This window comes from Cupriavidus sp. OV096 (assembly GCF_900115455.1).
Lineage (GTDB): Bacteria > Pseudomonadota > Gammaproteobacteria > Burkholderiales > Burkholderiaceae > Cupriavidus.
On the sequence record NZ_FOWM01000008.1, the window covers coordinates 1 to 56,643 of the forward strand.

The window sequence follows — 56,643 nt, forward strand, 5'->3', positions numbered from 1 at the left end:
CGCGTAAGCCGAAGCCGGGCGACGAGCGGTTCCACGATGAACTCGTAGCCGTGGAAGTCCCGCGTCTGCTGCGTCTCGGTGAAACGCATGATGCAACCGGCGAAGGTCCGCGGCGCTGACCCGTCCCCAGGGTCCATGATAAAGCTGGCCGCCTTGCCGAGATAATCGGCACGATCCAGTTCGGCAGGGTGCGTGAGTTGAACCGTGACGGCATAGGGTTCGCCTAGCCGCTCCACAGCCTCGAACGACACCACCGACAATGCCCCGGCGCTGGCCGCGCCGGGAACCTTAAGGAAGTACTGCTGCTGCCCGCTCAACGTTGCGCCGAGCGCGTCGAAACCCTCTGCCATCAGTCATCGCTCCGTAGCCGCCGCAGTGTCTGGCACTGCGCATGCGGCATACTAAAAGCGACGAATTAACCTCTACAATCGTAATTCCCTGAAACTGCTGGATGCGGGTTCAAAAGGCTGCGCGATAAATCCCCAGCGCGTCCGCCTCGCTCACTTCGCGCGGATTATTGACCAGCAGGCGCGTCTGCAGCATGGCGTCGCTGGCCAGGCGGTTCAGGTCGCCTTCTTTCACGCCGACTTCGCGCAGCGTGCGCGGGATGCCGGTGGCCAGCACCAGTCCTTCGATATGGGCGATCAGCGCGGCGGTCTTGGTTTCGCAGCTGCCGGTCGTGCCGGGCAGCACCACGTCGGTCAGTTCCGCGTAGCGCTTGCTGGCGGCGTCGGCATTGAACTTCATCACGTGCGGCAGCACGAGGGCGTTCGAGAGGCCGTGCGGCACATGGAAAATGCCGCCGATTGGGTAGGCCAGCGCGTGCACGGCGGCCACCGGCGAGTTGGCGAAGGCCTGGCCGGCGAACATCGCGCCGAGCAGCATCGCCTCCCGGGCATTGCGATCGTTGCCGTTGTCGCAGGCCAGCATCAGGTTGCGCGAGAGCAGATCCAGCGCGCGGATGGCCAGCATGTCCGAGACCGGATTCTTGAGGTGGGCGCTGGTGTAGGCCTCGATGGCATGCACCATGGCGTCGATGCCGGTGGCGGCCGTGGCCGCGCGGGGCAGGCCGAGCGTCAGTTCGGCGTCGAGGATCGCGAGGTCGGCGAACAGCTGCGGCGCCACCACGCCCATCTTGGTGGTTTCGCCGGTCGTGACGATCGACACCGCCGTCACTTCGGAACCGGTGCCGGCCGTGGTCGGCATCTGCACCAGCGGCAGCCGGGCGCCGGTGACCTTCTTCACGCCGTACATGTCCTTGAGCGCCTGCGTGGCGGGCAGGAGGACGGCGATCAGCTTGGCCACATCCATCGACGACCCGCCGCCCAGCCCCAGCACCACCTCGGCATCGGCCTGGCGCGCGCGCTCGGTGGCGTCCAGCACGATGTGCTCGGGCGGATCGGCAATGACATCGTCGATCACGGTCACCTCCCAGTCATGCTTGGCGAGGTCTTCCAGCGCCGGCGCGAGCAGGCCGCTCTTGGCCAGGAAGCCGTCGGTCACCACGCACAGGCGCCTGGCCTGCGGGAACGACTCGCGCAGCAGGGCGCCCAGCCGGCGCGCGGCGCCGAATTCGACGATGACCGTCGGCACGGTCTGGAAGCGGAACGGGTTCATGTTGTCTCCGGGAGTTCGGGGCAGGCGGGGCGATCGGGGTCGCCCTTGCTCAGCAATGGGTGCCATAAGGCGGATCGGCACAGTATGCACCGGCCCGCCCGCCTGCATCACATCTGCAGGCAGAGGTACTTGATCTCGAGATATTCGTCGATGCCGTGGCGCGACCCTTCGCGGCCCACGCCCGACTGCTTGATGCCGCCGAACGGCGCCACCTCGTTCGAGATCAGGCCGGTGTTCAGGCCGACCATGCCGTACTCGAGCGCTTCGGCGGTGCGCCAGGCCCGCGCGATATCGCGCGTATACAAATAGGCGGCCAGCCCGTATTCGGTGGCGTTGGCGGCAGTTACTGCCTCGGCGTCGGACTTGAAGCGGAACAGTGGCGCCACCGGCCCGAAGATCTCCTCGCGGGCCATGCGCATGTCGGCGGTGGCGTCGGCGATGACGGTGGGGGTGTAGAACGTGCCGCCCAGCTTGTGCGCGGCGCCGCCGGTCAGCACGTGGCCGCCCTTGGCGCGGGCGTCGTCCACAAGCGATGCAACCTTGTCCAGCGCGGCGTCCTCGATCAGCGGGCCGATCGTCACGCCGTCTTCCAGCCCGTTGCCCACGCGCAGTTGGCCGGTGCGCTCGGCCAGCTTCGTGGCGAAGGCGTCGTAGATGCCGTCCTGCACGTAGAAGCGGTTGGCGCAGACACAGGTCTGCCCGCCGTTGCGGTACTTGGCGGCGAGGGCGCCTTCCACGGCGGCGTCCACGTCGGCATCGTCAAAGACGATGAACGGTGCGTTGCCGCCCAACTCCAGCGAGAGGCGCTTCACGGTGGGCGCCGACTGCGCCATCAGGATGCGACCGACCTCGGTCGACCCCGTAAACGACAGCTTGCGCACGATGGGGCTGCCCGTCAGCACGGCGCCGATGGTCTTGGCATCGCCGGTCACCACCTGAAGCACGCCGGCGGGAATGCCGGCCCGGTGCGCCAGTTCGGCCAGCGCGAAGGCGGACAGCGGGGTCAGCTCGGCCGGTTTGATGACGATGGCGCACCCGGCCGCCAGGGCAGGGCCTGCCTTGCGGGTGATCATCGCTGCCGGGAAATTCCACGGCGTGATGGCGGCGCAGACGCCCACGGGCTGGCGCAGCGTGACCAGGCGCTTGTCTGCGGCCGGCGTGGCCAGCACTTCGCCGTCCACGCGCTTGGCTTCCTCGGCAAACCATTCGATAAAGCTGGCCGCATACGCGATCTCGCCGCGCGCCTCGGCTAGTGGCTTGCCCTGCTCGCGCGTCATCAGGTAGGCCAGATCGTCCGTATTGGCGATCATCAGGTCGAACCAGCGGCGCAGCAGGTTGGCGCGTTCCTTGCCGGTCTTGGCGGCCCAGGCGCGCTGCGCTACCTCGGCGGCGGCGACGGCGCGCTCGGTCTCGGCCGCGCCCAGGTCGGCCACCTTGGCGATCACCTCCCCGGTGGCCGGGTCCGTGACGTCGAACGTGGCGCCGGAGTCGGCGCCAATCCATTGGCCATCCACATAGGCCAGCTGTTTCAGAAGCGAGGGATCCTTGAGTTGCATGGCGGCTTTCCTGAGCGGGTTGATTCATATCGTTCAATAGATGGAACGATATTCGGTATGTCGAACGTGAGCGTATGATACGCCCATGCACGGCAGACTGCCAACCGCCCGGAAGCGTTCCGCGCAGCCGGTACAATCCGCCCAACTCTTCCGTATTGCCCAATGCCCAAGTCCGCCTACAACGCTCCCGCCGATGATGCCGCGCCGTCGCTGAAGTCCACGTCGCCGGCGGTGGTGCGCGCGGTACATGTCATGGATGCCGTGGCCGCCGCCCCGGAACCGCTGACGCTGGCCGACCTGACCCGGCTGACCGGCGCGCCCAAGAGTTCCCTCCACGGCATGTGCGACACCCTCGTGCAGCTGCAACTGCTCAAGCGCCTGCCCAACGGGGCGATGGCGGTGGGCCCGCACGTGATGGCCTGGGCCAACGCCTTCCTGTCGCAGACGCAGATGACGAGCGAGTTCCGCGCGCTCTGGGAGCAGACCGATGCGTTCCACGACGCCACGGTCACCTTGTCGATGCTCGATGGTGCGGAGGTGGTCTACCTGGCCTGCCAGAACGGCGACCGCCCGCTCGGCGTCACGTTCCGCATCGGCATGCGCCTGCCGGCGCCCTACACGGCCACGGGCAAGGCGATGCTGAGCACGCTGCTGCCGGCCGAGGTGCGCGACCTGTTCGCGCCGGGCATGCCGCCGCCGCTCACGCGGGCCAGCGTGGCCGATGTGGATGGTTTGCAGGCCGAACTGGCCCAAGTGCGGGAGGTGGGATATTCAACCGACAACGGCCAGATGCGCGAGGGCATGACGTGCTTCGGCGCCCCGGTGTTCGACGCGGCCGCCCCGTGCGCAGCGGGCGCCATCGCGGTCAGCTACCTGACCAACGAGATCGATGCGGCCACCGGCGACCGCATCGGCCAGCAGGTACGGGCGCTGGCGGACCAACTGTCGGCAAGGCTTGGCGCCCGGCGGTAACGTCCGCCACCGGGGAAGCCATCACGCGGTCAGGCCATGCTCGACCGCAAACACCGCCACCTGTACGCGGCTGGCCAGATTCAGCTTCTTGAGGATGTTCTGCACGTGGATCTTGACCGTGCTCTCGGCCACACCGAGGTCGCGCGCGATCTGCTTGTTGCTCTCGCCCCGGGTCAGCCCGCGTACGATCTCGCGCTCCCGCACGGTTAGCCGCGCGCCGTTCTCGGCACTCGGAGAAGGCGGTGCGGAAGGCTGCGCCGGCGCGCGGAACTGCGCCACGAGCTTGGCCGTCATGCCATCCGAGATCACCGGCTCGCCGGATGCGGCGCGGCGGATGGCCGAAGCCAGGAAATCCGCCTCGATATTCTTTAGCAAATAGCCCCGGGCGCCGCCGCGCAGCGCGCTGGCCAGTTCCTCGGCTTCCTCGGAGACGGTGAGGATCAGCACCGCCGTGTCCGGCAGGTCCTGCGCCAGCAGGGCCAGCGTCTCCAGCCCGGACAGCCCGGGCATGTTCAGGTCCAGCAGGACCACGTCGGGGCGATGCTGCTTGGCGCGCTTGAGCCCCTCCACGCCATCGGCCGCCTCGTCCACGACGGCAAAATCGGGCTGGCGCTGCAACAGCGCGCGAATGCCTGAACGGAACAGCGTGTGATCGTCGATCAGCAGGATGCGGATGGTCATGGCTGGAGACTCGCTTCGTTGATTTCGTTGGGCGCTGTGGCTTCGTTGGCTTCGCCGGCCACATGGGCGCCGGGCACGCGCAGGGCCACGCGGGTGCCGCGCCCGGGCGCGGAATCGATCGACAACTGCGCGTTGAGCCGCGCGGCGCGCTCGCGCATGATGTGCAGACCCACCTGCATCTCGCAGCGCGTGGCGAGCCCGGCGGCATCGAAGCCCTCGCCATCGTCCTGCACCACCAGTTCGAGGTCGCGCCCGCCTTGCAGCCGCACCAGCACGTGGCCGGCCTGCGCGTGCTTGCGCACGTTGGAGAGCGCCTCCTGTAGCACGAACAGCACCTGCAACTGGGCATCGGGCGGCAGCGGCCGGGCGTTGTCGTAGCCCTCCACCTCCAGCCGCACCTCGGTGGCGCACTGCCGCCGGAAGCGCGCCACGGTGTCTTCTGCCGCTTGCCGCAACTCGCCCTGCGTGAGCCGGGTGCGGAAGTTCAGCAGCAACTCGCGCACATCCTGGTAGCTTTCGTCCACCCCGCAACGGAGCATCGGCACGATCGCCGCCACATCGGCCAGCGCCCCGCGCGAGACGGCATCTTCCAGCAGTTGGGCTTGCAGGTTCAGGTAGTTCAGACCCTGGGCGATGCTGTCGTGCAAGCCCTGCGCCACGAGGTTGCGCTCCTGCACCACGGCCAACTGGCGCGCGGTGGCGGACAGGCGCTGGTGTTCGAGCGCCACGCCCAAGTGCTGCGCCAGCGTCTCCAGCAGTTGCCGGTCGGATGCATTGAGCACCCGTGGCGAGCGGAAGTGGAGCGAAAACATGCCGATCACCCCGCGCGGCGTGTCGATGCGGAACGCCGCGAAGCCGCCGAAGCCGCAGGCCATCGGCGGCGAGGGCAGTGCGTGGGTTGCAGACGGCCAGGCGACCACGCGCTGCCGCGTGGCCGCGCCGCAGTGGCAGGCATCGGCCGCCATGCGCTGTTCCTGCTCGACCAGCGTGGCGGGCAGCCCTTCGGAAACCACCATGTGGAGGTTCTCCGGCACTGCATCGAGCATGCGCACGCTGCCGCCATCGGCGTCCAGGCGCCGCATGATCCGGGTCAGGAAGCCCCGGCACAGCGCCTCGGCCTCGTTCGGCTGGTTCAGGTAGGCGGCGATGTCGTAGAGCGTCTCGAGGTCGCGGTTGCGCCTGGCCAGTTCGGCGGTCTTCTGGGCCACGCGGGCTTCGAGCCCCCGGTAGAGTTCCTGGAGTTCGGCCGCCATCCGATTGAAACCGGTGCTCAATGTGCCGAATTCGTCACGGCTGGTGACCGGCAGGCGCAGCGAGAATTCGCGGGCCGCCATGCGGCGCAGGCCATCCTGCAGCGTCAGCACGGGCAGGATGATCCAGAGATAGAGCAGGTAGATGACCGCGACGGTGCCCATGCAGGCAATGGCGGCCAGTGCGGCCTGGGACATGCGCAGCAGGTCCGTCTTGCGCGCGTTGTCGGCCTCGATCATGCGCACCAGATGGTCTGCCTGCGCGACGAAATCCGACAGCGCGGCCACATAGGTGAGCGATGTGCCGTCGGGCGCGTTCAAGTCCTGCTCCGCCAGCGGCTTCATCCGGTCGTCCCATGCCCGTGCCACGCGGTCGAGCTGGTCGTGGATGGCCGGCACGGCGGGCAGGAACAGCGGTCGTGTGGCGTCGCCCCGGCGCAGTTGCGCCAGCGTCTCGTCCAGCTGGGCGATCCGTGGCACAAGAGCGTGGGGTTGATGGGCGCGAGCGCGGGTCAGTTCGATCGCCACCGAGTTGGCGCGCATCCGCACGCTGCCAGCGTCGTTGATCGCCGCGCCGGCGCCTTCGAGGTTCCAGGAGAGCCACAATGTGCCGCCGATCATCGTCAGGACAACCAGCAGCGAGATCAGGGACAGCGAGATGATGCGGGTGGAGAGGCGGTGGCGCAGCCCCGGCAGCCCGACCGCCGAGGTGGCATGGGGGTCCGCGTGCGCATCGAACGCGGTGTCAGGAAAGGGGGCTGGCATGTTGTGGGGGCGAGGGCAGGGCGTGGGGACAGCTGCCATTCTGGTACCGGCGATTGCGCCGTTTCCTGCGCTGGATCAAATCGCCGACGGATGGGACGGGAACTTACGCGGGATTCGCATTCCGGCAACAGCCCAATCAGGCCGGCGCGACCCCCGCCGGCTTTTCGCCCGACATCAGGTAGTGGATCAGGTCCGCCACGGGGCGGATGGCGTCGCCAAACGGCAGCGTGCCCTTACCCCGGAAGAACAGGCCACGCTCCACGTCGCCCTTGAGCGCCTGCGAGAGCTTGCGGTCGATGCAGAACTGGCCGATGCGCGCCACGCCGTCGCGCAGGCCGCACGATTGCAGGCAGTCGAAGCCCTCCAGGCACTCGCGCACCTTGGCGCGCGCCTGGAGCGCCGACTCCCGGGAGAGATAGCGCTTGAGCCACGGCGTCAGCACCGCGCGCGCCGGCAGTCCCGCCACGCTCGTGAATTCGCCGATCTGTTCCTGCGGCGCGGAAGCCAGCACCTGTTTGAAAGCCAGATGCGCATCGCATTCCTCGGTCACGGCAAAGGCGGTGCCGACCTGCACGCCGGCCGCGCCCTGCGCCAGCCAGTGATGCAGCTTGCCGTGGTGGCCCAACCCGCCGGCCAGGATCAGCGGCACGGACTCCCAGGCCAGCCCCAGGCTGGCGAACAGCGTGCGGCATTCGTCCAGCACGCGCGCGAACGAGAATCGCTCATCGCCAATGTCCTCCATGCGCGAGGCGCCGAGGTGCCCGCCGGCATGCGCGGGATGTTCGATCACGATGGCATCGGGCAGCCGTCCCTTCTTCATCCACTTGCGCAGCACGAGGCTGACGCCACGGGCGTCGGACAGGATCGGGATCAAGGCCACCTTCGGGTGATTGGCGGTCAGTTCGGGGAGGTCGAGCGGCAGGCCGGCGCCCATGACGATGGCATCCGCGCCGCTATCGCACGCCTGCCGGACCAGCGCCGCGTGGGCGCCAACGGCCTTCATCACGTTGACGGCGACCATCCCTTGCCCGCCCGCCAAGTCCTTCGCCGCGCGCACCTCGCGGTCCAGCGCCACGAGGTTGGCGTGTTCGATGGCCGCCTTGTCGCGTTTGGCCGTGGCGGCCATCAGGTCGGGGTGATGATGGCGCAGGTCGATGCTGGCGATGGTGCCCATGGCGTTGTGGCGGGCCACCGTGCCGGCCAGCCGATGCGCGGAGATGCCCACGCCCATGCCGCCCTGCACGATAGGAAGCAGCTTGCGGCCGGCCAGGTTGAGCCATCGATGTGTCATGAGGAAATCCGAAGTCAGGAGGGGCAAAAAACGGCCCAGCGTCTCACGCGCATCGGGGTGGCAGTTTGCGCCAGATCAAATTGCGGGGGATCGGCGGCCCGTTCCGAGGACCTAGTTCGGCGGAACGAGACGGGTAGAACACAGCCGGGGCTTGCGCGGGGTCAAAGGTTCCCTCGATGGGCATGACTAGCATCCTTGATCGATCGCTACCCCATGCGCCGCACCGCGCATTTTCGCCATGGATGCCTCCCCGCCCGACGTGCATGATGTGCCCGATGCGCCAACACCCCCAACCGAGCCATCGCGCCGCCAGCCCCGCCGGCCCCAACTGGTGGCACCCGCCGGCTCGCTCGCGGCCCTGCGCATGGCGCTGCAGCACGGCGCGGACGCCATCTACCTCGGGTTGCGCGATGCCACCAACGCGCGCAACTTCGGCGGCCTGAATTTCTCCGAGGACGACATCCGCACCGGCGTGGCAGAAGCCCGCGCGCGCGGCGCCGAAGTGCTGTTCGCCATCAACACGTTTGCGCAGATGGGGCAGGTAGACCGCTGGCACCGCGCCGTGGACGCCGCCGCCGCGCTGGGCGCCGACGCGGTGATCATGGCCGATCCCGGCCTGATGGCCTACGCGGCGGACAAACACCCCGACCTGCGCCTGCACCTGTCCGTGCAGGGCTCGGCCACCCATGCCGATGCCATCGCGCTGATGCGCGAGCGCTTCGGCATCCGGCGCGTGGTGCTGCCGCGCGTGCTGACGCTGGCGCAGATCGCCAAGCTGGCCAGGCAGACCGATGTGGAACTTGAGGTCTTCGGCTTTGGCAGCCTGTGCGTGATGGCCGAGGGCCGCTGCCTGCTGTCCTCGTACGCGACCGGCGATTCGCCGAACAACCGTGGCGTCTGCTCGCCGGCCCACGCCGTGCGCTGGGACGAGGCGGACGGCACCATGCACGCGCGGCTGTCCGGCATCCTGATCGACAGCTACGCGCCCGGCGAGCCGGCCGGTTACCCCACGTTGTGCAAGGGCCGTTTCACCGTGGAGGGCGAGCACGGCTACGTGCTGGAGGAGCCCACCAGCCTCAACGCGCTGTCGCTGCTGCCGGCGCTGATCGACATCGGCATCGCCGCCATCAAGATCGAGGGCCGCCAGCGCAGCCCGCGCTATGTGGGCGATGTGGTGGGCGTGCTGCGCGCCGCCATCGACGACGCCTGGCGCGACCCCCGGCGCTTCGTGCCGCGCCAGGAATGGCAGGCCACATTGGGGCGCCATGCCGAGGGCGACCAGGTGACCCAGGGCGCCTATGACCGTCCGTGGCGCTGAAACCGTCCGCACCCCACCCACCATGACCACATCCACTTCCCCCTATTCCTTGACCATCGCGCTCGGTCCGCTGCTCTACTACTGGCCCCGCGCGGACGTGCTGCGCTTCTATGCCGATGTGGCAGACGCCCCCGTGGAGCGCGTCTATCTTGGCGAAGCCGTCTGCACACGCCGCCACGAATTGCGCCATGCCGACTGGCTGGACGTGGCGCGGATGCTGCGCGATGCCGGCAAGGAGGTGGTGCTGTCCACCCCGGTGCTGGTCGAATCGGACAGCGACATCGCGGCCATGCGCCGCGTCTGCGAGCAGGACGAGTTCCTCGTGGAGGCCAACGATCTTGGCGCGGTGCGCGCGCGGCGCGGGCGGCCGTTCGTCGCCGGGCCGCATCTGAACGTCTATCACGCCGATACGGCGACGTGGCTGGGCTCGCTGGGCGCGCGCGGGGTCGTGGCGCCGGTCGAGATGGACCACGCGGCGCTGGCCGCGCTGGCGGCGGCGCGGCCAGCCGGCATGCAGATCGAAGCGATGATCTGGGGCCGCATGCCGCTGGCGATCTCCGCGCGTTGCTTCACGGCCCGGCATCACCGCCTGCGCAAGGATGCCTGCGAGTTCCGTTGCCTCGACTACCCGGACGGGCTGGTCGCCCGCACGGGCGAAGGGCAGCCGTTCTTCGCCCTGAACGGCATCCAGACTCAGTCCGCAAGCTGCCTGGACCTGTGCGCGCACCTGCCGGAGATTCAGGCGATGGGCGTGGATGTGGTCCGCGTCAGCCCGCACGCCGTGGGCACGCTGGACGTCATAGCGCTGCTAGACGCCGTGCGTCATGGCCGCACCGGCGCCGCGCCCAGCGGCATCGTGCCCGCCGGCGCCTCGGCGAGCAACGGCTACTGGACCGGCCAGCCCGGCATTGCCTGGATAGCCGGCGCGCCCGCATGACTGCCCCAAGACCATCGATGAATTCTTCTTCCCTGATTGCCCGCATCCATCGCCGCCTGCCCGCCCCTGCGCAGGCCCTGCCGTTCGTGATGGCGCTGGAGTCCGCGCGCCGCGCCGGCTGGTTGCAGCCACCGTCCGCGCTGGACGGTCATGCCTTCCTGCTCGTGGTGGAAGACCTCGGGCTGGACCTGCGTTTCCGCTGTGCAGGGGGCGTGTTCCGGATGGGGCCGTTCGATCCTGAACCCGCCCCGGCGCTGACGCTGCGCGCCCGCGCCGCCGATTACCTGCAACTGCTCGCCGGCCATGCCGATACCGACACGCTGTTCTTCCAGCGCCGGCTCTCGATTTGCGGGGACACCGCGCTGGGGTTGGAGGTCAAGTACTGGCTCGACGCCACGCCGCGTCCGGCCTGGGTCGAGCCCTGGGTGGCGCGGCTAGCGGTGCTGTTTCCCGAAGTCCGTGCCGCGTGAGAGCGACGGGCTGGCCCGTCAGGCCTCGGGCGCCAGATCGCCGTAGCGCACGCCGCGTGGCTTGAAGCAGCAACGGGCGCGGAGCACGGCACCGGGGAGGTTGGCGAGCGCGGGCATCGCCGTGAAGCCATCGAGCGTCGCCTGGAGGTCTGCCGCGCTGCGCGCCCGCACCACCGCGAACAGGTTGAAGGGCCATGCCGCACCTCGGCGCGCGCGCCGGTAGCAGAGTGCCACCGCGGGCAGGCGGGCCAGCCGCTTGCCCAGCACATCCACACGTGCGTCGGGCGCATTCCATACGCACATCGCGTTATGCACGAAGCCGAGTTGGCCCGGCTGGAGAATGGCGCCGAAGCGGCGGATCACGCCGGCCTCGCGCCAATGCGCCAGCCGGCGCCAGAGTTCGTGTAGCCCGATGCCCGTGCCACGCGCCATGGCGTGGTAGGGCTCGGGCGTCAGCGGCAGGCCGTCTTCCAGCGCTGCCACCAGCCGCCAGTCGGCATCGGTCATCAGGGGCCGCAGTGGCACCCCGGCATCGACGTGGTATTCACATTCCAGTGGCAGTGCGAGCGGCGTCTGGTGGACATCCGCGCCAATGCCGTCGAGTACGGTCGCCAGGTGGTCGGCATCGCGCGCACCGGCCACGAACCAGAGGTTGTAGCGGTGGCCGGTTCTGCAGTAGTGATGGCCGATAGCCGGGTCGGCGTTGAGTCGCCGCGCCACGCTCTCCAGCCGCGCCGCCGGCACGGACAGCGCCGCGAGCGTGGTGGCGCCGATGGCGTTCGGCGCGAAGCGGGCGCCGACATGGCTGATGCGGCCGCTGCCAACGTCGCGCGCCAGCAGCGACAGCAGGCCATGCTCGGACAGGCCGAGCGCCCGGGCCAGGCACCGGTAGGGCCGTGGCTCCAGCGGGAAATCTTGCCGAAGGCGTTGGTAGAGTGCAGTCTCGTCGATCATGGCGATATCCGGAGCAGCGGGCAGGATTGCGTGCCCGCCATGATGAGCCGGATACCCGGCCGCCCCGTTGACCCCCATCAAGCGCGGATCAGCGCCCCCGCACGAGCTGCCAGGCCCGTCCGAGGTAGGTGACCGAGGCGAAGCCGCTCCACACATGCACCAGCCGCGTGAACGGGAAGATCGCGAACAGCGAGATACCGAGGAACAGATGCACGCGGAACAGCAGCGGGGCATCGGCGATGAAATCGGGCGCATCGGCGCGCAGCGTGACGATGTGCTGGGCCCAGGTCATCAGCTGCACCATCATGTGACCGTCCATATGGCCGGCGGACACGAAGATGGTCGAGAGCCCGGCCAGCAAGGTCGCCAGCAGCCAGAGCAGCAGCACCTTGTCGCCGGTACGCGTGACCGCGGCAACCCGGGCGTTGGTGAAGCGCCGATGCAACAGGATCAGCAGGCCGATCAGGCAGATCGTGCCCATGACTCCGCCGGCGCCCATCGCCACGGCCTGCTTGAGCGTGTGGGAGACACCGAGCGCGTCCCACACGGCCACGGGTGTGAGCAGGCCCGCCAGATGGCCGAAGAACAGCCCGAGGATGCCAACGTGGAACAGGATGCTGCCCAGCCGCAGGTTGCCGCGATAGAGCAGTTGGGAGCTGTCGGCCTTCCAGCCGTACTGCTCGCGCTCGAAGCGCGCCAGGCTGCCGAACAGGAACAGGGCGGCGGCGATATACGGGTAGATGCCGAAGAGGAACTGGTGGGCGAATGACATGGTGGTCGCCTGCGTCGTCAGGGAGGTCATTGGGGGGAGGGGGCGCGCCGGTCGTGGAAGCGCACCACTTGTTCAGCCGGCATGGCCGCCGCCAGCAACGGCTCCACGCCATCCGTGCCGGGGCCGAACAGTTCCAGCGCTTCGTCCATGTCGCGCACGGGCGGGTCGGTCCGGGCCTCGGGCTGCACGCTGGTCATTGAGCGCAGCACCGTGAACACGGTCGCGTACGGGCTGTCGTGGCGCGCCAGCCGGTCGCCGATGGCCGCCAGCACGTGGATGGCCTCGCCCAGCAACTGCTCGGCGCGCTGCGCCTGCCCGTCATCGGCCAGCGCGCCGAGGAACTCCAGGAACAGCGGCACGTAGTCGGGCAACTCGTTCGCCACGGGCTCGAAGCCGGCGCGCCGGTATTCGTCGATCAGATCGACCATGGCTTGCCCCCGGTCGCGGGACTCGCCGTGGACGTGCTCGAACAGGTGCAGCGAATGCGCGGGATTGCGGTCGAAGGTGGCCACGTACTGCTCCTGCAGCGCGATCAGCGGGCTGTCGCGCAGCGGGCCGGTCAGCGGGGCCAGCCCCGCGCGGGCGGCGGGCCAGGCGTCGAGCGCCTGTTCGATCTCGGGCATGGCCGCCTGCAGCGGCGCTTCGGGGTAGCCCAGCAAGGCGCTGAGCACGGGATAGAGGGTCATGATGGATCCGTTGTTAGCAGGTGTCAGCAGGTTTCAGTCGGCTTCTTGCGCGACTTGGGCATGTCCGCGAAGACCACGCTGCCCTGCGGCTTTTTGCCGAACAGCGAGCCCTCGGACGTACCGCCCGAGCAGCCGTTGCCGAACGTGAAGCCGCAGCTGCCTTTCTCGTTGAAGCTGTCCTCGACCATTTCCTTGTGTGACGATGGAATCACAAAACGATCCTCGTAATTGGCGATGGCCAGCAGGCGGTACATGTCCTCCACCTGCACCGGGGTCAGCCCCACCTGCCGCAGCACGGCGAGGTCCGCCTCGCCATCCACGACTTCCGAGCGCTTGAACGCCCGCATGGCCAGCATGCGCTGCAGGGCGGTCAGCACTGGCGCCACGTCGCCGGCGGTCAGCAGGTTGGCGAGGTACTTGAGCGGAATGCGCAGGCTCTGCACGTCCGGGATCATCCCGTTCATGCCCATGAAGCCGCTTTCCGCTGCCGACTGGATCGGCGAGAGCGGCGGCACGTACCAGACCATCGGCAGCGTCCGGTATTCGGGATGCAGCGGGAAGGCGATCTTCCATTCGCAGGCCATGCGGTAGACCGGCGACTTGCGCGCGGCATCGAGCCAGCTCTGCGGAATGCCCTGGCGCAGCGCCTCGGCCTGCACGGTGGGGTCGTTCGGGTCGAGGAAGACGTCGAGCTGGGACTGGTACAGGTCGCGCTCGTCCTCCACGCCGGCGGCGCTGGCGATCCGATCCGCGTCGTACAGCATCACGCCGAGGTAGCGGATGCGACCGACGCAGGTCTCGGAGCAGACGGTCGGCTGGCCGCCCTCGATGCGTGGGAAGCAGAAGGTGCACTTCTCCGCCTTGCCGCTCTGCCAGTTGAAATAGATCTTCTTGTATGGACAACCAGAGATGCACATCCGCCAGCCACGGCACTTGTCCTGGTCGACCAGCACGATGCCGTCGTCCTCGCGCTTGTAGACCGAGCCGCTCGGGCAGGACGCCACGCAGGCCGGGTTCAGGCAGTGCTCGCACAGACGGGGCAGGTACATCATGAAGGTGTTCTCGAAGGTCGAGTACATCTCCTTCTGCACGTTCTCGAAGAGCTGGTCGCGGCTGCGCGAGGCGAACTCGCCGCCGAGGTCATCCTCCCAGTTCGGCCCCCATTCGATCTTCTCCATCTTCTTGCCCGTCAGCACGGACACCGGCCGGGCGGTAGGCGGCGTCGGCATCAGCGGCGCCTTCTGGAGGTGCTCGTAGTCGTAGGTGAACGGCTCGTAGTAGTCGTCGATCTGCGGCAGGTTCGGGTTGGCGAACAGGTTCGACAGAATGCGCGCGCGGCCGCCCTGGCGTGGCGTGAGCGAGCCGTCGGGCTGGCGCTGCCAGCCGCCGTTCCACTTGCGCTGGTTTTCCCATTCCTTGGGGTAGCCGATGCCTGGCTTGGTCTCGACGTTGTTGAACCAGGCGTACTCCACGCCGTCGCGGCTGGTCCAGACGTTCTTGCAGGTCACTGAGCAGGTATGGCAGCCGATGCACTTGTCGAGGTTCAGCACCATGGCCACCTGGGCGCGGATCTTCATCGCGGGGCTCCTTCTTCTTGTGCGGACTGGGGCAGTGGGGTATCCATCCAGTCCACCTTGTTCATCTTGCGCAGGATCACGAATTCATCGCGATTGCTGCCGACCGTGCCGTAGTAGTTGAAGCCGTAGGCCAGTTGCGCGTAGCCGCCGATCATGTGGGTCGGCTTGGTGACCGCCCGCGTGACCGAGTTGTGGATGCCGCCGCGCATGCCGCTCATCTCGGCGCCTGGCACGTTCACGATCTTTTCCTGCGCGTGATACATCAGGCACATGCCTTGCGGCACACGCTGGGACACCACCACCCGGGCGGTCAGCGTGCCGTTGACGTTGAAGACCTCCACCCAGTCGTTGTCCCGGATGCCGTTGGCGCGCGCCTCGGCCTCCGAGATCCACACGTGCGGCCCCCCGCGCGAGAGCGTGAGCATGCGCAGGTTGTCCGAGTAGGTGGAGTGGATGCCCCACTTCTGGTGCGGGGTGATCCAGTTCAGCACCAGCTCCGGGTTGCCGTTGGGCTTGCGGCCCAGCATCGGCGCCACCGTGCGGGTGTCGATGGCCGGCTTGTAGACGCAGGCGCCCTCGCCGAAGTCGAGCATCCACCGGTGGTCCTGATAGAACTGCTGGCGCCCGGTCAGCGTGCGCCAGGGAATCAGCTCGTGGACATTGGTGTAGCCGGCGTTGTAGCTGACTTCCTCGGATTCCAGCCCGGACCACGTCGGCGCGGAGATGATCTTGCGCGGCTGGGCCTGTACGTCCCGGAAGCGGATCTTGTCGTGCTCCCGACCCAGTGCCAGGTGGGCGTGCGGGCGGCCCGTGATCTTGGACAGCGCCTCCCACGCCTTCACCGCCACGTGGCCGTTGGTCTCGGGCGCGAAGGTCAGGATCATCTCGGCGGCGTCGATGGCCGTCTCCAGCCGGGGCCGACCGTAGCTGACGCCGGGCGCGGTCACGGTCTGGGTCAGGTGGCCCAGTTCGGCCACCTCGTGCCTGGTATCCCAGCCGATGCCCTTGCCGCCGTTCCCGAGCTTGTCCAGCAGCGGGCCCACGGAGGTGAACTTCTTGTAGAGATCCGCGTAGTTGCGCTCCACCACGGTCATCGACGGCGCGGTCTTGCCGGGGATCAAATCGCACTCGCCGTGCTTCCAGTCGCGCGGCTCGAAGGGCTGGCCCAGCTCGCCCGGCGTGTCGTGCAGCAGCGGCGTGCAGACCAGATCCTTGCGCGTGCCCAGGTACGGGCCGCCAATCTCGCTGAACTTCTCGGCGATGGCCTTGTAGATCTCCCAGTCGGTCTTGCTCTCCCACAGCGGCTGCACGGCCTCGGAGAGCGGGTGGATGAACGGGTGCATGTCCGACGTGTTCAGGTCGTCCTTCTCGTACCAGGTGGCCGTGGGCAGGACGATGTCGCCGTAGAGGCAGGTCGTGCTCATGCGGAAGTCGAGCACCGTCAGCAGGTCCAGCTTGCCCTCGGCGGCCGGGCGGACGTTGACCTCGCTCGGGCGGATGGCGTCGCGCTCGTCGCTGAACACGGCGTTCTGCGTGCCGAGCAGGTACTTGAGGAAGTACTCGTGGCCCTTGCCCGAACTCCCCAGGATGTTGGAGCGCCACACGAACATGTTGCGCGGGAAGTTGGCCGGGTTGTCGGGGTCGTCGCAGGCGAATTGCAGCGCGCCGGACTTGAGCTGGTCGACGGTATAGGCTACCGGGTCCTGCCCGGCGCGCTCGGCGGCGTCCACCACATCGAGCGGATTGGCGCCCAATTGCGGCGCGGACGGCAGCCAGCCCATGCGTTCCGACTTGGCGTTGAGGTCCAGCAGCGACAGCCCGGCGTAGCGCGCCTTGTCCGCCGTGGGCGCGAGGATCTCGTCCACGGCGAGCTTCTCGTGGCGCCACTGGCTGGTGTGGTTGTAGAAGAACGAGGTGCCGTTCATCTGGCGCGGCGGGCGCGACCAGTCCAGCCCGAAGGCCAGCGGCGCCCAGCCGAACTGGGGCCGCAGCTTCTCCTGCCCCACGTAGTGCGCCCAGCCGCCGCCGCTCTTGCCGATGCAGCCGCACATCATCAACAGGTTGATGATGCCGCGATAGATCATGTCGTTGTGGTACCAGTGATTCAGCGCGGCGCCGACGATGACCATGCTCTTGCCCTGCGTGCGGTGGGCGTTCTCGGCGAACTCGCGCGCCACCTGCGTCACCAGGCGGGCCGGCACGGTCGTGTGCTTCTCCTGCCAGGCGGGGGTGTAGGGCACGTCGTCATCGAAAGAGGCCGCCACGTTCGGCCCGCCCAGGCCCTGGTCCACGCCATAGTTGGCCAGCTGCAGGTCGTAGACCGTGGCGACCAGCGCCGTGCTGCCATCGGCCAGCGTCAGGCGGCGCACCGGCACGCGGCGGCGCAGCAGCGCGTCATGCTCGCCGCCGAAGTAGGGGAAGCCGACTTCCGCCACGGTGTCTTCATGGCCGAGCAGCGACAGGCGCGGATCGATCGTCTTGCCGTCCTGGCTGTCGCGCAGCTCCAGATTCCAGCGGCCGGCCGTGTCGTCGCCGGGCGTCCAGCGGAAGCCGATCGAGCCGTTCGGGGCAGTCACCTCCCCGCTGGCATCGTCGATCAGCAGCGTCTTCCACTCCGCATGCCGGGACTCGCCGAGACTGCCGTCGAGATGGGAGGCGCGCAGGAAGTGATCGGGCACCAGCGTGCCGTCCTGCTCGCGCAGCCGCACCAGCATCGGCATGTCGGTGTACTGCTTCAGGTAGTCGCGGAAGTAGGCGGACTTGCCGCCCACGTGGAATTCCTTGAGTACGACGTGGCCCATGGCCATGGCCAGCGCGGCGTCGGTGCCCTGCTTGGGGGCGAGCCAGATGTCGCCGAACTTGACCATCTCGCCGTAGTCGGACGAGACCGCCACGGTCTTGGTGCCCTTATAGCGCACCTCGGTGTAGAAGTGGGCGTCCGGCGTGCGCGTCTGCGGCACGTTGGAGCCCCAGACCATCAGGTAGGTGGCGTTGTACCAGTCGGCGGACTCGGGCACGTCGGTCTGCTCGCCCCAGGTCTGCGGGCTGGCCGGCGGGAGGTCGCAGTACCAGTCGTAGAAGGACAGGCAGGCGCCGCCGAGCAGGCTCAGGTAGCGCGCGCCGGCCGCGTAGGACACCATCGACATGGCCGGGATGGGCGAGAAGCCGATCACGCGGTCCGGGCCGTACTGCTTGACCGTGAACGCGTTGGCGGCGGCGATGATCTCGGTGGCCGTGGCCCAGTCGGCCCGGACAAAGCCGCCCAGCCCGCGCACGCTCTTGTAGCGGGCGGCGCGTTCGGGGTCCTGGCTGATCCAGGCCCAGGCGGCGATCGGGTCCATGGTCTGGCGCGCCTCGCGCCACATGGCCATCAGCCGGCCGCGGATCATCGGGTACTTCACGCGCTGGGCGGAGTAGACGTACCAGCTGTACGAGGCGCCGCGCGGGCAGCCGCGTGGCTCATGGTTGGGCAGGTCCGGGCGCGTGCGTGGGTAGTCGGTCTGCTGGGTTTCCCAGGTAATCAGGCCGTTCTTGACGTAGACCTTCCACGAGCAGGAGCCCGTGCAGTTGACGCCGTGGGTGGACCGCACCACCTTGTCGTGCTGCCAGCGGGTGCGGTAGCCGTCTTCCCACTTGCGGTCTTCGTTGACCACGGCGCCGTGGCCGTCGGCATAGGTGGACGTGACGCGCGACAGGAACTTCAGTCGATCGAGGAAATGACTCATGGTTTGGCTCCAGCAGGGACACTTGCAGCTTACGGAGCGCGTGCCGCGCAGGCCATTCGCTGGTGGAGCAGGGGAGACGACGGCGATCGGCCTAGGCGGGACCCGTCGGCATCGTCCGGAAGAACTATGCCGACGGGCGGGGTTGACGCGCGGGTGAAGCAGGAATCAGCAGGGCATGGCCGCGTTGCGGCGCGCGTAGCACCACCAGGTAATCGCGGCGCAGCTGATATAGAACAAGATGAAGAGATGGAGCGCAGCGTCCGGCGCGCCGGTCATCTCCAGCGCGGTGCCGAAGCTCTTGGGGATGAAGAAGCCGCCGTACGCGCCGATGGCGCCGGAGAAGCCGAGCACGGCGGCGGATTCCCGGGCGGCGTCCTGCACGGCCACCCGCTGGGCGGGCGCGCCCGGGCCGGCGGCGCGCAGGCGCTCGGTCAGGAAGATCACCGGGATCATGCGGAAGGTGGAGCCGTTGCCGATGCCGGTCAGCGCGAACAGCACGATGAACGCGCCCAGGAAGCCGCTGAAGCTGCCGCCCGTGCCGTTGTGCGGCAGCGCCGCCAGCACGGCCACCACGCCGCCGATCATGCCGAGGAAGCTCCACAGCGTGACCCGCGCGCCGCCGAGCTTGTCTGACAGCCAGCCGCCCACCGGGCGCGTCAGCGCGCCGACCAGCGGGCCCAGGAAGGCGTAGGCCGTGGGGTTCACGTTCGGGAACTGCGACTTGGTCAGCAGCGCCAGCCCGGCCGAGAACCCGATAAACGAGCCGAAGGTGCCCACGTAGAGCCAGCACATCAGCCAGTTGTGGCGGCGCCGGAAGATCACCGCCTGCTCCGCGAACGAGGCGCGCGCGTCGGCAATGTCGTGCATGCCGAACCACGCCGCCAGCGCCGACACAGCGATAAACGGCACCCAGATAAAGCCCGCGTTCTGGAGCCAGAGCTGTTGCGTGGCGCCGTTGGCCGCGTATTCCTGCCCGGCCCCGCCCAGCGCGCCGAACACGGCCACCGACACCACCACCGGTGTCACGAACTGCACGATCGAGACGCCGAGGTTGCCGATGCCGGCGTTCAGGCCCGTGGCCAGCCCCTTGCGCGCCTTCGGGAAGAAGAAGCTGATGTTCGCCATCGACGAACTGAAGTTGGCGCCGCCCAGCCCGCACAGCAGGGCCAGCCCCAGCAGCGTCGGGTAGCTGGTGGACGGGTCGCGCAGCGCGAAGCCCATGCCGAGCGCCGGAATCAGCAGCAGCGCGGTGGAGATGGCGGTGAAGCGCCGCCCGCCGAAGATCGGCACGAGGAAGGAGTAGAAGATGCGCAGCGTGGCGCCGGACAGCGCCGGCAGGGCGGTCAGCCAGAACAGCTGGTTGCCGGTGAAGTGGAAGCCGGCGCGGTCCAGGTTCACGGCCACCACGCTCCAGAGCATCCAGACCACGAAGGCCAGCATCAGCGCGGGAATGGAGATGCAGAGGTTGCGGTAGGCGATGCGCGCGCCCTGGTATTTCCAGAACGCCGGGTCTTCAGGTTCCCAGCGGGTCAGTACGGAGGTGCTCATGGCGTTATCTCGTCGAAGGGGGGAAGGTGGGAAAGATTCAGGCCACCGCCGGGGCGGCGCCGCGATGGCTGTAGTGCATCCACACCAGACTCACGCAGACGGTGCCGTACATCAGCATGAAACAGCTGCTGCGCACGCCGGTCAGGTCGGCCAGCGCGCCGAACAGGATCGGCAGGATGAAGCCGCCGAGCCCCCCGGCCAGCCCCACCACGCCGGAGACGGCGCCGATGTTCTGCGGGAAGTCATTGGCGATGAACTTGAATACCGACGCCTTGCCGATGGCGAACGCGATGCCCACCGCGAACAGCAGCACCGTGAACAGCGTGGGGGACAGGCCGAGGTGGAAGGCCAGCGGACCGTTGGCGGTCTGGATCACGAGGTCGGTCTGCGGGTAGCTGAGCAGGAAGAAGCCAACCCAGCTCACCCACATCACCCACCAGGTGGTGCGATGGGCGCCGTAGCGGTCCGAGATCCAGCCGCCGATGGCGCGCAGCATGCCGCCGGGCAGGGAGAAGCACGCGGCCAGGAAGGCGGCGATGCGGATGTCGAACCCATATTCGCCGATGTAGTAGCGCGTCATCCACAGCGCCAGCCCCACGTAGCCACCGAACACCACCGAGTAGTACTGGGAGTAGCGCCAGACCCGTGGGTCGCGCAGCATGGCCATCTGGGCACGCCAGCCGGCGCTGCTGGCGGCCACGCGGTGCGCCGGGTTGCTGGCCGAGAAGACCCAGAACAGCAGCGCCGTGGCCAGCATCGCCACCGCGTAGACCTTCGGCACGATGGTCCAGGTGCCGGCGGCGGCGATCAGCGCCGGGGCGACGAATTTGGTTAGTGCGGCCCCGGAGTTACCGGCGCCGAAGATGCCCATCGCCAGCCCCTGCCGATGGCGCGGGAACCAGCGCGCCACATAGGGCGTGCCCACCGAAAACGAGCCGCCGGCCAGCCCGAGCAGCAGCCCAAGCGCCAGCAGCTGCCAGAGGGTGGTGGCATAGGCGAGCAGCCAGATCGGCACCACGGTGGCCAGCATCAGCAGGAAGAAGACGATGCGGCCGCCGTAGCGGTCGGTCCAGATGCCCAGCGGCACGCGGATCAGCGATCCGCTCAGCACCGGCATGGCGGCCAGCAGGCCGAATTCGGTGTCGTTCAGGCCAAGCTGCTGCTTGAGCGGAATGCCGAGCACGGCGAACACCATCCAGACAGCGAAGCAGATGGTGAACGCGAACGTGCTGGAGGCCAGCACGCCGTTGGCGCGCAGGGAGATCGCCGGCGCGTCGTGCAGGACGGCGGAGGAGGGGGGAGAGGACGAGGATGAGGGGGAGGCCATCGAGAGGTCCAAATGGACAACAAGGGATGGCCCCCAGCGTAGGCACGGCTGCCTGCCGTGCCTATTCGCCGGCCGGGGAGCGGGCGGGGCGGGTGGCCCCTGTCGATGGAACTAGTCCGGTTGGTGGTTATCGATCGGACAAATTCGAGAACGCGGGTCAGGCAGTCACGATGCCTCCGGGGCCAGCCCGGCGGCCTGACCGCCATCGCTCCGCCGTTCGGCCCGCACGGCCAGCAGCGCGATGCCCAGCGCGCCCAGCGGCGCCAGCGCCGCGATCCACGGCAGCGCGGTCAGCCCCGGGCCGTGGTCGACCACCACGCCACCGAGCCACGCGCCAATGCCGTTGCCGAGGTTGAACGCGGCGATATTGAAGCTCGACGCCAGGTTCTGGCCCGCGCCGTGGGCGTGGCGCAGCACGCGCAGCTGCAGCGGGGAGACCGTGGCGAACGCGGCCACGCCCAGCGCGCCGACGAACGCCACCACCGCCACTGGCTGGTGGAGCGCCAGCGTCATCGCGGCCAGCACCAGCGTCAGCACCGTCAGCGAGCCCAGCAGCGCACCCGTGGGACGCCGGTCCGCCATGCGTCCGCCGAGGATATTGCCGATGATCATGCCGCCGCCGAACAGCAGCAGGATGGGCGACACCGCCGCCTCGCCGTAGCCCGAGACCCGGGTCAACAGCGGCTGCACATAAGTAATCACCGCGAAGATACCGACCGATTGCAGCACCGTCATCAGCAGGCCGAGCAGCACTTGGGGGCGGGCGATGGTGCGCAGTTCGTCGGCAAGGCGGGCCGGCGCGGCGTCGTCGCGGCTGCGCTGCACCAGCAGGGCGATCACCGCCAGCGAGGCCAGGCCGATCACGGTCATCGCCCAGAACGTGCTGCGCCAGCCGAAGTGCAGGCCGAGCCAGGCGCCGGCGGGCATGCCGAGCAGCGTGGCCAGCGTGAGGCCGGAGAACATCACCGAGATGGCCGAGGCGCGGCGGTTGGCGGGCACGAGGCCGGTGGCCACCACGGCGCCCACGCCGAAGAACGTGCCGTGCGTGAGCGAGGTCACCACGCGCGCAATCATCAGCGTGGTGTAGTCGGGCGCCAGCGCGCAGGCGGCGTTGCCGATGGTGTAGATCGCCATCAGCACCAGCAGCACGGCCTTGCGCGGCATGCGGCGGGTGAGCAGCGTGAGGACCGGCGCCCCGGCGAACACGCCGAGCGCGTAGCCGGAGACCAGCATGCCGGCGGCGGCGATGGTCACGCCGAGGTCCCCCGAGACCTGGAGTAGCAGCCCCATGATGACGAATTCGGCACATCCGATGCCGAACGAGCCGGCGGTCAGGGCATACAGCGCCACGGGCATCCGCGAGGACGGGCCGGTGGCGGGGGGGGAAGGGAGGGGCGCGGCCATGTCGGGAAGTTGGGGACGGATTCTGGAAGGCGCCAGTGTCGGCCTTTCGCAGCTTCCGAAAAACGGGCAAGATCCAGAATCAGTTTCAAGAAATCATTGAGAATCGGATCGGATCATGGACCGGATTGGCGACATCGGCTTGTTTCTGCGCGTGCTGGACCTCGGCTCGATCAGCGCGGCGGCGCGCAGCCTCGACCTCTCGGTGGCCGTGGCCAGCCAGCGGCTGCAACGGCTGGAGCGCGACCTGGGCGTGCGCCTGCTGCATCGCACGACCCGGCGGCTGCATGCCACCCCCGAAGGCGCGGTGCTGGCGGAGCAGGGCCGGGCGCTGGTGGAAGACCTGGAGGCGTTGTCCGGCTCGCTGCGGCAGGCGGGCGCCGGCGTGACCGGGGTGCTGCGGATTACCACCTCGGCCTCGTTCGGCCGGCAGTATCTGTCGCCGCTGCTGCCGGATTTCCTGCGCGCCCATCCCGGCGTGCGCCTCAGCATCAGCCTGACCGACCATGTACTCGATCTGGTCAGCAGCGGCTTCGACCTCGCCATCCGCATCGGCACACTGGCGGACTCCACGCTGGTAGCGCGCAAGCTGGCGGACAACCAGCGTCTGCTGTGCGCCTCGCCCGACTACCTGGCGCAGCATGGCTGGCCGCAGACGCCGCAGGACCTCGCCCATCATCAATGCCTGATCCTGGTCGGCAGCCAGGGCCGCTCCGATGTCTGGCGGATGGGCGATGGCGCCGGCGGCGAGGTGGCCGTGCGCGTGCAGGGCCGGGTGGAGGCCAATACGGGCGAGTTGCTGGCCGATGCGGCGCTCGCCGGCTTCGGCATCGCCATGCATTCAGTCTGGCATGTCAGCGCCGACCTGCGGGCTGGCCGGTTGGTGCCGGTGCTGCCCGACTACCCGCTGGCCGACAGCGGCATCTACGCGGTGATGCCGCAGCGCCGGCTGGTGCCGCCGCGCGTGCGGGCCTTCGTCGATTTCCTCGCCGAACAGTGGGGCGACGCCCCGCCCTGGGCGGCCGGCTGGGTCGATGGCGGGGTGGATGGCACCCGGGCTGGGTGATGGTCACGAGACAAACTGCTTAAATCTTGAGCAGTCCGGTGGGGTAACGCACAGACGCGGCCCCGGGGGCGCGACGCCACAGGATATCCACAGAACCTGTGGATATCCTCAACGTGGGCCAGACCACGCCCCAAAAGCGCCTCCTGCGGCTATGCTGTGCCACCATCCTCGGTCAACTGTCAGCTTCGTGCTTCCTATGCGCAAGATCCGGCTTGTTGCGGCAAGGGTTTTCCCGATGTTTCTCGTGGTTGTGGCTGGCGCCGGCCTGTCCGGCTGCGTGGCCCAGTACCGCGTGCCCTCGGGCGCCCCCTATGCCAGCGTGCGGCTGCTGACCAATACCGATGAGAACACCACCTTCAGCGTGGTGGACCCGGCGAAGTGCCCGACGCCGGCCCGGCCGCTGGTGCTGGCCGGCATGGGCAAGCAGCTCGCCGCGATGGGGCGAGACCGGGGGCTGGACATGGCAGGCAGTTCTCCCGAGCCGCCCGCGCAGACGCGCGAGCGCAAGGTGGCGGTCGGCAAACGGGTGTATGTCGCGGTGACGTCGATGGCGGCGCCGCCGGCCGAAGAGATACGCTGCGCGGCGGGGGTGTCATTCATTCCGCAGTCAGGCGCGCAATATGAAATCCGCTATACGCGCGATGAAGCGGCGAGCCAATGCGCGGCGCGCGTGCTGCGCCTGCAGCCAAGGCCCGATGGCGGGGCCAATCTGGTGCAGGAAACCAGCCAGCAGGGATTCCGGGCGTTGCGAAAGGAGTTGATTTGCGACGCGCCGGGCGTTGAGCCGGCGCGCGCAGGGCAATAAGCGTCAGCGCTTATCGAGAGGAATATCGAACTCAGGCTTGTTCGATCAGGAAGCGCTCGGGGCGCTTGCCCAGCCATGCCGGGGCGCGGCCACGGCCCGACCAGGTCTTGCCGGTTTTCGGGTCCTGGTATTTCGGGGGCAGCGCTGCGGTCTTGCGTGCCGGGCTGGCACCGCTGCCAGCGGGACGACCACGACGGCGCTTCGGCGCAATATCGTCGACCGTCAGGTCGTAATCGGCCATCAATTGGCGAATCTGCGCCACGACGCCAGAGACTTCATTGGCGCGCACCTCGCTGAGTTTGGCTTCCAGTGCTTCTTTTTCAGCCAGTAGTTGCTTGTAGGTCGGCATTTTGGATCCCCGTTCAGATTGTTGTTCGCGGCATGTTACAGGACATTGCTGACTATTGTCGTGACTAGTCGTCCCATAAAATATTACAAAAGATAAACGGATTTTCCTAATGAAAAACGTTTGTTCCAGATGTGGGATCTGAATCGGACTACGCAAGTCCGTATTTTCGGATTTGAACGAATTTCAATGTCGATGCATTTCGACGAATGCCGACGAATCTCGACCAATGCCGAAATCGTGGAGCGAAAATCGCCGCGCATGACAGGCGCCGCGCAGGATTGGCGGCACTGATATTTTTGGCGACTCGGCAAGAAAAAAACCCCCGGAGGGAAAGACTCCGGGGGCTGCGAATTCCACTGGTTACCCAGGGTGGTACTGCACACATCGTTGACCGATGGGATCGGACATTTCTTAGATTGCCCAGCCTCCGGCATAGAAGGCGGCCAGCGCCACGGCAATGGCCACGGTGCCGATATTGAGCTTGCGCCATTCGCCCGAGACGATTCGGCCAATCACCAGCGTGCAGAAACCGAGCATGATGCCGGTGACGATATTGCAGGTCAGCACGATAAAGACCGCGCAAACCAGACCGGCCATGGCATCGACCAGATCGTCCATATGCAGGCGGCTGACGCTGGACAGCATCAGCAGGCCCACGTACATCAGCGCAGGCGCCGTGGCGTACGACGGCACCAGCCCGGCCACCGGCGAGAAGAACATCACGGCCAGGAACAGCACGCCGACGGTCACCGCTGCGAGGCCGGTGCGCGCGCCGGCGGCCACGCCCACGGTGGACTCGATATAGGCCGCCGCCGGGGCGCCGCCGAACATCGCCGAGAAGATCGAGCTGACCGAGTCGGCGGTCAGCGCGCGGCCGCCGTTATGGATGCGGCCGGTGGCGTCGAGCTGGTTGGCCTGGCCGGCCACCGCGCGGATCGTGCCGGTGGCGTCGAACACGGCGGTCATCACCAGCGCCAGCACGCTGGGCAGCACGGCGGCGGACAGCGCGCCGCGGATGTCCATCGCACCGATCAGCGAGGCATGGCCGGGCGTCGACAGGCTCGGCAGCGCGAACACGCCGGTGTACTTCACGGCCGGGTCGAACATCAGGCCCAGCGCCGAGATGACGATGATGACCAGCAGGATGCCGCCCGGCACGCGACGGCGCTCCAGGCCGAAGATCGCCGCCAGCCCGAGTACCGACATCACCACCGGGAACGCCGTGATGTGGCCCAGTTGCACGGGCAGGCCGGGGCCGGGATTCTTGACCACCAGGCCGACCTCGTTCGAGGCAATCAGCAGTAAGAAAAGTCCGATGCCGATCCCCGCGCCATGGGCCACGCCGGCCGGCAGGTTGCGCAGGATCCAGGCGCGCACGCCGGTGACCGAGATCGCCGTGAAGACCACGCCCATCAGGAACACGGCGCCGAGCGCCACCTCGGGAGAGAGCTTCTGTCCGAGCACGAGGCCGAAGGCCATGAAGGCGGTGAGGGAGATGGCGCAGCCGATGGCGATGGGCAGCTTGGCCCAGAGCCCCATCAGCAGCGAGCCGAACGCCGTGGTCAGGCACACGGCCACGAACACCGCGCTGGTGTCGAAGCCGGCCTTGCCGAGCATGCCCGGCACCACGAACACGGCATAGACCATCGCCATGAAGGTGGTGGTGCCGGCCACCACCTCGCGGCGCCGCGTACTGCCGCGTGCGCTGATCTGGAAATACTCGTCGATTTTTCCCGCGCGGCCGGCGCGCGTGCCCTGCGCGTGCGCTACGTCATCCACGTCCGTGACGGACGGATACGGCTGTTCGATCATGATGGTCTGCCTCCTTGCAGGGGCGCCGCGCCGGTCCGCGTACGGATACGGCGTCAGCTTGTCTCACGTGGTTCTGGGTGCGAGGGCGGAGGTCCCGGTGGCATCGGTGCTCGGGGTGCGGGCGTCTCTTTCCTCGGTGTCCGGCCCGGGGGCCGGTGGCCGGTCGGCTGCCTCTGGCGGGCAGGATCCGGCGAGGCTCAACGGTAGGGGAGCGCTGCGCCGCTTTCATCATCGGGGCGCGATGCGGAACATGCGGGGCGCCGAATAACCACGGGTTTGCGGTGCTCCCGGAGGCTCAGGGATTTCCCTCGGTGGACGGCCGGACGGCGATTTTGGCCTTCGATGGGCCCTGGAAGGTAGGTTCCGGTCACATGGCCGGGGCATCCTGCCGGAAAGCGGGCGGGATCGCTAAAGGTCCCGGCGGCGGCGCCGATAGACCTTTGGCAACACCTGTCCATTTACCCATAGTCACCCCCAGCCAGCAGCGGAGCAAGCACGATGACCAGCGCGATGAGAGACATTGACGAGCGCACGAACCTGACCAACAACAATCAGTTCGAACTGCTGTTGTTCCGACTTGGCGACGCGGCGAACAGCGGGCAATCCGAACTGTTCGGCATCAACGTATTCAAGGTCCGCGAAATCCTGGTGATGCCGTCGGTGACCACCGTGGTGGGCGCCGAGCCGTCCATCCTCGGCATGGCCGACATCCGGGGCCAGGTGATTCCCGTGATCGACCTGCCGCGCCTGCTGGAGTGCCAGCCGAAGTCCGGCCTGAACATCATGCTGGTGACGGAGTACGCGCGCTCCACCCAGGGCTTTGCCGTGGAAGCCGTGGAAGAGATCGTGCGCCTGGACTGGAGCCAGGTGATCTCGGCCGAGACGAGCGTCAAGGGCGGGCTGGTGACCAGCATCGCCAAGCTCGATGTCGGCGGCGAGAACCCGCGTCTGGTGCAGGTGCTCGACGTGGAGCAGATCCTGCGCGATGTGCTGCCCACCCGCCAGCCGGACGTGGACCCGGCCACCGTGGGCCCGGCGCTGAACCTGCGCCCTGGCACCAAGGTGCTGGCCGCCGATGACTCGGCGCTGGCGCGCGGCCTGATCGAGAACGGCCTGAAGGCGATGGGCGTGCAGGTGGTGATGACCAAGACGGGCCAGGAGGCATGGGAGATGCTGGGCAGCATCGCCGATCTCGCCGCCTCGCAGGGCAAGACCATCCGCGACGAGATCGCGCTGGTGCTGACCGACCTGGAAATGCCCGAGATGGACGGCTTCACGCTCACGCGCAAGATCAAGAGCGACGCACGGCTCAAGTCCCTGCCGGTGGTCATCCACTCGTCGCTCTCCGGCGAGGCCAGCGAGGAGCACGTGCGCAAGGTCGGCGCCGATGCCTATGTGTCGAAATTCCTGGCGAAGGATCTCGCGGACACCATCCGCGGCGTGATGGCCCGCCATCCGTAAACGCGTCTTTTCCCCTCTCCCTTTGGGAGAGGGGCAGGGGAGAGGGCCGGCGGTTCAACATGCAGTGTCGCATCGAGAACCACTTGCCCTCTCCCCCAACCCCTCTCCCGCAAGCGGGCGAGGGGAGCAACGCCTCCCCTCTCCGAAACCAGTTGCATAAAAATCGGGCAGTCCAGCTCTTTCCAATGCTGGCGCGGGTTTGCGGGTCGCGGGGTGGGCGATTATCCACTGGAACTGTGGATAGCTCTCGTTCGCATTCTTCGCCCGCCCGCCCCGGCTCTCCGCTGTTTACATCAGTCGCTTACTTCGGCTGCTCCACCGTACGCAGGTACGGCTTCAGCGTCTTGAAGCCCTGTGGATATTTCTTCTTCGCATCGTCGTCCGAGACCGATGTCGGGATGATCACGTCCTCGCCCGGTTTCCAGTTGACGGGCGTGGCCACGGTGTGCTTTGCGTTGAGCTGGAGCGAGTCCAGCAGGCGCAGCACCTCGTCGAAATTGCGGCCCGCGCTCATCGGATAGACCAGCATGGCCTTGACCTTCTTGTCCGGGCCGATCATGAACACCGAGCGGATCGTGGCGTTGTCCACGGCGGTGCGTTTGCCGCCGCTAGCCTCGGGGTGAATCATGTCGTACAGCTTGGCCACGTGCAGGTCCGCGTCGCCGATCATCGGATAGTTGACCGCGCTGCCCTGGGTCTCCTCGATGTCCTTGGCCCAGCGCTGGTGGTCGTCAACCGGGTCGATCGACAGGCCGATGATCTTGGTATTGCGCTTGTCGAACTCGGGCTTGAGCTTGGCCATGTAGCCCAGCTCGGTCGTGCAGACCGGGGTGAAGTCCTTCGGATGCGAGAACAGGATCGCCCAGCTGTCACCCATCCATTCGTGAAAGCGAATCTTGCCTTCCGTGGTATCAGCGGTGAAGTCAGGGGCTTCTTCGCCTAGTCGAATTGCCATGTCGCACTCCTTGTTTCAGTCAGGGCCAGGTGGATGATTGGGCTGCCGGCGTCGCCGGGGAACTCCAGTATAGGAATTACACGGTGAAAAAACTCCCTCCACGGGCGTATGGTCGGCGTAGTCTCGGCGTCACATTTCGGAGGGGGAAAGGGGCGGCGCTACGCCGGCCGTTCCAGGTCCGCGATCACCGCGCGCAGGAAGCGCGCCGCCTCCCCGCCCGTGACCACGCGGTGGTCGAAGGTCAGCGAGAGCGGCATCACGCGATGCACGGCGGGCTGGCCGCCGGCCGCCACCACTTCGTCACGTATACGCCCGGCGCCAAGGATGGCCACCGTGGGCGGCACCACGATCGGCGCCGCGTAACGGCCCGCGATCATGCCGAAGTTGGACAGCGTGATGGTGTTGCCGCGCATCTCCTCCGGGGCGATGGTGCGCGCGATGATGTCCGCGCGCATGCGGTCGAGCCCGGTGCGCAGGTCGGCGGCGTCGCGCTTGCCGACGTTGCGCAGCACCGGCACGAACAGACCCTCGGGCAGGTCGGCAGCAATGCCGACGTCGATCCGCTCCAGCACATGGCGCCGCCCGCTCTGGCCCTCGTACCACGCGTTGAGCCCCGGCTCGGCATGCACGCCGGCCACCAGCGCGCGCACCAGCCGGATCGTGATGTCGTTGCCCGGGCGTGCATCGTGCTGCCAGGCGTGCAGGTCGGCATCGTCCATGACCGTGGCCGCCGCCACCTCGCTCTGTGCGCGGGCCATGTTCTGGGCCATCGCCCGGCGCACGCCCCGCACCACTTCGGCCGGGCCGAGATCGGCCAGCGTGGTGGCCACGCGCTGCACGTCCGTGGCCGTAATCAGGCCGTCATGGCCGGAGGGCGTAACCATGGCGAGGTCCACCGACAGCTTGCGCGCCAGCGCCCGCACCGCCGGCGTGGCCTTGATGCCGTGCGCGCCACCCGGACCGAGCGGCGCGGCGGCTTCCGCCAGCACCTGCGTGCCGACCTTCACCGCGCCCACCACGGTGCCGGCATCGTCCTGGGCGCTGCCGACCCCCTCGAAGCCCACCAGCGGCGCGCCGAGGTGGACGATATCGCCCGGCTGCGCGAACAGCTTGGCCACCTGGCCGCTGAATGGCGATGGAATCTCGACGATGGCCTTGGCGGTCTCCACGGACAGCAGCGGCTCGTCCGCCGCCACGCTGTCCCCGGGTTTGACGTGCCACGCCACGATCTCCGCTTCCTGCAATCCCTCGCCCAGATCGGGCAGCTTGAAGGTCCGCATGAACGTCTCCTAGGCCGCCAGCGCGCGCCGCGCGGCATCGACAATCCGCGCCACGGAGGGCAGGTAGCTGTGCTCCAGCCGGGCCAGCGGCACCACGGTGTCGTAGCCGGTCACGCGCTGCACCGGCGCGCTGAGCGAATAGAGGCCGGCATCGGCCAGATTGGCCGCGATCTCCGCGCCGAGCCCCGCCGTGCGCGGCGCCTCGTGCACGATCACGCAGCGGCCGCTGCGGGCCACGGATTCGAGGATGGTGTCCATGTCGAGCGGCTTCAGCGTCGCCACGTCGATCACGGCGGCGCCGATGCCTTCGTCGGCCAGCTGGTCGGCGGCGGCCAGCGTCTCCTGCAGCATCGCGCCCCAGCTCACCAGCGTGAGGTCGGCACCGTCGCGCAGCGTGAAGCAGGCGTCGAGCGGCAGCGCCTCGCCATCGTCGGGTACCTCCTGCCGGAACAGCCGGTAGAGCCGCGTCGGCTCCAGGAAGATCACCGGGTCCGGATCGCGGATGGCCGCCAGCAGCAGCCCGTAGGCCCGCGCGGGCGAGGATGGCATGACCACGCGGATGCCCGGCATGTGGGCGAACATCGCCTCGGGGCTTTCGGAATGATGCTCGGGCGCGTGGATGCCAGCCCCGCTCGGCGCGCGCACCACCATCGGACAGCCCAGCCGGCCGCGCGTGCGGTGGCGCATGTGGCCGGCGTGGTTGAGGATGTTGTCGATGGCCGGGTAGATGAAGCCCGCGAACTGGATCTCGGCCACCGGCTTGAGTCCCATCGCCGCCATGCCGATGGCCGCGCCGACGATGCCGCCTTCGGCCAGCGGGGTGTCGATCACGCGCGCCTCGCCAAAGCGCGCCTGCAGGCCCACCGTGGCGCGGAACACGCCGCCGTTGACGCCGATATCCTCGCCCAGCAGCACCACGTCCGGGTCATGCGCCAGCGCGTGGGCCAGCGCCAGGTTCACCGCTTCCACCAGATGCAGTTCAGCCATGATGGGCTCCTGGCGGGGTCGTCTGATATTGGCGCGCCACCTCGCGCTGGGCTTCCAGCGCGGCGGGCAGGGTGGCGTAGAGGCAGTCGAACATCGCGCCGGTGTCGGGCGGCGGCAGGGCCAGGTAGGCGTCCACGGCAGCGGCCACGGCCTGCTGGCATTCGCGGATCAGCGCCTCCTCCCGGCCCGGGTCCCAGGCGCCCTGCGCGGCGAGGTAGTCGCGCAACCGCACGATGGGTTCCTGCGCCCAGGCGGCCTTGACCGTTGCTTCGTCGCGGTAGCGCGAGGCATCGTCGGCCGTGGTGTGGTCCCCCAGCCGGTAGGTCACGGCCTCGATCAGCGTGGGGCCGCCGCCGGCCCGGGCGCGGTCGATTGCCTCGCCCACGCGGTGCCGCACCGCGATCACGTCGTTGCCATCGACCTGCTCGCCGGGAATGCCGGCGGCGATGGCCTTCTGGGCGAGCGTCTGCGCGGCGGTCTGCTTGCTGCGCGGCATGGAGATCGCCCACTGGTTGTTGTTGACGACGATGACCAGCGGCACGTGCCACGCGCCGGCCATGTTCATCCCCTCGTAGAAATCGCCCTTGGAGGTGCCGCCGTCGCCGACGATGGTCACCGCCACGCGGGGCTGCCCGCGCAGCTGGAACGCATAAGCCACGCCGGCGCCGTGGCCCACCTGGGTGCCGATCGGCACGCAGTTGCCGAAGTCATGCGGCGCCGCCGCAAAGCCGCTGCCGCGCTCGTCGCCGCCCCAGTACAGCAGGCTCTCGGTCATGGTGACGCCCCGCACAAACTGCGCGGCGTGGTCGCGGTAGGACGGCACCAGCACGTCGTCCGGCAGCATGGCGGAGGCCACCCCGACGCCAATCGCTTCCTGCCCGAGCGCGGACGCGAACGTGCCGATCTGGCCCGTGCGCTGCATGGCGATGGCCTTGAGGTCGAACTGGCGGGTCAGCACCATGGCGCGATACAGCGGCAGCAGCGCGGCCGGGTCGCGGGCGAAGGGGGGAAGGTCTGGGCTGGCGGTGCCCTGGGCGGAAAGGTAGCGGGTAAAGCCGATCTCGAAGCGCGCAACAGTGTCCATGTGGATGTCCCCGTGTTGGAACCCTGTCAGGTTCGCGGTGCCCTGTGCGGCGCAGCATCTTGTGGACGCTGCTGCCTTCGAGTGTAGGGCACGGATGCGGGGAGCGGGCGTGCGCTGCCGCACGGGGCGGCGGATCGGCTTACCGGGGGGACTGAGGACGGCTGACTTCGGCGCCTTACACCGGCTTCCACACCGGCGAGGCCGCCACGGTCACTTTCCTCGGCAGGATGGACTGCGCGGCGAAGGCGTCGGCGATGCGCTGCTGTTCCTCGAGCGAGGCGGCGTCCACGGCCTGTACCTGATAGGTACGGCGCAGGTTGGCGGCCTCCACGGTGGCCGGGTCGAGCCCGATCAGCGGCGCATGCCATGCCGCCGCCGGACCCGGGTTGCGCTTGATCCAGTCGCCCGCACGGCGCAGTTCGTCATAGACCACGGCCAGCACGTCGGGCCGACGCTTCGCGTACGGCGTGGCGGCGAGATAGAAGCGCCGGTAGCTGGCCAGCTTCGTCCCATCGCGCAGGATGCGGGCATTGGCCTGGCGCTGCACTGCTGCGAGGAACGGGTCCCAGATCACCCAGGCCGCCACGCTGCCGCGCTCGAAGGCCGCGCGGGCGTCGGCGGGCGTCAGGTAGGCCGGTTCGATGTCGCGCACGGACAGCCCCGCTTCGGCCAGCGCCTCCACCAGCAGGTAGTGCGCCCCCGCGCCCTTGGCGAATGCCACGCGCTGGCCCTTGAGCTGGGCGACGGTGCGGATCGGCGAGTCCTGCCGCACCACGATGGCCTGCGCCGTGGGCGAGGGCGTCTCGATGGCGTAGTAGGTCAGCTGCGCGCCGGCGGCGAGCGCGAACGGCGGCACCGCGTCCGCCACATCGGCAGTCAGGTCGAGGTTGTTGACGTTCAGCGATTCCAGCAACGGCAGGCCCGAGGTGAACTCGTGCCACTGCACGTTCACCTTCAGCGGGGCGAGGGCCTTCTCCAGGGTCTCGCGCGACTTCAGCCAGATCATCAGCGTGGAGGACTTCTGGTAGCCGATGCGCAGCGTCTCGGCGCCATCGGCCGCGTGCGACAGGCTCGACAGGGTCGACAGCAGCGGGAGCGCGGCGCTCCCCAGGCCGGCCAGGACCAGGCGGCGGCGGGTGGGGTCGCGGGTGGCGTCAGATTCGTGCGACATGGCGGATTTCCTTCGTTCGGGTGGGTGTCTAGCCCGCCAGCCTAGCCGCCAGCGCCCGCGTGGCGAACGAAGCTTCCCGCCTTTGCTTATGCGGATTGGCGCCATATGCGACAACCGCATAACCGCGCGCGATTTCATTCGTTGTTCCGATATCGCCCGCTCTTTACAGTGCATAGCTTGTACCCGGTTCCCCCCGTTCCCCGGTCCCCCAAGAAGCCGAGAAGCGCATTGCCATGACGACTGCCACCCTCCAGGATTTCGAGATCCGCCCGTTCGACGCCGCGCTTGGTGCGGAAGTGATCGGGCTCGATCTGAACCAGCCGCTGTCCCCGACGGACTTCCAGCGCCTCCATCGCGCCCATCTGGACCACCACGTGGTGGTCTTCCGCGACCAGCGCATCACGCCCGCGCAGCAAATCGACTTCAGCCGCCGCTTTGGCCCGCTGCAGATCCACGTGCTGCACCAGTTCCAGTTGCCCGGCCATCCCGAGATCCTGATCGTCTCGAACGTGGTGGAAGACGGCAAGCCGATCGGGCTGGGCGATGCCGGCCACTTCTGGCACTCCGACCTCTCCTATAAGGAGAAGCCCAGCCTCGGCTCGCTACTGCACGCGCGGGAGCTGCCCGAGGAGGGCGGCGACACGCTGTTCGCCAATATGCACGCCGCCTGGGACGCGCTGCCCGCCGACCTGCAACGCCGGGTGGAGGGCCTGCAGGCCGAGCACACCTATCTGGCCCGCTACGCCGAACTGCAGGCGCGCAGCCCGTGGCGGCCCAACCTCTCGCCCGAGCAGATCGCCCAGGTGAAGCCGGTGCTCCAGCCGGTGGTGCGCACGCATCCGGAGACGGGCCGCAAGGCGCTGTTCGTCAGCGAGCACTTCACCACGCGCATCGCCGGCCTGCCGGAGGACGAAAGCCGCGCGCTGCTGGACGAGCTGTTCGCCCATAGCGTGAAGCCCGCGCACGTCTACCGCCACCAGTGGCAGCCGAACGACCTCGTGTTCTGGGACAACCGCTCGCTGCTGCATCTGGCCGCCGGCACGCCCGACCATCTGCGCCGCGTGATGTACCGCACCACCATCGAAGGCGATACGCCGTTCTGAACGCGACACCGAACCGAAATCCATCCGGAGCCCCTGCATGTCCCTGTCCATTCTTTCGACGACCCTGAAACGCCGCGCCGCCGCCGCCGTCCTGACCGTACTGATTGGGCAGTGCGCCAGCCTCGCCCTGACCGGCGTGGCGCACGCCGAGGGCCGCCTGCGCATTGCCGAGCAGTTCGGCGTGGTCTACCTGCTGCTGAACGTGGCCCGGGACCAGCAACTGATCGAGAAGCACGGCAAGCAGCAGGGCGTGGATGTCAAGGTGGAATGGACCCAGCTCTCGGGCGGCGCCGCCGTCAACGACGCGCTGCTCTCGGGCGCCATCGACATCGCCGGCGCCGGCGTGGGCCCGCTGCTGACGGTGTGGGACCGCACGCACGGCAAGCAGAACGTGAAGGGCGTGGCCTCGCTCGGCAACTTCCCGTACTACCTCGTCAGCAACAATCCCAAGGTGAAGTCGATTGCCGATTTCTCCGACAAGGACCGCATCGCGCTGCCGGCCGTCACGGTGTCGGTGCAGTCGCGCGTGCTGCAACTGGCCGCCGCCAAGCAATGGGGCGACAAGGAATTCAACCGGCTCGACAAATGGACCGTGGCCGTGCCCCACCCGGACGCAGCGGCGGCCATCATCGCCGGCGGCACCGAGATCACCGGCCACTTCGGCAACCCGCCGTTCCAGGAGCAGGAGCTGGCCGGCAACCCCAACGCGCGCATCGTGCTCAGTTCGTACGACGTGCTGGGCGGGCCGAGTTCCGCCACCGTGCTCTACGCCACCGAGAAGTTCCGCAACGAGAACCCCAAGACCTACCGCGCTTTCGTCGATGCGCTGGCCGAGGCCGCGCAGTTCGCCACCGCCAATCCGGAGGCCGCCGCCGACCTCTATATCCGCGTGAACAAGGCCAAGATCGACCGCGCGCTGCTGGTCAAGATTCTGCGTAACCCGCAGGTGCAGTTCAAGGTCACGCCGCAGAACACCTTCGCGCTGGCCGAGTTCATGCACCGCGTGGGGGCGATCAAGAACCAGCCGAAGACCTGGCAGGACTACTTCTTCCAGGACCCGGCCACGGCCCAGGGGAGCTGACATGTCTGAACCGCTGCACCCAGGCGCGCATCTGCGCGTGATTCCGGGCCGGTCGCCGTCTTCGTCACCGTCTGCGCCGCTGTTGCAGGTGGATGGCGTCTCGCTCGAATACCGCACCGACGCGCGCGTGGTGCGCGCCACCCACCGCGTGAGCTTCGACGTGCATGGCGGGGATCGCTTCGTGCTGCTGGGGCCGTCCGGCTGCGGCAAGTCCACGCTGCTCAAGGCCGTGGCCGGCTTCGTGCCGCCGGCCGAGGGCGAGATCCGCCTGGAAGGGCGGCGCGTGGCGGCGCCGGGGCCGGACCGCATCGTCGTGTTCCAGGAATTCGACCAGCTGCCGCCGTGGAAGACGGTGAAGCAGAACGTGATGTTCCCGCTGCGACGCTCGCGCGGCATGGGCGCCGCCGAGGCCGCCGAGGTGGCGCTGCACTTCCTGAACAAGGTGGGGCTGGCGCAGTTTGCCGATGCCTATCCGCACACGCTATCCGGCGGCATGAAACAGCGCGTGGCGATTGCCCGCGCGCTGGCGATGCGGCCCAAGGTGCTGCTGATGGACGAGCCGTTCGCCGCGCTGGACGCGCTGACCCGGCGCCGCATGCAGGAGGAACTGCTCGAACTGTGGCACGACGCCGCCTTCACGCTGCTGTTCGTGACCCATTCGATCGAGGAGGCGCTGGTGGTCGGCAACCGCATCCTGCTGCTGTCCCCGCACCCGGGCCGCGTGCGCGCGGAACTCAACAGCCACCAGTTCAGCCTGGCCAGCCAGGGCAGCGCCGATTTCCAGGCCGCCGCGCAGCGCATCCACCAGATGCTGTTCGATCAGCCGGCAGAGACCGCTGGCGAGCGGGGCAGGGCACACGCGTAGCGTTTCGACTTCGTAGAGACGCCCACCCTCTCCCCCGGCCCCTCTCCCAGAGGGAGAGGGGAGGAACACCGCCGGTTTGCTCCCCGTCGCGCAAGCGGGAGAGAGGAAGGAACGCCGCCGCTTTGCTCCCCGTCGCGCAAGCGGGAGAGGGGAAGGAACACCGCCGGTTTGCTCCCCGTCGCGCAAGCGGGAGAGGGGAAGGAACACCGCCGCTTTGCTCCCCTCGCCCGCTTGCGGGAGAGGGGCCGGGGGAGAGGGGCAGCGTCCCCAGCCACGATATCGCCTATATATATATATGACCACCCTCGACACCCCCATCCGCCCTGAATACGAACTGGCGCTCGAGCCGTTCACCGCTGTGCCGCTGTCGCGGCCGCTGCCCTTCCATCGCCGCCTCTGGCAGCAGGGCTGGGTGCGCAAGGCGGTGATCCTGCTGGCGCTGGCGGTGCTCTGGGAAATCCTCGCCCGCATCCAGGACAACGACCTGCTGCTGCCCACCTTCCTGGCCACGGCGCGGGCGTTTGGCGAAGGCATCGCCAATGGCGAGCTGCCGGGCAAGGCGGCGGTGTCGCTGTCGGTGCTGGTGCAGGGCTACGCGGCGGGCATTGCGCTGGCCTTCGTGCTGACCACGCTGGCAGTCTCCACCCGGCTCGGGCGCGACCTGCTCGACACGCTGACCGCCATGTTCAATCCGCTGCCGGCCATCGCGCTGCTGCCGCTGGCGCTGCTCTGGTTCGGCCTGGGCAGCAAGAGCCTGATCTTCGTGCTGATCCACTCGGTGCTGTGGCCGCTGGCGCTGAATACCTACGCAGGCTTTCGGGGCGTGCCTGAGACGCTGCGCATGGCCGGGCGCAACTACGGGCTGCGCGGCCTGCGCTATGTGGTGCTGATCCTGCTGCCGGCGGCGCTGCCGGCCGTGCTGTCCGGGCTCAAGATCGGCTGGGCCTTTGCCTGGCGCACGCTGATTGCGGCGGAACTGGTGTTCGGCGCGTCGTCGGGCAAGGGTGGACTGGGCTGGTACATCTTCCAGAACCGCAACGAGCTGTACACAGACCGCGTGTTCGCCGGGCTCGCCACGGTGATCCTGATCGGGCTGGCGGTGGAGGGGCTGGTCTTCACCACGCTGGAACGCGTGACGGTACGGCGCTGGGGCATGCAGCACTGACCCGGTTGGCCCGTTACCCCGTTGCCTGGCGGCGAGGGGCGGAGTAAGGTACGTGGTCTCGTCCGGAGCCCCCATGACCGCCATCCACAATGCCGCCGCCCAGGGTTTTGCCGCCCAGGCCGATACCTACGCCCGCGGGCGTCCCGAATATCCCGCCGAACTGGCGCACTGGCTGCACGACACGCTGGGGCTCGCCCCGGGCAAGTCCGTGGTCGACCTCGGCGCCGGCACCGGCAAGTTCACCCGCCTGCTGGCCGCCACCGGCGCCAGCGTGGTGGCCGTGGAGCCGGTCGCCGAGATGCGCGCCCAGCTTGCCGCCAAGCTGCCGGACGCCACCGTGCTGGCCGGCACCGCCGAAGCCATCCCGCTGCCCGACGCCAGCGTGCACGCCGTGGTCTGCGCGCAGGCCTTCCACTGGTTCGCCAACCCCGCCGCCATGGACGAGATCCGCCGCGTGCTGCGCCCCGGCGGCAAGCTCGGGCTGGTGTGGAACGTGCGCGATGAATCGGTCGACTGGGTGGCCCGGCTCACGGCCATCATGACCCCGTTCGAAGGGGATGCCCCGCGCTACTACCGGGGTGACTGGAAGCGGGTCTTTCCCGCCGAAGGCTTCGGGCCGCTGCGCCTGACGGAATTCCCCTACACCCACACCGGCGCGCCGGAGCAGGTCATCGTGGACCGCGTGATGTCGGTCAGCTTCATCGCCTCGCTGCCCCCGGCGCAGCAGGACGCGGTGCGCGCCCAGTTGCACGACGTCATCGCCACCGACCCGGCGCTGCGCGGCCAGACGGCGGTGGCGTTCCCGTACACCACAGCCGCCTATTGCGCCGAACGGGGCTGAAACCCTTAGCCCGGGCGGATTGACAAGCCCCGGGCCGTTCTATACGGTGGACGCCCATTCCAACCGGCCGTCCGCCGCTCCCTCATGCCACGTAAAGCCGCCCAACTCTCCGAAGCCGACAAGCATGGCGCCGCAGGCGGCGCCGTGGCCGTGGACCGGGCGCTGTTCGTGCTCTCGGTCTTCCGGGAAGGGGATACCGCGCTCGGCCTGGCCGAACTGGCGCACCGGAGCGGTCTATATAAGAGCACGCTGCTGCGGCTGCTGGCCTCGCTCGAGCATGCCCGGCTGGTGCAGCGGTTGCCCGATGGCCGCTACGGGCTCGGCCCGGAAGTCGCCCGGCTCAATGCGGTCTACGCGGCGTCGTTCTCGCTGGAACAGGTGGTGGTGCCCGCGCTGCGCGAGCTGGTGCGCGACACACGCGAATCGGCCGCCTTCCACGTGGAGCAGGGCGAGCATCGCCTGTGCCTGTACCGCGTGGATTCCCCCCAGCCCGTGCGCGACCACATCCGCGCCGGCGATCTCCTGCCGCGCAACCGTGGCGCCGGCGGCCGGGTGCTGCGGGCGTTCTCGGGCGCACGGGGCGAGATCTACCAGCGCATCCGCGAGGAAGGGGTGATTGCCATGGTGGGCGACCGCAGTCCGGACATCGCCGGGGTCTCCGCGCCGGTATTCGGCCCGGCCGGGGAACTGAAGGGGGCGCTGACGCTGACCTGCCCGACGCCGCGTTTCTCCGAAGCCTTCCGCGATCAGGTGCTCGCGGCCGCGCGCCAGCTTACGGCGGCGCTTGGCGGCACCTTCCCGGAAGTCCAGCCGGCCCGCGCCCCGGCGGTGCCCGCAGGGCAGAACGTCCCATCTGACGAAGACTGATCCGCACGGATTTCCGTAGTAATTTCAAAACGTTGCGTGCGCGCTAACCCGGCTTAACGGGGGTGCCGCCGCACGCCATGCACGGGCTATGATGCGCCTCTCCGGTCGCAATTCCCGTTATCAGCGGGCATCTTGCGGCCAGGATCAGGGTAAACCGCAATAACGGCAGCCGCCCCCGGTAGCTTTAGAGGATGTTGAATCCGTGCACCTGGCCCAGCAGACCATTCTGGTCGTCATGATGGTGGTGTTCTCCAGCACGCTGGTAATGGCGGCGGGGCTGGTGCTCGCGCTGCGCGCCAACGAGGCCGGGCGGCTGTGGGCGAGCGGCCATGTCATCGCTTCCGGGGCCGGGCTGGTCGTGGCGGCCAGCGTGGGCGCCGGGTCGCTCCAGCTCGGGGCGCTCGGCGCGGGTGCCTATATCGTCGGCCGGCTGGCGATCTATCGCGGCGTGCGGGTCTATTACGGCCTGCCCGAGCGCGCCATGCTGCTGCGGGCCACCGGCGCCGTGGTGATGGTCCTGATGGTGCTGATGAGCGGGCTGGCGGACGGCCCGCTGCTGATCCACGCCATCGGCTACGGCGTGCTGGCCATGACGTCGTTCACCACCCTCATTACCCTGCTGCGCAGCGCGCGCGGCCGTACCAGCATCGGCGGGCCGCTGGTGCTGGCCTCCCATCTGGTGCTGCTGGGCTCCCAGGTGGCGGCGCTGGGGCAGGCGGCGTCATTCCACGGGCACGTGATGGTGCCGTTCTTTGCCCAGACCGCCTCGTCGGTCTGGCCGCTGGCGCCGCTGGTGGCGGTGCTGCTGGGCCTGTTCGGCTTCAGCCTGATGGCGATGGAACAGATCATCGCCCGGAACGAGAGCGGGGCGCGGGTCGATGCACTGACCGGCCTGCTGAACCGCGGCGCGCTGGACATGACGGCCATGGGCCTGGTGGCGCGCTGGCAGCGCGAGCGCGAGGCGCTGTCCTGCCTCGTCATCGACGTGGACCACTTCAAGCAGGTCAACGACACCCACGGCCACCACGCCGGCGACAACGTGCTGCGCGAGATTGCCGCCGCGCTGGACAACTCGCGCCGCGCTTCGGACATCGCCGCGCGCTACGGTGGCGAGGAATTCTGCATCCTCTGCCCCCACACGGACGAACAGCAGGCCACGGCGCTGGCCAACCGCATCCTGCGCAAGGTGCGGGCGATCGAACTGCCGGGGCGGGGCGGGCATGCCAGCGTCAGCATCGGCGTGGCGCAGCTGCACGGCGGCGCCACGAGCCGCGAGTCGCTGTGGCGCAACCTGTTTTCCGAAGCCGACCGCGCGCTCTACATGGCCAAGCAGCGGGGCCGCGACCAGTTCGTGCTCGGGTCGAGCATGGTGATCGACGAGACCCCGGAAGCGCCCGCACCGGCGCCGACGTCGATGGACTGCGTCACCGCCGCCTAGGCGGGCCTACCCCAGCGCGCCCCCGAAGCGATACCGCTTGCCCGGGTGCCACAACACCACCAGCGAGGCCACCGCATCGCGCGAAAACGTGCGGCGGCGCAGCACCAGCGCCGGCTCCGCCTCGCCGATGGCCAGCATCTCCGCCACCTCGGCCGTGGGCAGTTGCGCCTCGATCTGGTACTCGGCGCGCTGTAGCGGCGCCACCCGCATCAAGTGCTCGTTGGGCGTGACCGCGCCAAAGTCGATTTCCATATAGCCCGGCGCCAGCGCCGGATTGACCCAGCGGTCTTCCACCTGGATCGGCGCGTCGTTCTCGTAGTGCAGGATCACCGAATGGAACAGCATGCTGCGCTCGGCCACGCCGAACTGGGTGGCCAGCATGCGCGTGGCGTGCTGGCGTTCCAGCCGGAACAGCGCGCTGCGGTGGCGGTGGCCGCGCGCGCGGATCTCCTCGGCAATGCTGCGGATCTCCACCACGGTGGCCTGGTAGCGCTGCGGCGCCACGAACGTGCCGGCGCCCTTGCGCCGCACCAGCACCTGTTCCGCCTCCAGCTCGTTGAGCGCGCGGTTCACCGTCATGCGCGAAACGCCGAACTGGGCCGCAAGCCGCAGTTCGGGCGGGATGGCGTCCCCCTCGCCCCAGGTGCCGGCCTCGATCTCCCCCTGCACATAGTCCTTGATGCGCTGGAAGGCGGGCGTCGGCGTGGCCGACGAAGGGGTCGATGACATGCAGGCTCCTGGCTCTCTGTAATGGTGCGCGCGGTCCGCTTCGGTGAAATGCGGCGCCGGCCACCCCTGACGATGCCCGCGCATTGTGCCGCATCGCACCAACGCCGTGCGCGACACAGGGATGACGCGGGGATTGCGCCGCTTATGCGGAAACCGCTTTTCGATCTGCAAAAAGTTGTCTATACAGTATCAGACAGGATCGATAAGATCAGTCTATACAAGCTGCTGCCGAAGACAAGCCGGAAGCGCTGTCACGGCGGCAGCATCGCGATCGCAAAGCACGGGGAGCCCGCAGTGAATCGTCATCTTTTCAGGCTGGCAGCGGCATGGCTGCTGCCGGTAGCGCTGTCATGGGCGGCGCCAGCCAACGCGCAGCCGGACACCCATTCGACCTATCCCGCCAAGCCGGTGCGGATCATCGTGCCATTCGCCGCCGGCGGCGTGGCGGACGCGCTGCCGCGCCTCATCGGCCAGAAACTGGGCGAGAAGTGGGGAAAGTCCATCGTGGTGGACAACAAGCCCGGCGCCGCCGGGAATATCGGCATGGAGGCCGTGGCCCGCGCCGCGCCGGACGGCTACACGCTGGGCCTGGCCCCGGCCGGCAACCTGACCGTGAACCCCATCCTGTTCCCGAAACTCGGCTATGAGACGCGCGACTTCGTGCCCGTGACCATGCTCGCGGCGTCGCCGAACGTGCTGGTGGTGAATCCGGCCGTCCACGCCCGCTCGCTGAAGGATCTGGTGAGCTACGCCAAGGCCCACCCGGGCGAACTCAATTTCTCCTCGCCCGGCAACGGCAGCGGCGCGCATCTGGCGGGCGAGCTGCTGAACCTGGAGGCCGGTATCAAGATGGTGCACGTGCCCTACAACGGCATGGCGCCCGCGCTCAACGACGTGCTGGCCGGGCAGGTGCAGATGATGTTCGGGGGGATTTCCACGGTGTTGCAGCACATCCGCACCGGCAAGCTGGTGCCGCTGGCCGTGGCCAGCCCGCGCCGCCTGCCGCAGTTGCCGAACGTGCCGACGGTGGCGGAATCGGGCTATCCGGGCTTCGACGTGACCTCGTGGTACGGGCTGGTGGCGCCGAAGGGCACGCCGGACGCCATCGTCCAGAAATGGCAGGCCGATGTGGCCACCGTGCTGCGCCAGCCCGATGTGAAAGAAAAACTCGACGCGCTGGGCCTGGAGCCCGTGGGCAACAGCGCGCAGGCGTTCGGCGGCACCATCGCCGCCGAGACGCTCAAATGGCGCGCCATCGTGCACCGCGCCAACATTCCCCCGATGCAGTAAGGAGACCGCCGTGAAAGAGTTGTACCTGACCTACCTGAACGGGCCGGACGTGGCCGAACTGGCGCTGACCGATGCCGAGATCCTGGCGGCGGTGGAAGGCGCGCTGGCCGCGCAGGGCCGCCGCGAGACCGTGATCGAGCCGCGCGTGCACCTGGTGCCGGAGTCGTCGGACAAGGGCCATTTCAACGTGCTGCGTGGCTTTATCAAGCCGCTGCATGTGGCCGGGGTGAAGGTGGTTTCGGACTATGTCGATAACTACAAGCAGGGCCTGCCGTCGGAAATGGCGCTGCTGAACCTGTTCGACCCGGACAACGGCGTGCCGCTGGCCGTGATCGACGCCACGGCCATCACCGACATGCGCACCGGCGCCGTGACGGCGCTCGGCGCGCGGCATCTGGCGCGCAAGGGCAGCAAGATCCTCGGGCATGTGGGCGCCCGCGGGACCTCGTACTGGAACGTGCGGCTGCTCGATTCGATCTTCGATTTCGACGAAATCCGCGTCCATTCGCGCCGCCCGGAGAGCCGCGACGCCTTTGCCGCCCGGCTGACGCGCGACCTCGGCAAGCCGGTGATCGTGACTGACGACTGGGAGTCCTGCGTGCGCGGGGCGGACATCATCGTGGAAGCCTCCCGCCTGCCGGCGCCCACGCCGATGCTGCTGACCGAATGGATCAAGCCCGGCGCGCTGGTGATTCCGTACGGCACGATGAGCGCCGTGGAGCTGTCGCTGACCGACATCATGGGCAAGATGGTCGTGGACGACTGGGGCCAGTGCCGCAAGGGGCTGCCGTTCGGCGCGCTGCGCCAGCACGTGGACAGCGGGCGGCTGAACGAGGAAAACCTCCATGCCGAACTGGGCCAGATCGTGGCGGGGCTGAAGCCGGGCCGCGAGCGCGACGACGAGACCATCCTGTTCTGGCACCGCGGGCTGTCCACCACGGACATCGCGCTCGGCCATGCCATGCTGACCAAGGCGCGGGCGCTGGGGCTCGGCCAGACGCTGCGGTTTGCCTGAGATGACGCACGGCGTTGCCTCGACGCGCATGTACAACGCCACGCCGGCAGTGGCCGAGGCGTGGCAGCGGCTGTTCGTGCAGGTCTTCGCCGATCTCGACTGGCCGGTGCGTGTGATTCCGCACGCCTGGCCGGCCTCCCTGAAGGCGCTGTGGCAGCGGCGCGACCTGGTATGCGGCTTCATGTGCGGACTGCCGTTCGCGGAACACGTCGCGCCCGTGGTGCCGCTGGTGGCGCCGGTGCCGGCGGTGGAGGCGTACGGCGGGCTGCCGCGCTATCGGAGCGAACTGCTGGTGCGGCGCGAATGCGGCTGGCGCAGCCTGCCCGATACCTTCGGGCAGCGCTTCGGCTGGATGGTGCCGCATTCGCAGTCGGGCTATCAGGCGGCGCGGCTGCTGCTGGCCCCGTACGCGGGAGAGTCGGGCAGCGCGCTGTATTCGGCCTCGGTCGGCCCGCTCGACACGCCGCCGCGCGTGCTGGAGGCGTTGCAGGGGCGACAGATCGACGTGACCGCCCTCGACAGCTATTTTCTCGAACTCGTACGAAAGCATGAGCCGGCGTGGCTGGCCGGGGTGGACACCATCGCCGTCACGCCGTGGACGCCGATCCCGCTACTGGTAGCCGCCCAGACCCTGCCGGCGCCGGACCGGGAGCGGCTCGTGGACAAGCTGTGCAGCCTGCACGAGGACGCCCGCTACGCCGGATTGCTTGAGGCGGTGGTGGTGCAGCGCTTCGTCGTGCCCGACGTGGCCGCCTACGACAGCCTGCCGCTGGCAGCGGCAGGGGCGACGCAGTATCCGGAGATCCGCTGACGGCGTCTCGGGCTATTGCGCGCCCGGCACATCCCGCTGCGGCACGCCGTCGTACGTCCAGATGAACTGGCGGGGGATCGGGCCCTTATTGCGGCCACCTTGCTGGGTTTGTTCCCAGGCGTGGGAGAGGATGCCGACCGAGCGCGACAGGCAGAACAGGCCGCGCGCGAGCGGGGCCGGGAAGCCCAGTTCGGCGTAGATCACCGCCGTGGCGCCGTCGATATTCATCGGAATCGGCTTCTCCCGGCCGGCGCCGAGCGCCTGCTCCACCGCGCGGGCGATGCCCGCGTAGCGGCCGGAGACCACACCGGCGGCGGCCGCCTGATCCACCAGCGCCAGCAGGCGCGGCGCACGCGGGTCGAGCGGGTGGAAGCGGTGCCCGAAACCCGACACAAACTTGCCGCGCAGCTCCCGGTAGGCCTGCAGCGCCGCCGCCACGGCTGCCTCGCGCGTGGCGCCGGCATCCTCGCGCTGCGCCACGTCCTGATACAGCTCCACCGCCTGCTCGCCGGCGCCGCCGTGCACGTCGCCCAGCACGTTCACGGCCGATGCCATCGCGTTGTTCAGCCCCACGCCGCACGTGGCCGCCATGCGCGCAATCGCGATGCTCGGCGCCTGCGGGCCATGGTCCACCGCCGCCATCAGCGCGGCGTCGAGCAATTCGCCCTGGCCGGGCCCCGGCAGGTCGCCGCGCAGCATCAGCCAGATCATCTGGGCGAAGGAGACATTGCCAATCAGTTGCTCGATGGGGTAGCCGCGATAGCGGATCTCGCCCGGCTTCATGTCGATGATTTCGGTGTGCCACCAGTCCTGCGAGGCCTGCTGGCCGGCGTCGATCGTCTTGTCGCTCATAGCGCGCGCTCCTGTTTCAGGGTGTCGATGTCGGCGTCGGCGTAGCCGAGTTCGACGAGGATGTCGCGGGTGTGCTGGCCCAGTTCGGGCGGCGGGGTGTCCACGGCGGGTGCCTGCCCGTTGACCTTGAAGCCGGTGCGCACCAGCCGGATGTCGCGGCCCACGCCGGGCACATCGGGGAAATCGCCGATCATGCCGCGGTCGCGCACCTGCGGATGGGCCAGCGTGTCGGGCACGTTCAGCACCGGCCCGGCCGGCACGCCGGCCTCGTTCAGCCATTGCCACCAGACCGTGGCGGGCTCGCGGGCCAGTTCCGCCTCCAGCGCCTCCGTCAGCGCGCGGCGGTTGGTCAGCCGGGCCTGGCGCTGCGCGAAGCGTGCATCGGTGGCCAGTTCGGGGCGGCCCACCACGCGGCACACGGCCTCGAACTGCTCCTGCTTGTTCGCGGCGATGTTGAGCAGGCCGTCGCCGGTGCGGAAGGTGCCGGACGGGCTGGCCGTCATGTTCTCGTTGCCCATCGGCGAGGGCGCCTTGCCGGCGATCAGGTGGTTGGAGACCACCCAGCCCATCGTGGCGAGCGTGGCTTCCAGCATCGACACGTCGAGGAAATAGCCCTCGGTGCGCGTGGTGTCCGCCAGCGACGCCGCGATGGCGAAGGCCGCCGTGATGCCGCCGATGGTGTCGGAGACCGGATAGCCCACGCGGTACGGCGCGGTTTCCGGGTCGCCGGTGATGCTCATCACGCCCGACATGCCCTGGATGATCTGGTCGTAGGCAGGCAGGTCCGAGAGCGGGCCGTCCTGGCCGAAGCCCGAAATCGCGCAGTAGATCAGGCGCGGATTCACGGCCTTCAGGTCTTCATGGCCAAGGCCGAGCCGCTTCATCACGCCGGGCCGGAAGTTCTCGACCAGCACATCGGCGCTGGCCACGAGCTTGCGGAACACCTCCTTGCCGCGCGCGTGCTTGAGGTTGAGCGTGATCGAGCGCTTGCCCGGGTTCTGGGCGAGGAAGGACACGCCCATCAGGCGCTGGTTCAGGTCGGCATCGGCGCCAAGCTGGCGCGCGAGGTCGCCGGTGCCCGGCGTCTCCACCTTGATCACCTCCGCGCCCATGTGCGCCAGCTGATGGCAGCAGAACGGGCCGGCCAGCACGTTGGTGAGGTCGAGCACGCGGATGTTGCGGAGCGGCTTGTTCGGTTGCGGGTGCGGGTGCGGTTGCATGACGGGTCCTGCCTTGAAAAGATTACTCAGCCTTGGCGCCGGACTCACGCACGATGGTGCCCCAGCGCGTGTTCTCGGCCTTGATGACGCTGGCCAGGTCGGCGGGGCTGCCGCCGCGCGGCTCGCTGCCTTCCTCGCGCAGCCTGGCCACGGTGTCCGGGTCCTTCAGGGCCTTGTTCACCTCGGCGTTCAGGCGTTGCACCACCTCGGCGGGCGTGCCGGCCGGGGCCACGAGCGCCTTCCAGTCCTCGGCCTGGAAGCCGGCGTAGCCCTGTTCGGCCACGGTGGGCACGTTGGGCAGCAGCGGCAGGCGCTTGGCGGAGGTCACGGCCAGCGCGCGCAGCTTGCCGGCCTTGAGCATCGGCAGGGCGATGGGCGGCGTGGCGAAGTAGAAGTCGGTCTGGCCGCCCATCAGGTCGGTCAGCGCCGGGGAGGCGCCCTTATACGGCACGTGCAGCGCCTTGATGCCGGCGCGGCGCTGGAACATCTCGCCGGTCAGGTGGCCCACGGTGCCGGTGCCGGCGGACGCCATCGACAACTGCTTGGCCTTGCCCGCCGCCACCAGATCGGCCAGCGTCTTGAACGGCGCATCCTGCCGCACGATCACCACCACCGGCTGGGCGGATACCAGCACCACGGGCGTGAAGTCGCGGACGGCGTCGTACGGCATCTTGGGATAGAGCGACGGATTGATGGCGAGGTTGGCGGTCTGGCCCATGCCGACCGTGTAGCCGTCCGCGCGGGCCTTGGCCACCGTATCCAGCCCGATATTGCCGCCGGCGCCGGCGCGATTCTCGACCACCACGGTCCAGTGCGTGGCCGCCCCGACCTTGTTGAAGACGAGGCGCGACAGCACGTCCGTGCCGCCAGCCGGCGGGAACGGCACCACCAGCCGCACGGGCTGGTTCGGCCAGGCATCGGCGGCCAGCGCGGCGGGAGCGCCGGTCAGCAGCGGGGCCGCAAGCAGCGTCACCGCCAGCGCGCGGGCCGGCAACGGAAGGCTGGAACGGAGGCGGGAACGAAGGCGGGAACGGATCGGGGCGGAACGGAACATGCGGGTGTCTCCTGCGGTTTTCGTGTGTCCGGATGTGCTTTGAGAAGTTCTGTAAGATAGAACATCGATCTTAAAGAAGGAACACGCGAAGGATAGGAGGACGCGACGGGGCATGTCAAGTCGGCAATGACGAGGGGGTGGGCATGGCCATTGCGTCTGCCTGAGCCGTCCGGCTCCACTACAATAGCGGCCCAGAATTGAAAGGTAGGCAGAACAATGTCCCACGCTTGCGGTCTCGACTTCGGCACGTCCAACTCCACGGTAGGCTGGCTGCGCCCCCACCAGCCGGTGCTGTTGCCGCTGGAAGATGGCAAGACCACGCTCCCGTCGGTGATCTTCTTCCATGCCGAGGACCCGCTGGTCAGCTATGGGCGCGCCGCGCTGGGCGACTATCTGGCCGGCTACGAGGGCCGGCTGATGCGCTCGCTCAAGAGCCTGCTCGGCACGTCGATGATGGACGACAGCACCGAGGTCATGGGCCAGGCCATGCCCTTCCGCCAGCTGCTGGCCCATTTCATCGGCGAACTGAAACGCCGCGCCGAACTGGCGGCCGGCACCACGTTCACCAAGGCGGTGCTGGGCCGGCCAGTGTTCTTTATCGACGAAGACCCCAAGGCCGATCAACTGGCCGAGGACACGCTGGGCGAGATCGCCCGCGCGGCGGGCTTCCAGGAGATCGCGTTCCAGTACGAGCCGATTGCCGCCGCGTTCGACTACGAGGCCGGCATCTCGGGTGAGGAACTGGTGATGGTGGCCGACATTGGCGGCGGTACGTCCGACTTTTCGCTGGTGCGGCTGTCACCGGACCGCGCCAAGAAGCTCGACCGCAAGGCCGACATCCTGGCCAACGGCGGTGTCCATATCGGCGGGACCGACTTCGACCGCGCCCTGAGCCTGGCCAGCGCCATGCCGCTGCTGGGGCTGGGCAGCCAGCTACGCAACGGCAAGGAAATGCCGTCGAGCCAGTATTTCGATTTGGCGAGCTGGCACACCATCAACCTGCTCTACACGCGCAAGGCGTGGTCGCTGGTGATGGATAACTACCGTGACGCCGCCGAGACCGAGAAGCTGGACCGCCTGATCCGGCTGATCAAGGACCGCGCCGGCCACTGGCTCGCCATCCAGGTAGAGGCGGCCAAGATCGCGCTGTCCGAGGAAGAAAAGACCTGGGTGGACCTGCACCGCATCGCCCCGGACACCCAGCTGCTGATTACGCGCGATGACTTCGATGGCGCCATCGCCAAGCTGGTGACGAAGACCGAGAGCACGGTACGCCACATGCTGGACACAGCCGGCGTGACGGCGGATCAGGTCGATACGATCCTGTTCACCGGCGGCTCCAGCAGCGTGCCGCTGCTGCGCCAGCGCCTGGCGGAACTGCTGCCGGGCGCCAAGCGCGTGGAAGGGGATCTGTTCGGCGGCATCGGCTCAGGCCTCGCGCGCGATGCGGCGCGGAAGTTTGGCTGAGTTGGTTGGCCGGTTCGCCGGTTAGGACGAGTCCTAAGCCAGCGCCGACGCAGGCAAGCCGAATTCCTCGCCCAGCGCCCGGCGGGCGGCTTGCAGCGCGCGGCGGGCTGCCGCGGCGTCCTGGCCCAGGCGCAGCAGGCCGGGCAGGTGATGGGGGGCCTTGAGCAGGCCGATGAGGATGGCGCCGATATCGGTGCTGCCATCGGCGCCCATGCCGGCCACGGCCAGCGGTGGCACGGGGCGGTCGGCCGGGTCCACCACCACGCGCAGCGCGGTGAAGGGCAGGCCGTGCGCGCGGGCTATGCGGGCGGCGATGTGCGATTCCATGTCTACCGCCAGCGCGCCGTGCAGGCCATGCAGCGCGGCCTTGTCCGCCACGGTGGTCACGGCGGTGTCGGCGCCGGCCAGCAGGCCGGGCACCGCCTGCGGCAGCGCGCGGCGTAGGGCGGCGCTCCAGAACGGGTCGGTGCGGAACGATTCGGCGCCAGCGCGCACGCCGGTGGCCACGATGACCGTGCCCGGCGGCAGCGTCGGGTCGAGCCCGCCCGCCACGCCAAAGCTGATCACCCCCGCGAAGCCGCCCGCGCGGCCATGCTTCAATGCCTGGTCGAGGGCCCGCGCCAGCGCGGCGTCACGGCGGCCGTACAGCGTTTCGATACCGGGGCCGGCTGCGATCTGCGCCTCGAAGCGCATGCCGCTCACCGCCAGCACCGGGGCGTGGGCGGGGCTCACAGGCCCCACGCCACGGCGTGGTTACCCTCGCGCAGCAGGTTGCGGAAGCGCGCCAGCGCCCACAGCGGGAAGAAGCGTGCATAGCCGTGGTAGCGCAGGTAGAACACGCGCGGGAAGCCCACGGCCGTGAAATACGGCTCGTCCCAGAAACCATGGCTGGCCTGCGTGCGCAGCAGGAATTCCACGCCGCGCACCACCGCCGGATGGTCGCCGGCGCCGGCTGCCATCAGGCCCAGCATGGCCCAGGCGGTCTGCGAGGCCGTGCTCGGCGCGCGCTCGTAGCCGCGATAGGCGATCTTGTAGCTGTCGCCCGACTCGCCCCAGCCGCCGTCCGGGTTCTGGATCGACAGCAGCCACTTGGCCGCGCGCTGCACTTCGGGCGCGTTGGCGCCGATGCCGGCGGCGTTCAGGCCGCACAGCGCGCTCCACGTGCCATAGATATAGTTGGTGCCCCAGCGGCCGAACCAGCTGCCGTCCGCTTCCTGCTCGTCCAGCAGGTAGCGCAGCGCGCGCGCGGCGGGCTCGCTGTTGGCCGGCATCTGGCCGAGCTGGCAGAGCATGGCCAGGCAGCGCGCCGAGACATCGGCCGTGGGCGGGTCCAGCAGCGCGCCGTGGTCGGCGAACGGGATGTTGTTCAGGTAGAGATGGGTGTTCTCGGGCTCGAAGGCGCCCCAGCCACCGTTGCTGCTCTGCATGCCGACGACCCACTCGCAGGCACGCGCCACGGCGGTCTTGTAGCGGTCGGTCCGGTCGCCCTTGTCGGCGCGGTCCATCGCGGCGGCCACCACGGCGGTGTCGTCCACGTCCGGATAGTGGGCATTGGCGTACTGGAAGGCCCAGCCGCCGGGCCGCACGTCCGGGCGGCGCACGATCCAGTCGCCCTGGAGGTCGAGTTCCTGCAGCGGCACCAGCCAGTCCAGGCCGCGCACGGCGGCGGCGATGGCGCGCGGCTCGCCCACTTCCAGCAGCGCGTGGCTGGCCAGCGAAGTGTCCCAGACCGGCGACAGGCAGGGCTGGCAATAGGCTTCATCGTCGCGGACGACCAGCAGCTTGTCGATCGAGCGGCGCGCAATGGCGCGGTTCGGGTCGCTCTCGGGCACGCCGAGCACGTCGAACATCAGCACCGAGTTGACCATCGCCGGGAAGATGGCGCCGAGGCCGTCTTCGCCGTTCAGGCGCTCCACGGTGAACGTGCGGGCGCGCTCGATGGCCCGCGCGCGCAGGCTGCGCGGGAACAGCGGCTCGGCCACGCGCACCACGGCGTCCAGCGCGCGGAACACGCCCACCCAGAGCGGGCTCTGGTGCGGCGCGCGCGCCGGCAGCCGGGTGGACTGGGCCGGGCGCAGGAACAGTTCGTCGATGCCGATCTTGCGCGGGTTGCGCGCCCGCGGACGCAGGCTGTTCAGCACCAGCAGCGGCACGATCACCGTGCGCGCCCAGTACGAGACCTTGGAGAGATGGAACGGGAACCACTGCGGCAGCAGCATGATTTCCACGGGCATCATCGGCACGGCCTGCCACGGCATCACGCCGTACAGGGCCAGCAGGGTGCGCGTGAAGACGTTGCTCGCCTCGGCGCCGCCCATCCCGTGGATGGCGGCGCGGGCGCGGCGCATGTGCGCGGCCTCGGGGTCGTCCCCGGCCATCTTGAGCGCGAAGTAGCCCTTCACGCTGGCGCTGATGTCGGAGGCGCCCGCGTGGAACAGCGGCCAGCCGCCATCGGCGTTCTGGATGCGGCGCAGGTAGTTGGCGATCTTGCCCTCGAGCACCGGGTCGGCCTGCTCGCCGAGGTAATGCACCATCAGGATGTATTCGGCCGGGATGGTGGCGTCGGCTTCCAGCTCATAGACCCAGTGGCCATCGGCCTGTTGCTGGGCGAGCAGGGTATCCACGGCATGGGCGATGCCGGCGTCGAGCGGGTCCGGCAGGGCAGGCTGGGCGAGCCGGTTCACGCTGGCAGCCAGCGCGTCGGTGGTGGCGAATTCGGGGCGGGTGATCGTTGCGGCCTGGTTCATCAATTCTGGGGGCACTTCTCTCTCTGCGGATGGCGCGCCGGGCGGCGGCCCATCCTCTTCCATATTAGGTGTGTCGGGTCAGGCAATGGCATGCCGGAGCAGGATCCACACGAGCTTGGCCTTGGGCACGCGCACACGCGTGCGCGGCGGCTGCCAGCCACGCGCCAGCAGGCGCGTGAGAATGCCGTGGTAGACCTCGAACATGATGCGCGGCGAGCGCACCACGCGCGCCGGGCAGCGCGCCATGATGGCGGCGGAGGCGTCGTAGTGAGCCTGCGCTTCCCGCGCCAGGCCCTGGCAGACCGTGCCAATGGCGGGGTGATGGATCACCGCGTGCGGCGTGCCGATCGGGATGCCGGCGGCGGCCAGCGCCTCGGCGGGCAGGTACAGGCGGCCGATGCCGGCGTCCTCGTCGATATCGCGCAGGATATTAGTCAGCTGCAGCGCGCGGCCCAAATGGTGCGCCAGCGCAATGCCGGGTGCTTCGTCGATGCCGAACACGCGTACGGCCAGCCGGCCCACGGCGCTGGCCACGCGGTCGCAATAGGTGTCCAGCGTGGCGGCGTCCGGCGCGACGATGGTCGACACGACGTCCATGATCATGCCGTCGATGACGTCGCAGAAGTCTTGCTGCTGGAGGTTGAATGCCTGAATCTGCACATTCAGCGGCTCAAGTGCGGCGGGCGCCCGGCCGGCGTAGCAGGCGGCGATGTCCGCGCGCCATTGATCGAGCGCGGCCAGACGGTCGGCGTGCTGGGTGTCGCCATCGGCAATATCGTCCACGGCGCGGCAAAACGCGTAGATCTCGAACATGGCCTGCCGCTGGGAGGCGGGCAGGATGCGCATGGCCGTGTGGAACGAGCTGCCCGATGACACGGCGGCTCCCGCGAGCGGGGCGCCTGGCGTTGCGATTTCAGTACCGGCCACGGGTTTCCTCGGCACGCTTGTCGGGTCCGCGGGGCCTGTCAGACGCCGTCCGGTGGACTGCCATGGAAACTGCGGGATGGCGCTGTGCGGACGGAGCCGCGGGCGGGGCGCGGATTCGGAGTTTTTTGAAGTCGGGCGATTATAACAACTTCATTGCAAGCGAGCGATGTGGCGAAATCCGCACTATATGTGGATGGACGATCACTCTTGCGGCGTGGACTCGCGTACCGGCGCTGCCCGGCGGTGCATCGGCCAGATAACCTGGGCGGCCTCGCCGTCCAGGCGGTAGGCGTGGCAGGTATCCAGCACCCAGGGCTGGGGCAGCGGGGTGCTGCCGTGGAGCTTGGTGTGCCAGGGCGTTTCCTCGCGCTGGATCGACATCATGGTCTGCATCGCCGTGGTGGCCAGCGGGCCGAGCAGGTCGGTCAGGTGCGTGCAACCGCGCACGCCGGCCAGCCGTTGCCGGGCTGCCTGATGAAAGCCCTTGCCGATGCGCAGCCCGATCAGGGTGGCGTAGGCGGCGTTGATCTCGGCGCAGTAAGGCGTGGGGCCGGTCTCGGTACGGGCGGCGAAGTGGTGGATCACCATGCCGGCATCGACGGTCATGGTCAGGTGCATCCGGTGCAGGTGGCCGCCGGCGGGCAGGTCGGTGAACGGCAGCTCGGTGGCGACGGCGGAGATGTCCTGCATCTCGGCCTCGATGTCGTAGCGCCCATCGTCGCGCAGGTAGCCGCGGCACAGGATGCTGCGGGTATGCCGCAGCGTACGGAAGGGGGGCGTGGTGGCGTCTGGTACGGCGTTGGCCATGGTCGTCATCCTTGGGACTGTGGGGGTCTGTCAGGGATGATGCCGTTCCCGGGGGGGTGGGGGTCCCCCCCAAGAACGGGTGGCCGGGGGGCGGTCAGAAGATCTGGCGCACGCCGATCGTGACGCCGACCATGTTCTGCTGGCCAGACATGGTCGGGTACTTGAAGGCGTAGGCCGTGGCCAGGCCGTCGAAGCTCAGCCCGCCGTTGTGGGCGTAGCCGACCGACATATAGACGTCGGTGCGCTTGCTGAAGTTGTAGGTGGTGGTGAAGGTGACCTGCTGCATATTGGGCGGATTGGTCTCGGCCGCCGTGGCCGTGGCGCGCGCGCCCTTCACGTCCGCGTAGTAGTAGGCCAGCGAGAGGCCCCAGGCCGGCGTGGCCTGGTAGTTCACGCCCGCCCACCAGTAGTCGTCACGCAGCAGCGTGGCGCCGCTGGCGAACTCGCCCTTGTTGTAGCGATAGCCAAGCGTGAACTTGAACGGGCCGGTGTTGTAGAGGCCCGCCGCGCCGAGCTTGGTCATCTTGCCCGGTGCGCCGACCTGCGCCGCCGGGCGCCATTCGTCGGCAGCAATCGCCAGGCCCAGGCCGGTGCCGTTCAGGTACATCAGCGAGGCGCCGTAGCCGGTGTTGTCCTTGAAGTTGCCCGGCACCTCGCCGGCGCCGCCGTTGGCCAGGGCGATGGCGGCGTTCTGCACGGCCACGCCGGTGCCGAACGAGAAGTGCGCGGCGGCCTGGATCGGGCCCCACTTGCCGATGTACTTGGCCATGTTGTCTTCGCGGTAGTTCAGGCCCATCCACCAGATGCCCGGCTCGTACGTGGCGGCGAAGCGCATCGGCGCGAAGTTGGCCATGCCCTCGAAGAACGAGGTGTACTGGCGGCCGAAGGTCAGCTTGCCGAAGGCATCGTTCTGCAGGCCGACGAACGACTGGCGATTGAACAGCGGTACGCCCTGCAGGGAACCGCTATCCCACTGGAAGCCACTTTCGAGCACGAACAGCGCCTGGTTGCCGGCGCCGAGGTCTTCCACACCACGCAGGCCCCAGCGCGAGGCGGACAGACCGCCCACGGAGGGCATGCCGACGCGGCTGCCGCCCTGGTTGGGCGTGGCGGCCGAGGCGGCGACCCGGTTGACGTACTCGATGGAACCATCGACCACGCCATACAACGTGACGCTCGTCTGCGCATGGGCCGTGATCGCGAGCGGGGCCAGCGCTGCCAGGGTAATGAACTTCCGTTTCATGCTTGAGGGTCTCCTTATCGTTCTAGGAACCAGCGCATTGGCTGGCTGCGCGTCCGCTTTCACGGCGCACGCACAGTAAAGCGCGGATGCCCTTCAAACCTGCCCACTCCCGATGGGCGGACTGTGGCATTTGCGCACTACCCATCCGTGCAGACCCTTACCTCCTTCGCACGCTGTCTTGCCCAACGTCGCCCAAAAAAAATCCGACCCTGAGGTCGGAGTAAAGGCCATCGCCGGAACCGACATCCAGCGATGGAGGGCCTGTTCAGGAAAGCTTCAGCGGTACAGCGGGGCCGCATGCCGGGCGGGTACCACGGCCCAGACGGCAAACGGTTCGAACGGGGGCACGCGCCGCACCCATTGCGTGGCGCAGGTGCCGCAGCGATACCGGCATTCGGCCGCCCCATGGGGCCGGGGCGGCTCGTTGACGCCGTCCCGCGCCAGTTCGGCATGCGGGGTATAGCGGCGGATGTCCTGGCGCAGGTCGTCGCAGTCGCCACACATGTCGGGCGCGACGGCTGGCGATGTCGATGGCGCTGCCACAGACGTCGCCGGGGTGTCGTCGCGCATCGGACGGCTGCCCGGCGCGCGGCTCCATCGCTGCACGCTGGCCCAGTAGAGCGCGCGCAGGGCGCGGTCCGTGGTGCCGGCGGCGGTGCGCCGGCCGATCTCCAGATGCCCCTGCTGGAGCAGCCCCTGCTCCGCGCCGCAGGCCAGGCAGACCAGTTGCCGCCGGCCTTGCGCCTGCCGGATCCACTGGTCGAGCAGCCGCGCGCGCGAGGCCGCCGCATCGCGGCTGGGCATGCCATGCCGCGCCAGCGTGCGGTCCAGTTCATCGCGCACCGCGCGCACCTCCGCGATCAGGGCGGACAGCTTCGGCTGGAGGCGCCCGGCCGGTTGCGGCGCGGCGCCGCGTTGGGTTGCACTCGCCATCACAACGCTCCGCTCAAGCCTTGGCGGAAGAACGCCAGACGCTGGCGGCGCCTTGCGCCAGCCCGGCCGCGATTTCGGCCGTATGCTGACCGTGCGTCGGGATGGCGCCGGGCTGGCGCGCTTCGCCGTCGAAGCGCGGCGCCGGCGCGGCCTGGAGCCGGCCTTCGCTCTCCACATAGACGCCACGCGCCACGTTGTGCGGGTGCCTGGCCGCTTCCTCGGGGCTCAGCACCGGGCCGAAGCAGACGTCCGTGTTCTCCAGCAGCGCGCTCCATTCGGCGCGGGTGCGGCTGGCGAACAGTTCCGCGAAGTGCCGGTGCAGTTCCGGCCAGCGCTTGCGGTCCCACTGCCGTGCGAAGCGCGGATCCTCG

General features: G+C 68.7%; 50 protein-coding genes (1 of these 50 only partly in view). 18 read left to right on the forward strand and 32 right to left on the reverse strand.

Annotation, left to right across the window (positions count from 1 at the left end; genetic code table 11):
- The 3 genes from BM115_RS17925 to BM115_RS17935 all read right to left on the reverse strand — a co-directional run.
- On the reverse strand, positions 1-350 hold a 350-nt coding region (locus BM115_RS17925), incomplete at its 3' end, for a contractile injection system protein, VgrG/Pvc8 family (protein WP_218158042.1).
- Between the two features lie 109 nt (positions 351-459).
- The gene (locus tag BM115_RS17930; protein WP_092296888.1) at positions 460-1,617 is read right to left on the reverse strand and encodes an iron-containing alcohol dehydrogenase; all 1,158 of its coding nucleotides are present in this window, start codon (positions 1,615-1,617) and stop codon (positions 460-462) included.
- 107 nt (positions 1,618-1,724) lie between these two features.
- Positions 1,725-3,173 carry an NAD-dependent succinate-semialdehyde dehydrogenase gene (locus BM115_RS17935; RefSeq protein ID WP_092296891.1) on the reverse strand — a complete coding sequence of 483 codons (1,449 nt, stop codon included), beginning with the start codon at positions 3,171-3,173 and terminating at the stop codon, positions 1,725-1,727.
- Positions 3,174-3,335: 162 nt separating this feature from the next.
- Between BM115_RS17935 and BM115_RS17940 the strand changes: the two genes are divergently transcribed.
- Entirely contained in the window at positions 3,336-4,145 is an 810-nt protein-coding gene (locus tag BM115_RS17940) for an IclR family transcriptional regulator (RefSeq protein ID WP_092296894.1), read from the forward strand.
- 21 nt (positions 4,146-4,166) lie between these two features.
- Here BM115_RS17940 and BM115_RS17945 read toward each other — a convergent pair whose 3' ends face one another.
- The 3 genes from BM115_RS17945 to BM115_RS17955 all read right to left on the reverse strand — a co-directional run bounded on the left by BM115_RS17945 (position 4,167) and on the right by BM115_RS17955 (position 8,132).
- Positions 4,167-4,826, reverse strand: coding sequence for a response regulator (locus BM115_RS17945; protein WP_092296897.1), 660 nt, complete (start codon positions 4,824-4,826; stop codon positions 4,167-4,169).
- Positions 4,823-6,841: a type IV pili methyl-accepting chemotaxis transducer N-terminal domain-containing protein gene (locus BM115_RS17950; protein ID WP_092296902.1), complete on the reverse strand. Its 2,019-nt coding sequence runs from the start codon at positions 6,839-6,841 to the stop codon at positions 4,823-4,825. The genes BM115_RS17945 and BM115_RS17950 overlap by 4 nt, the downstream gene beginning before the upstream one ends.
- 136 nt (positions 6,842-6,977) lie before the next feature.
- A complete protein-coding gene (locus tag BM115_RS17955; protein ID WP_092296906.1) occupies positions 6,978-8,132 on the reverse strand; it encodes an NAD(P)H-dependent flavin oxidoreductase in 1,155 nt (384 codons plus the stop codon).
- Between the two features lie 364 nt (positions 8,133-8,496).
- On the opposite strand from BM115_RS17955, the gene BM115_RS17960 reads away from it, so the two are divergent.
- From BM115_RS17960 to BM115_RS17970, 3 genes are read left to right on the forward strand one after another with little or no spacing between them, the layout of a single operon-like run.
- Positions 8,497-9,450: a ubiquinone anaerobic biosynthesis protein UbiU gene (locus BM115_RS17960; RefSeq protein WP_092296909.1), complete on the forward strand. Its 954-nt coding sequence runs from the start codon at positions 8,497-8,499 to the stop codon at positions 9,448-9,450.
- 22 nt (positions 9,451-9,472) lie between these two features.
- Complete coding sequence (locus tag BM115_RS17965; protein WP_092296912.1) at positions 9,473-10,387, forward strand: U32 family peptidase; 915 nt, start codon at positions 9,473-9,475, stop codon at positions 10,385-10,387.
- A 17-nt stretch (positions 10,388-10,404) separates the two neighbouring features.
- Positions 10,405-10,857 carry a ubiquinone anaerobic biosynthesis accessory factor UbiT gene (locus BM115_RS17970; RefSeq protein WP_092296916.1) on the forward strand — a complete coding sequence of 151 codons (453 nt, stop codon included), beginning with the start codon at positions 10,405-10,407 and terminating at the stop codon, positions 10,855-10,857.
- 18 nt (positions 10,858-10,875) lie between these two features.
- On the opposite strand, the gene BM115_RS17975 is transcribed toward BM115_RS17970, so the two are convergent.
- The 8 genes from BM115_RS17975 to BM115_RS18010 all read right to left on the reverse strand — a co-directional run bounded on the left by BM115_RS17975 (position 10,876) and on the right by BM115_RS18010 (position 22,850).
- Positions 10,876-11,811 carry a siroheme decarboxylase subunit beta gene (locus tag BM115_RS17975; protein WP_092296919.1) on the reverse strand — a complete coding sequence of 312 codons (936 nt, stop codon included), beginning with the start codon at positions 11,809-11,811 and terminating at the stop codon, positions 10,876-10,878.
- Positions 11,812-11,899: 88 nt separating this feature from the next.
- Positions 11,900-12,583, reverse strand: coding sequence for a respiratory nitrate reductase subunit gamma (gene narI / locus BM115_RS17980; RefSeq protein WP_092297417.1), 684 nt, complete (start codon positions 12,581-12,583; stop codon positions 11,900-11,902).
- A gap of 26 nt (positions 12,584-12,609) precedes the next feature.
- Complete coding sequence (gene narJ, locus BM115_RS17985; protein ID WP_092296922.1) at positions 12,610-13,269, reverse strand: nitrate reductase molybdenum cofactor assembly chaperone; 660 nt, start codon at positions 13,267-13,269, stop codon at positions 12,610-12,612.
- Positions 13,270-13,292: 23 nt separating this feature from the next.
- The gene (gene narH / locus BM115_RS17990; protein ID WP_092296925.1) at positions 13,293-14,846 is read right to left on the reverse strand and encodes a nitrate reductase subunit beta; all 1,554 of its coding nucleotides are present in this window, start codon (positions 14,844-14,846) and stop codon (positions 13,293-13,295) included.
- On the reverse strand, positions 14,843-18,571 hold the full coding sequence (locus BM115_RS17995; protein ID WP_092296928.1) for a nitrate reductase subunit alpha: 3,729 nt from the start codon (positions 18,569-18,571) through the stop codon (positions 14,843-14,845). The genes narH and BM115_RS17995 overlap by 4 nt, the downstream gene beginning before the upstream one ends.
- A 165-nt stretch (positions 18,572-18,736) precedes the next feature.
- Positions 18,737-20,119 (reverse strand): NarK family nitrate/nitrite MFS transporter, encoded by a 1,383-nt coding sequence (locus tag BM115_RS18000; protein ID WP_092296931.1) that lies wholly within the window; start codon positions 20,117-20,119, stop codon positions 18,737-18,739.
- A gap of 37 nt (positions 20,120-20,156) precedes the next feature.
- Entirely contained in the window at positions 20,157-21,446 is a 1,290-nt protein-coding gene (locus BM115_RS18005; RefSeq protein WP_092296934.1) for an MFS transporter, read from the reverse strand.
- Between the two features lie 165 nt (positions 21,447-21,611).
- Positions 21,612-22,850 (reverse strand): MFS transporter, encoded by a 1,239-nt coding sequence (locus BM115_RS18010; RefSeq protein ID WP_092296937.1) that lies wholly within the window; start codon positions 22,848-22,850, stop codon positions 21,612-21,614.
- Between the two features lie 115 nt (positions 22,851-22,965).
- Between BM115_RS18010 and BM115_RS18015 the strand changes: the two genes are divergently transcribed.
- Both BM115_RS18015 and BM115_RS18020 read left to right on the forward strand, forming a co-directional pair.
- A complete protein-coding gene (locus BM115_RS18015) occupies positions 22,966-23,913 on the forward strand; it encodes a LysR family transcriptional regulator (protein ID WP_092296941.1) in 948 nt (315 codons plus the stop codon).
- A 196-nt stretch (positions 23,914-24,109) separates the two neighbouring features.
- The gene (locus BM115_RS18020; RefSeq protein ID WP_255370887.1) at positions 24,110-24,718 is read left to right on the forward strand and encodes a hypothetical protein; all 609 of its coding nucleotides are present in this window, start codon (positions 24,110-24,112) and stop codon (positions 24,716-24,718) included.
- Positions 24,719-24,749: 31 nt separating this feature from the next.
- Here the strand turns inward: BM115_RS18020 and BM115_RS18025 are convergent, their stop codons facing one another.
- Together BM115_RS18025 and BM115_RS18030 are read right to left on the reverse strand one after the other, a co-directional pair.
- Positions 24,750-25,067: an H-NS histone family protein gene (locus tag BM115_RS18025; RefSeq protein ID WP_092296944.1), complete on the reverse strand. Its 318-nt coding sequence runs from the start codon at positions 25,065-25,067 to the stop codon at positions 24,750-24,752.
- A 411-nt stretch (positions 25,068-25,478) separates the two neighbouring features.
- Positions 25,479-26,879: an NCS2 family permease gene (locus tag BM115_RS18030; protein WP_092296949.1), complete on the reverse strand. Its 1,401-nt coding sequence runs from the start codon at positions 26,877-26,879 to the stop codon at positions 25,479-25,481.
- 498 nt (positions 26,880-27,377) lie between these two features.
- Here BM115_RS18030 and BM115_RS18035 point away from each other — a divergent pair, with 498 nt between their 5' ends.
- Complete coding sequence (locus tag BM115_RS18035) at positions 27,378-28,340, forward strand: chemotaxis protein (RefSeq protein ID WP_092296952.1); 963 nt, start codon at positions 27,378-27,380, stop codon at positions 28,338-28,340.
- Between the two features lie 301 nt (positions 28,341-28,641).
- Here BM115_RS18035 and BM115_RS18040 read toward each other — a convergent pair whose 3' ends face one another.
- The 5 genes from BM115_RS18040 to BM115_RS18060 form a co-directional block, all read right to left on the reverse strand.
- The gene (locus tag BM115_RS18040) at positions 28,642-29,295 is read right to left on the reverse strand and encodes a peroxiredoxin (RefSeq protein WP_092296955.1); all 654 of its coding nucleotides are present in this window, start codon (positions 29,293-29,295) and stop codon (positions 28,642-28,644) included.
- A 158-nt stretch (positions 29,296-29,453) separates the two neighbouring features.
- On the reverse strand, positions 29,454-30,575 hold the full coding sequence (locus BM115_RS18045) for a dihydrolipoamide acetyltransferase family protein (protein WP_092296958.1): 1,122 nt from the start codon (positions 30,573-30,575) through the stop codon (positions 29,454-29,456).
- 9 nt (positions 30,576-30,584) lie between these two features.
- Entirely contained in the window at positions 30,585-31,562 is a 978-nt protein-coding gene (locus BM115_RS18050; RefSeq protein ID WP_092296961.1) for an alpha-ketoacid dehydrogenase subunit beta, read from the reverse strand.
- Entirely contained in the window at positions 31,555-32,646 is a 1,092-nt protein-coding gene (gene pdhA / locus BM115_RS18055; protein ID WP_092296964.1) for a pyruvate dehydrogenase (acetyl-transferring) E1 component subunit alpha, read from the reverse strand. The genes BM115_RS18050 and pdhA overlap by 8 nt, the downstream gene beginning before the upstream one ends.
- 175 nt (positions 32,647-32,821) lie before the next feature.
- Entirely contained in the window at positions 32,822-33,817 is a 996-nt protein-coding gene (locus BM115_RS18060) for an aliphatic sulfonate ABC transporter substrate-binding protein (RefSeq protein ID WP_092296967.1), read from the reverse strand.
- Between the two features lie 233 nt (positions 33,818-34,050).
- On the opposite strand from BM115_RS18060, the gene BM115_RS18065 reads away from it, so the two are divergent.
- From BM115_RS18065 to BM115_RS18095, 7 genes are all read left to right on the forward strand, one after another.
- Positions 34,051-34,920, forward strand: a complete 870-nt coding sequence (locus BM115_RS18065) for a TauD/TfdA dioxygenase family protein (RefSeq protein ID WP_092296970.1) — start codon at positions 34,051-34,053, stop codon at positions 34,918-34,920.
- A gap of 37 nt (positions 34,921-34,957) precedes the next feature.
- On the forward strand, positions 34,958-36,001 hold the full coding sequence (locus tag BM115_RS18070; protein WP_255370888.1) for an ABC transporter substrate-binding protein: 1,044 nt from the start codon (positions 34,958-34,960) through the stop codon (positions 35,999-36,001).
- 1 nt (position 36,002) lies between these two features.
- On the forward strand, positions 36,003-36,866 hold the full coding sequence (locus BM115_RS18075; RefSeq protein WP_092296973.1) for an ABC transporter ATP-binding protein: 864 nt from the start codon (positions 36,003-36,005) through the stop codon (positions 36,864-36,866).
- Positions 36,867-37,161: 295 nt separating this feature from the next.
- Positions 37,162-38,031, forward strand: coding sequence for an ABC transporter permease (locus tag BM115_RS18080; protein ID WP_092296976.1), 870 nt, complete (start codon positions 37,162-37,164; stop codon positions 38,029-38,031).
- A 73-nt stretch (positions 38,032-38,104) separates the two neighbouring features.
- The gene (locus BM115_RS18085; protein ID WP_092296979.1) at positions 38,105-38,872 is read left to right on the forward strand and encodes a class I SAM-dependent methyltransferase; all 768 of its coding nucleotides are present in this window, start codon (positions 38,105-38,107) and stop codon (positions 38,870-38,872) included.
- An 84-nt stretch (positions 38,873-38,956) separates the two neighbouring features.
- Positions 38,957-39,739 carry an IclR family transcriptional regulator gene (locus BM115_RS18090; RefSeq protein WP_092296982.1) on the forward strand — a complete coding sequence of 261 codons (783 nt, stop codon included), beginning with the start codon at positions 38,957-38,959 and terminating at the stop codon, positions 39,737-39,739.
- 202 nt (positions 39,740-39,941) lie between these two features.
- Positions 39,942-41,177, forward strand: a complete 1,236-nt coding sequence (locus tag BM115_RS18095) for a GGDEF domain-containing protein (RefSeq protein ID WP_092296985.1) — start codon at positions 39,942-39,944, stop codon at positions 41,175-41,177.
- A gap of 6 nt (positions 41,178-41,183) precedes the next feature.
- On the opposite strand, the gene hutC is transcribed toward BM115_RS18095, so the two are convergent.
- Complete coding sequence (gene hutC / locus BM115_RS18100) at positions 41,184-41,906, reverse strand: histidine utilization repressor (RefSeq protein WP_092296988.1); 723 nt, start codon at positions 41,904-41,906, stop codon at positions 41,184-41,186.
- Between the two features lie 294 nt (positions 41,907-42,200).
- Between hutC and BM115_RS18105 the strand changes: the two genes are divergently transcribed.
- Genes BM115_RS18105 through BM115_RS18115 form a run of 3 tightly spaced genes read left to right on the forward strand, consistent with a single transcriptional unit; the run spans position 42,201 to position 45,022 of the window.
- Positions 42,201-43,196, forward strand: a complete 996-nt coding sequence (locus BM115_RS18105; protein WP_255370889.1) for a Bug family tripartite tricarboxylate transporter substrate binding protein — start codon at positions 42,201-42,203, stop codon at positions 43,194-43,196.
- A gap of 10 nt (positions 43,197-43,206) precedes the next feature.
- Positions 43,207-44,211 carry an ornithine cyclodeaminase family protein gene (locus BM115_RS18110; protein ID WP_092296994.1) on the forward strand — a complete coding sequence of 335 codons (1,005 nt, stop codon included), beginning with the start codon at positions 43,207-43,209 and terminating at the stop codon, positions 44,209-44,211.
- 1 nt (position 44,212) lies between these two features.
- On the forward strand, positions 44,213-45,022 hold the full coding sequence (locus BM115_RS18115) for a phosphate/phosphite/phosphonate ABC transporter substrate-binding protein (protein WP_092296997.1): 810 nt from the start codon (positions 44,213-44,215) through the stop codon (positions 45,020-45,022).
- Positions 45,023-45,034: 12 nt separating this feature from the next.
- Here BM115_RS18115 and BM115_RS18120 read toward each other — a convergent pair whose 3' ends face one another.
- From BM115_RS18120 to BM115_RS18130, 3 genes are read right to left on the reverse strand one after another with little or no spacing between them, the layout of a single operon-like run.
- Positions 45,035-45,874: a citryl-CoA lyase gene (locus BM115_RS18120; protein WP_092297000.1), complete on the reverse strand. Its 840-nt coding sequence runs from the start codon at positions 45,872-45,874 to the stop codon at positions 45,035-45,037.
- Entirely contained in the window at positions 45,871-47,094 is a 1,224-nt protein-coding gene (locus tag BM115_RS18125; protein ID WP_092297003.1) for a CaiB/BaiF CoA transferase family protein, read from the reverse strand. The genes BM115_RS18120 and BM115_RS18125 overlap by 4 nt, the downstream gene beginning before the upstream one ends.
- Positions 47,095-47,116: 22 nt before the next feature.
- On the reverse strand, positions 47,117-48,148 hold the full coding sequence (locus BM115_RS18130; RefSeq protein WP_092297006.1) for a Bug family tripartite tricarboxylate transporter substrate binding protein: 1,032 nt from the start codon (positions 48,146-48,148) through the stop codon (positions 47,117-47,119).
- A gap of 216 nt (positions 48,149-48,364) precedes the next feature.
- Between BM115_RS18130 and BM115_RS18135 the strand changes: the two genes are divergently transcribed.
- Positions 48,365-49,615, forward strand: coding sequence for an Hsp70 family protein (locus BM115_RS18135; protein WP_092297010.1), 1,251 nt, complete (start codon positions 48,365-48,367; stop codon positions 49,613-49,615).
- A gap of 33 nt (positions 49,616-49,648) precedes the next feature.
- Here BM115_RS18135 and BM115_RS18140 read toward each other — a convergent pair whose 3' ends face one another.
- The 7 genes from BM115_RS18140 to BM115_RS18170 form a co-directional block, all read right to left on the reverse strand.
- Positions 49,649-50,347 (reverse strand): phosphorylase, encoded by a 699-nt coding sequence (locus BM115_RS18140; protein ID WP_255370890.1) that lies wholly within the window; start codon positions 50,345-50,347, stop codon positions 49,649-49,651.
- Complete coding sequence (gene shc, locus BM115_RS18145; protein ID WP_092297013.1) at positions 50,344-52,362, reverse strand: squalene--hopene cyclase; 2,019 nt, start codon at positions 52,360-52,362, stop codon at positions 50,344-50,346. The genes BM115_RS18140 and shc overlap by 4 nt, the downstream gene beginning before the upstream one ends.
- A gap of 78 nt (positions 52,363-52,440) precedes the next feature.
- The gene (hpnD, locus tag BM115_RS18150) at positions 52,441-53,289 is read right to left on the reverse strand and encodes a presqualene diphosphate synthase HpnD (protein WP_092297016.1); all 849 of its coding nucleotides are present in this window, start codon (positions 53,287-53,289) and stop codon (positions 52,441-52,443) included.
- 201 nt (positions 53,290-53,490) lie between these two features.
- A complete protein-coding gene (locus BM115_RS18155) occupies positions 53,491-54,096 on the reverse strand; it encodes a DUF2889 domain-containing protein (protein WP_092297429.1) in 606 nt (201 codons plus the stop codon).
- 94 nt (positions 54,097-54,190) lie between these two features.
- Complete coding sequence (locus BM115_RS18160) at positions 54,191-55,339, reverse strand: porin (RefSeq protein WP_092297020.1); 1,149 nt, start codon at positions 55,337-55,339, stop codon at positions 54,191-54,193.
- 276 nt (positions 55,340-55,615) lie between these two features.
- A complete protein-coding gene (locus BM115_RS18165; protein WP_092297023.1) occupies positions 55,616-56,272 on the reverse strand; it encodes a hypothetical protein in 657 nt (218 codons plus the stop codon).
- Positions 56,273-56,285: 13 nt separating this feature from the next.
- Positions 56,286-56,643 carry the 3' end of a CaiB/BaiF CoA transferase family protein gene (locus BM115_RS18170; RefSeq protein WP_092297026.1) on the reverse strand. Its footprint extends 770 nt past the window's final position, so only the last 358 of its 1,128 coding nucleotides appear in the window; its start codon lies off the right edge, out of view; it ends in the stop codon at positions 56,286-56,288.

What these genes read in the sequence shown, in the direction of transcription:
- BM115_RS17930 (WP_092296888.1), bottom strand. Translation starts at nt 1,617, where the DNA reads ATGAACCCGTTCCGCTTCCAGACCGTGCCGACGGTCATCGTCGAATTC.
- BM115_RS17935 (WP_092296891.1), bottom strand. Translation starts at nt 3,173, where the DNA reads ATGCAACTCAAGGATCCCTCGCTTCTGAAACAGCTGGCCTATGTGGAT.
- BM115_RS17940 (WP_092296894.1), top strand. Translation starts at nt 3,336, where the DNA reads ATGCCCAAGTCCGCCTACAACGCTCCCGCCGATGATGCCGCGCCGTCG.
- BM115_RS17945 (WP_092296897.1), bottom strand. Translation starts at nt 4,826, where the DNA reads ATGACCATCCGCATCCTGCTGATCGACGATCACACGCTGTTCCGTTCA.
- BM115_RS17950 (WP_092296902.1), bottom strand. Translation starts at nt 6,841, where the DNA reads ATGCCAGCCCCCTTTCCTGACACCGCGTTCGATGCGCACGCGGACCCC.
- BM115_RS17955 (WP_092296906.1), bottom strand. Translation starts at nt 8,132, where the DNA reads ATGACACATCGATGGCTCAACCTGGCCGGCCGCAAGCTGCTTCCTATC.
- BM115_RS17960 (WP_092296909.1), top strand. Translation starts at nt 8,497, where the DNA reads ATGGCGCTGCAGCACGGCGCGGACGCCATCTACCTCGGGTTGCGCGAT.
- BM115_RS17965 (WP_092296912.1), top strand. Translation starts at nt 9,473, where the DNA reads ATGACCACATCCACTTCCCCCTATTCCTTGACCATCGCGCTCGGTCCG.
- BM115_RS17970 (WP_092296916.1), top strand. Translation starts at nt 10,405, where the DNA reads ATGAATTCTTCTTCCCTGATTGCCCGCATCCATCGCCGCCTGCCCGCC.
- BM115_RS17975 (WP_092296919.1), bottom strand. Translation starts at nt 11,811, where the DNA reads ATGATCGACGAGACTGCACTCTACCAACGCCTTCGGCAAGATTTCCCG.
- narI (WP_092297417.1), bottom strand. Translation starts at nt 12,583, where the DNA reads ATGTCATTCGCCCACCAGTTCCTCTTCGGCATCTACCCGTATATCGCC.
- narJ (WP_092296922.1), bottom strand. Translation starts at nt 13,269, where the DNA reads ATGACCCTCTATCCCGTGCTCAGCGCCTTGCTGGGCTACCCCGAAGCG.
- narH (WP_092296925.1), bottom strand. Translation starts at nt 14,846, where the DNA reads ATGAAGATCCGCGCCCAGGTGGCCATGGTGCTGAACCTCGACAAGTGC.
- BM115_RS17995 (WP_092296928.1), bottom strand. Translation starts at nt 18,571, where the DNA reads ATGAGTCATTTCCTCGATCGACTGAAGTTCCTGTCGCGCGTCACGTCC.
- BM115_RS18000 (WP_092296931.1), bottom strand. Translation starts at nt 20,119, where the DNA reads ATGAGCACCTCCGTACTGACCCGCTGGGAACCTGAAGACCCGGCGTTC.
- BM115_RS18005 (WP_092296934.1), bottom strand. Translation starts at nt 21,446, where the DNA reads ATGGCCTCCCCCTCATCCTCGTCCTCTCCCCCCTCCTCCGCCGTCCTG.
- BM115_RS18010 (WP_092296937.1), bottom strand. Translation starts at nt 22,850, where the DNA reads ATGGCCGCGCCCCTCCCTTCCCCCCCCGCCACCGGCCCGTCCTCGCGG.
- BM115_RS18015 (WP_092296941.1), top strand. Translation starts at nt 22,966, where the DNA reads ATGGACCGGATTGGCGACATCGGCTTGTTTCTGCGCGTGCTGGACCTC.
- BM115_RS18020 (WP_255370887.1), top strand. Translation starts at nt 24,110, where the DNA reads ATGCGCAAGATCCGGCTTGTTGCGGCAAGGGTTTTCCCGATGTTTCTC.
- BM115_RS18025 (WP_092296944.1), bottom strand. Translation starts at nt 25,067, where the DNA reads ATGCCGACCTACAAGCAACTACTGGCTGAAAAAGAAGCACTGGAAGCC.
- BM115_RS18030 (WP_092296949.1), bottom strand. Translation starts at nt 26,879, where the DNA reads ATGATCGAACAGCCGTATCCGTCCGTCACGGACGTGGATGACGTAGCG.
- BM115_RS18035 (WP_092296952.1), top strand. Translation starts at nt 27,378, where the DNA reads ATGACCAGCGCGATGAGAGACATTGACGAGCGCACGAACCTGACCAAC.
- BM115_RS18040 (WP_092296955.1), bottom strand. Translation starts at nt 29,295, where the DNA reads ATGGCAATTCGACTAGGCGAAGAAGCCCCTGACTTCACCGCTGATACC.
- BM115_RS18045 (WP_092296958.1), bottom strand. Translation starts at nt 30,575, where the DNA reads ATGCGGACCTTCAAGCTGCCCGATCTGGGCGAGGGATTGCAGGAAGCG.
- BM115_RS18050 (WP_092296961.1), bottom strand. Translation starts at nt 31,562, where the DNA reads ATGGCTGAACTGCATCTGGTGGAAGCGGTGAACCTGGCGCTGGCCCAC.
- pdhA (WP_092296964.1), bottom strand. Translation starts at nt 32,646, where the DNA reads ATGGACACTGTTGCGCGCTTCGAGATCGGCTTTACCCGCTACCTTTCC.
- BM115_RS18060 (WP_092296967.1), bottom strand. Translation starts at nt 33,817, where the DNA reads ATGTCGCACGAATCTGACGCCACCCGCGACCCCACCCGCCGCCGCCTG.
- BM115_RS18065 (WP_092296970.1), top strand. Translation starts at nt 34,051, where the DNA reads ATGACGACTGCCACCCTCCAGGATTTCGAGATCCGCCCGTTCGACGCC.
- BM115_RS18070 (WP_255370888.1), top strand. Translation starts at nt 34,958, where the DNA reads ATGTCCCTGTCCATTCTTTCGACGACCCTGAAACGCCGCGCCGCCGCC.
- BM115_RS18075 (WP_092296973.1), top strand. Translation starts at nt 36,003, where the DNA reads ATGTCTGAACCGCTGCACCCAGGCGCGCATCTGCGCGTGATTCCGGGC.
- BM115_RS18080 (WP_092296976.1), top strand. Translation starts at nt 37,162, where the DNA reads ATGACCACCCTCGACACCCCCATCCGCCCTGAATACGAACTGGCGCTC.
- BM115_RS18085 (WP_092296979.1), top strand. Translation starts at nt 38,105, where the DNA reads ATGACCGCCATCCACAATGCCGCCGCCCAGGGTTTTGCCGCCCAGGCC.
- BM115_RS18090 (WP_092296982.1), top strand. Translation starts at nt 38,957, where the DNA reads ATGCCACGTAAAGCCGCCCAACTCTCCGAAGCCGACAAGCATGGCGCC.
- hutC (WP_092296988.1), bottom strand. Translation starts at nt 41,906, where the DNA reads ATGTCATCGACCCCTTCGTCGGCCACGCCGACGCCCGCCTTCCAGCGC.
- BM115_RS18115 (WP_092296997.1), top strand. Translation starts at nt 44,213, where the DNA reads ATGACGCACGGCGTTGCCTCGACGCGCATGTACAACGCCACGCCGGCA.
- BM115_RS18120 (WP_092297000.1), bottom strand. Translation starts at nt 45,874, where the DNA reads ATGAGCGACAAGACGATCGACGCCGGCCAGCAGGCCTCGCAGGACTGG.
- BM115_RS18125 (WP_092297003.1), bottom strand. Translation starts at nt 47,094, where the DNA reads ATGCAACCGCACCCGCACCCGCAACCGAACAAGCCGCTCCGCAACATC.
- BM115_RS18130 (WP_092297006.1), bottom strand. Translation starts at nt 48,148, where the DNA reads ATGTTCCGTTCCGCCCCGATCCGTTCCCGCCTTCGTTCCCGCCTCCGT.
- BM115_RS18135 (WP_092297010.1), top strand. Translation starts at nt 48,365, where the DNA reads ATGTCCCACGCTTGCGGTCTCGACTTCGGCACGTCCAACTCCACGGTA.
- shc (WP_092297013.1), bottom strand. Translation starts at nt 52,362, where the DNA reads ATGAACCAGGCCGCAACGATCACCCGCCCCGAATTCGCCACCACCGAC.
- BM115_RS18155 (WP_092297429.1), bottom strand. Translation starts at nt 54,096, where the DNA reads ATGGCCAACGCCGTACCAGACGCCACCACGCCCCCCTTCCGTACGCTG.
- BM115_RS18160 (WP_092297020.1), bottom strand. Translation starts at nt 55,339, where the DNA reads ATGAAACGGAAGTTCATTACCCTGGCAGCGCTGGCCCCGCTCGCGATC.
- BM115_RS18165 (WP_092297023.1), bottom strand. Translation starts at nt 56,272, where the DNA reads ATGGCGAGTGCAACCCAACGCGGCGCCGCGCCGCAACCGGCCGGGCGC.